This is a genomic window from Methylobacterium ajmalii, assembly GCF_016613415.1.
Classification (GTDB): Bacteria; Pseudomonadota; Alphaproteobacteria; order Rhizobiales; family Beijerinckiaceae; genus Methylobacterium; species Methylobacterium ajmalii.
Window position 1 is genome coordinate 1 of record NZ_JACWCT010000183.1, and the last position, 56,951, is coordinate 56,951.

At 71.5% G+C, this 56,951-nt stretch carries 49 protein-coding genes and 2 tRNA genes (1 of these 51 running past the window's edge); 32 read left to right on the forward strand and 19 right to left on the reverse strand.

Going from position 1 to position 56,951, the window contains the following annotated elements:
- The first annotated feature begins 69 nt into the window (after nt 1-69).
- The 5 genes from HPY23_RS31305 to HPY23_RS31325 all read left to right on the forward strand — a co-directional run bounded on the left by HPY23_RS31305 (nt 70) and on the right by HPY23_RS31325 (nt 6,300).
- The gene (locus HPY23_RS31305) at nt 70-1,383 is read left to right on the forward strand and encodes a replication-associated recombination protein A (RefSeq protein ID WP_091883878.1); all 1,314 of its coding nucleotides are present in this window, start codon (nt 70-72) and stop codon (nt 1,381-1,383) included.
- 111 nt (nt 1,384-1,494) lie between these two features.
- The gene (locus HPY23_RS31310; protein WP_091747593.1) at nt 1,495-2,325 is read left to right on the forward strand and encodes a ParA family protein; all 831 of its coding nucleotides are present in this window, start codon (nt 1,495-1,497) and stop codon (nt 2,323-2,325) included.
- Between the two features lie 122 nt (nt 2,326-2,447).
- Complete coding sequence (locus HPY23_RS31315; protein WP_091883876.1) at nt 2,448-4,013, forward strand: RluA family pseudouridine synthase; 1,566 nt, start codon at nt 2,448-2,450, stop codon at nt 4,011-4,013.
- A 789-nt stretch (nt 4,014-4,802) separates the two neighbouring features.
- On the forward strand, nt 4,803-5,465 hold the full coding sequence (locus HPY23_RS31320) for an HAD-IA family hydrolase (protein ID WP_091883873.1): 663 nt from the start codon (nt 4,803-4,805) through the stop codon (nt 5,463-5,465).
- Nucleotides 5,466-5,508: 43 nt separating this feature from the next.
- The gene (locus tag HPY23_RS31325) at nt 5,509-6,300 is read left to right on the forward strand and encodes an ATP12 family chaperone protein (protein WP_091883871.1); all 792 of its coding nucleotides are present in this window, start codon (nt 5,509-5,511) and stop codon (nt 6,298-6,300) included.
- A 70-nt stretch (nt 6,301-6,370) separates the two neighbouring features.
- On the opposite strand, the gene HPY23_RS31330 is transcribed toward HPY23_RS31325, so the two are convergent.
- Both HPY23_RS31330 and HPY23_RS31335 read right to left on the reverse strand, forming a co-directional pair.
- A complete protein-coding gene (locus HPY23_RS31330) occupies nt 6,371-6,676 on the reverse strand; it encodes a hypothetical protein (RefSeq protein ID WP_060847965.1) in 306 nt (101 codons plus the stop codon).
- A gap of 92 nt (nt 6,677-6,768) precedes the next feature.
- Nucleotides 6,769-7,056: a hypothetical protein gene (locus HPY23_RS31335; RefSeq protein WP_060847964.1), complete on the reverse strand. Its 288-nt coding sequence runs from the start codon at nt 7,054-7,056 to the stop codon at nt 6,769-6,771.
- A 489-nt stretch (nt 7,057-7,545) separates the two neighbouring features.
- On the opposite strand from HPY23_RS31335, the gene HPY23_RS31340 reads away from it, so the two are divergent.
- From HPY23_RS31340 to HPY23_RS31385, 10 genes are all read left to right on the forward strand, one after another.
- Entirely contained in the window at nt 7,546-8,736 is a 1,191-nt protein-coding gene (locus HPY23_RS31340) for an aminotransferase class V-fold PLP-dependent enzyme (RefSeq protein ID WP_060847963.1), read from the forward strand.
- A gap of 169 nt (nt 8,737-8,905) precedes the next feature.
- Nucleotides 8,906-9,844: a D-2-hydroxyacid dehydrogenase gene (locus HPY23_RS31345; RefSeq protein ID WP_091883868.1), complete on the forward strand. Its 939-nt coding sequence runs from the start codon at nt 8,906-8,908 to the stop codon at nt 9,842-9,844.
- An 80-nt stretch (nt 9,845-9,924) separates the two neighbouring features.
- On the forward strand, nt 9,925-10,785 hold the full coding sequence (locus HPY23_RS31350; RefSeq protein WP_091883865.1) for an NADP-dependent methylenetetrahydromethanopterin/methylenetetrahydrofolate dehydrogenase: 861 nt from the start codon (nt 9,925-9,927) through the stop codon (nt 10,783-10,785).
- Nucleotides 10,785-11,423 carry a methenyltetrahydrofolate cyclohydrolase gene (gene fchA, locus HPY23_RS31355; protein ID WP_060847960.1) on the forward strand — a complete coding sequence of 213 codons (639 nt, stop codon included), beginning with the start codon at nt 10,785-10,787 and terminating at the stop codon, nt 11,421-11,423. Before HPY23_RS31350 ends, fchA begins: the two co-directional genes overlap by 1 nt.
- Nucleotides 11,424-11,619: 196 nt before the next feature.
- Complete coding sequence (locus HPY23_RS31360; protein ID WP_060847959.1) at nt 11,620-12,789, forward strand: malate--CoA ligase subunit beta; 1,170 nt, start codon at nt 11,620-11,622, stop codon at nt 12,787-12,789.
- Nucleotides 12,790-12,803: 14 nt separating this feature from the next.
- Entirely contained in the window at nt 12,804-13,703 is a 900-nt protein-coding gene (sucD, locus tag HPY23_RS31365; protein ID WP_060847958.1) for a succinate--CoA ligase subunit alpha, read from the forward strand.
- Between the two features lie 285 nt (nt 13,704-13,988).
- Nucleotides 13,989-16,748 (forward strand): phosphoenolpyruvate carboxylase, encoded by a 2,760-nt coding sequence (locus HPY23_RS31370; RefSeq protein WP_091883863.1) that lies wholly within the window; start codon nt 13,989-13,991, stop codon nt 16,746-16,748.
- Nucleotides 16,749-16,965: 217 nt separating this feature from the next.
- Nucleotides 16,966-17,940, forward strand: coding sequence for an HpcH/HpaI aldolase/citrate lyase family protein (locus tag HPY23_RS31375; RefSeq protein WP_091883860.1), 975 nt, complete (start codon nt 16,966-16,968; stop codon nt 17,938-17,940).
- Between the two features lie 381 nt (nt 17,941-18,321).
- Nucleotides 18,322-19,542 (forward strand): efflux RND transporter periplasmic adaptor subunit, encoded by a 1,221-nt coding sequence (locus tag HPY23_RS31380; protein WP_091883857.1) that lies wholly within the window; start codon nt 18,322-18,324, stop codon nt 19,540-19,542.
- Nucleotide 19,543: 1 nt separating this feature from the next.
- Nucleotides 19,544-22,723: a multidrug efflux RND transporter permease subunit gene (locus HPY23_RS31385; protein WP_200601728.1), complete on the forward strand. Its 3,180-nt coding sequence runs from the start codon at nt 19,544-19,546 to the stop codon at nt 22,721-22,723.
- Nucleotides 22,724-22,884: 161 nt separating this feature from the next.
- On the opposite strand, the gene HPY23_RS31390 is transcribed toward HPY23_RS31385, so the two are convergent.
- The 7 genes from HPY23_RS31390 to HPY23_RS31420 all read right to left on the reverse strand — a co-directional run bounded on the left by HPY23_RS31390 (nt 22,885) and on the right by HPY23_RS31420 (nt 26,546).
- Nucleotides 22,885-23,493 (reverse strand): hypothetical protein, encoded by a 609-nt coding sequence (locus HPY23_RS31390; RefSeq protein WP_139234904.1) that lies wholly within the window; start codon nt 23,491-23,493, stop codon nt 22,885-22,887.
- A gap of 245 nt (nt 23,494-23,738) precedes the next feature.
- Nucleotides 23,739-24,299: an alpha/beta fold hydrolase gene (locus HPY23_RS31395; protein ID WP_091883851.1), complete on the reverse strand. Its 561-nt coding sequence runs from the start codon at nt 24,297-24,299 to the stop codon at nt 23,739-23,741.
- A gap of 54 nt (nt 24,300-24,353) precedes the next feature.
- Nucleotides 24,354-24,587, reverse strand: coding sequence for a hypothetical protein (locus HPY23_RS31400; RefSeq protein WP_091883849.1), 234 nt, complete (start codon nt 24,585-24,587; stop codon nt 24,354-24,356).
- A gap of 52 nt (nt 24,588-24,639) precedes the next feature.
- Nucleotides 24,640-25,041, reverse strand: coding sequence for a transposase (locus HPY23_RS34195; protein WP_082742585.1), 402 nt, complete (start codon nt 25,039-25,041; stop codon nt 24,640-24,642).
- Nucleotides 25,042-25,705: 664 nt separating this feature from the next.
- A tRNA-Ala gene (locus HPY23_RS31410) sits at nt 25,706-25,781 on the reverse strand.
- Between the two features lie 78 nt (nt 25,782-25,859).
- Nucleotides 25,860-25,935, reverse strand: a tRNA-Ala gene (locus tag HPY23_RS31415).
- Between the two features lie 224 nt (nt 25,936-26,159).
- Nucleotides 26,160-26,546, reverse strand: coding sequence for a TIGR02300 family protein (locus tag HPY23_RS31420; RefSeq protein WP_060849478.1), 387 nt, complete (start codon nt 26,544-26,546; stop codon nt 26,160-26,162).
- 171 nt (nt 26,547-26,717) lie between these two features.
- Here HPY23_RS31420 and aroA point away from each other — a divergent pair, with 171 nt between their 5' ends.
- The 3 genes from aroA to HPY23_RS31435 all read left to right on the forward strand — a co-directional run bounded on the left by aroA (nt 26,718) and on the right by HPY23_RS31435 (nt 30,595).
- Nucleotides 26,718-28,067 (forward strand): 3-phosphoshikimate 1-carboxyvinyltransferase, encoded by a 1,350-nt coding sequence (gene aroA / locus HPY23_RS31425; protein ID WP_091883846.1) that lies wholly within the window; start codon nt 26,718-26,720, stop codon nt 28,065-28,067.
- An 8-nt stretch (nt 28,068-28,075) separates the two neighbouring features.
- A complete protein-coding gene (cmk, locus tag HPY23_RS31430; protein WP_091883844.1) occupies nt 28,076-28,702 on the forward strand; it encodes a (d)CMP kinase in 627 nt (208 codons plus the stop codon).
- A gap of 270 nt (nt 28,703-28,972) precedes the next feature.
- The gene (locus HPY23_RS31435) at nt 28,973-30,595 is read left to right on the forward strand and encodes an ABC-F family ATP-binding cassette domain-containing protein (protein WP_060847948.1); all 1,623 of its coding nucleotides are present in this window, start codon (nt 28,973-28,975) and stop codon (nt 30,593-30,595) included.
- An 85-nt stretch (nt 30,596-30,680) separates the two neighbouring features.
- Here HPY23_RS31435 and HPY23_RS31440 read toward each other — a convergent pair whose 3' ends face one another.
- Nucleotides 30,681-33,122 carry a sensor domain-containing protein gene (locus tag HPY23_RS31440; RefSeq protein WP_091883841.1) on the reverse strand — a complete coding sequence of 814 codons (2,442 nt, stop codon included), beginning with the start codon at nt 33,120-33,122 and terminating at the stop codon, nt 30,681-30,683.
- Nucleotides 33,123-33,216: 94 nt separating this feature from the next.
- The gene (gene hrpB, locus HPY23_RS31445) at nt 33,217-35,712 is read right to left on the reverse strand and encodes an ATP-dependent helicase HrpB (protein ID WP_091884228.1); all 2,496 of its coding nucleotides are present in this window, start codon (nt 35,710-35,712) and stop codon (nt 33,217-33,219) included.
- 224 nt (nt 35,713-35,936) lie between these two features.
- Here hrpB and HPY23_RS31450 point away from each other — a divergent pair, with 224 nt between their 5' ends.
- The 4 genes from HPY23_RS31450 (at nt 35,937) to HPY23_RS31465 (ending at nt 38,837) form a co-directional block, all read left to right on the forward strand.
- A complete protein-coding gene (locus tag HPY23_RS31450; protein ID WP_091883838.1) occupies nt 35,937-36,233 on the forward strand; it encodes a hypothetical protein in 297 nt (98 codons plus the stop codon).
- A 220-nt stretch (nt 36,234-36,453) separates the two neighbouring features.
- On the forward strand, nt 36,454-36,948 hold the full coding sequence (locus HPY23_RS31455) for a YbaK/EbsC family protein (protein ID WP_091747664.1): 495 nt from the start codon (nt 36,454-36,456) through the stop codon (nt 36,946-36,948).
- A gap of 156 nt (nt 36,949-37,104) precedes the next feature.
- Entirely contained in the window at nt 37,105-38,100 is a 996-nt protein-coding gene (locus HPY23_RS31460) for a magnesium transporter CorA family protein (protein WP_060847944.1), read from the forward strand.
- 11 nt (nt 38,101-38,111) lie between these two features.
- Nucleotides 38,112-38,837: an SOS response-associated peptidase gene (locus tag HPY23_RS31465; protein WP_060847943.1), complete on the forward strand. Its 726-nt coding sequence runs from the start codon at nt 38,112-38,114 to the stop codon at nt 38,835-38,837.
- 291 nt (nt 38,838-39,128) lie between these two features.
- Here the strand turns inward: HPY23_RS31465 and HPY23_RS31470 are convergent, their stop codons facing one another.
- The 3 genes from HPY23_RS31470 to HPY23_RS31480 all read right to left on the reverse strand — a co-directional run bounded on the left by HPY23_RS31470 (nt 39,129) and on the right by HPY23_RS31480 (nt 42,617).
- Entirely contained in the window at nt 39,129-40,511 is a 1,383-nt protein-coding gene (locus HPY23_RS31470) for an MFS transporter (RefSeq protein ID WP_091883836.1), read from the reverse strand.
- A 199-nt stretch (nt 40,512-40,710) separates the two neighbouring features.
- Nucleotides 40,711-41,568: a shikimate dehydrogenase gene (locus HPY23_RS31475; protein WP_091883832.1), complete on the reverse strand. Its 858-nt coding sequence runs from the start codon at nt 41,566-41,568 to the stop codon at nt 40,711-40,713.
- 110 nt (nt 41,569-41,678) lie between these two features.
- Nucleotides 41,679-42,617 carry a LysR family transcriptional regulator gene (locus HPY23_RS31480; RefSeq protein WP_091883829.1) on the reverse strand — a complete coding sequence of 313 codons (939 nt, stop codon included), beginning with the start codon at nt 42,615-42,617 and terminating at the stop codon, nt 41,679-41,681.
- A 193-nt stretch (nt 42,618-42,810) separates the two neighbouring features.
- Here HPY23_RS31480 and HPY23_RS31485 point away from each other — a divergent pair, with 193 nt between their 5' ends.
- Together HPY23_RS31485 and HPY23_RS31490 are read left to right on the forward strand one after the other, a co-directional pair.
- Entirely contained in the window at nt 42,811-43,386 is a 576-nt protein-coding gene (locus HPY23_RS31485) for a DUF1203 domain-containing protein (protein WP_236012632.1), read from the forward strand.
- 97 nt (nt 43,387-43,483) lie between these two features.
- Complete coding sequence (locus HPY23_RS31490; protein ID WP_091883826.1) at nt 43,484-44,872, forward strand: HD-GYP domain-containing protein; 1,389 nt, start codon at nt 43,484-43,486, stop codon at nt 44,870-44,872.
- 23 nt (nt 44,873-44,895) lie between these two features.
- Here HPY23_RS31490 and HPY23_RS31495 read toward each other — a convergent pair whose 3' ends face one another.
- Nucleotides 44,896-45,267 carry a hypothetical protein gene (locus HPY23_RS31495; protein WP_236012631.1) on the reverse strand — a complete coding sequence of 124 codons (372 nt, stop codon included), beginning with the start codon at nt 45,265-45,267 and terminating at the stop codon, nt 44,896-44,898.
- A 100-nt stretch (nt 45,268-45,367) separates the two neighbouring features.
- Between HPY23_RS31495 and HPY23_RS31500 the strand changes: the two genes are divergently transcribed.
- The 3 genes from HPY23_RS31500 to HPY23_RS31510 all read left to right on the forward strand — a co-directional run bounded on the left by HPY23_RS31500 (nt 45,368) and on the right by HPY23_RS31510 (nt 48,011).
- Entirely contained in the window at nt 45,368-46,300 is a 933-nt protein-coding gene (locus HPY23_RS31500; protein WP_200601727.1) for a LysR family transcriptional regulator, read from the forward strand.
- A 114-nt stretch (nt 46,301-46,414) separates the two neighbouring features.
- Nucleotides 46,415-47,578, forward strand: a complete 1,164-nt coding sequence (locus HPY23_RS31505; RefSeq protein WP_091883821.1) for a dimethylmenaquinone methyltransferase — start codon at nt 46,415-46,417, stop codon at nt 47,576-47,578.
- A gap of 58 nt (nt 47,579-47,636) precedes the next feature.
- Nucleotides 47,637-48,011 carry a VOC family protein gene (locus tag HPY23_RS31510; protein WP_091883819.1) on the forward strand — a complete coding sequence of 125 codons (375 nt, stop codon included), beginning with the start codon at nt 47,637-47,639 and terminating at the stop codon, nt 48,009-48,011.
- 8 nt (nt 48,012-48,019) lie between these two features.
- Here the strand turns inward: HPY23_RS31510 and HPY23_RS31515 are convergent, their stop codons facing one another.
- From HPY23_RS31515 to HPY23_RS31530, 4 genes are all read right to left on the reverse strand, one after another.
- Complete coding sequence (locus tag HPY23_RS31515) at nt 48,020-48,946, reverse strand: MBL fold metallo-hydrolase (RefSeq protein ID WP_091883728.1); 927 nt, start codon at nt 48,944-48,946, stop codon at nt 48,020-48,022.
- Between the two features lie 369 nt (nt 48,947-49,315).
- Nucleotides 49,316-50,359 (reverse strand): DUF2865 domain-containing protein, encoded by a 1,044-nt coding sequence (locus HPY23_RS31520; RefSeq protein ID WP_244537510.1) that lies wholly within the window; start codon nt 50,357-50,359, stop codon nt 49,316-49,318.
- A 144-nt stretch (nt 50,360-50,503) separates the two neighbouring features.
- The gene (locus tag HPY23_RS31525; RefSeq protein WP_091883726.1) at nt 50,504-51,229 is read right to left on the reverse strand and encodes a sigma-70 family RNA polymerase sigma factor; all 726 of its coding nucleotides are present in this window, start codon (nt 51,227-51,229) and stop codon (nt 50,504-50,506) included.
- A 373-nt stretch (nt 51,230-51,602) separates the two neighbouring features.
- Nucleotides 51,603-51,884 carry a hypothetical protein gene (locus HPY23_RS31530; protein WP_060847933.1) on the reverse strand — a complete coding sequence of 94 codons (282 nt, stop codon included), beginning with the start codon at nt 51,882-51,884 and terminating at the stop codon, nt 51,603-51,605.
- Between the two features lie 336 nt (nt 51,885-52,220).
- Between HPY23_RS31530 and pstS the strand changes: the two genes are divergently transcribed.
- The 5 genes from pstS to phoU all read left to right on the forward strand — a co-directional run.
- Nucleotides 52,221-53,258, forward strand: coding sequence for a phosphate ABC transporter substrate-binding protein PstS (gene pstS, locus HPY23_RS31535; protein ID WP_060847932.1), 1,038 nt, complete (start codon nt 52,221-52,223; stop codon nt 53,256-53,258).
- Between the two features lie 223 nt (nt 53,259-53,481).
- Nucleotides 53,482-54,456, forward strand: a complete 975-nt coding sequence (gene pstC, locus HPY23_RS31540; protein ID WP_060847931.1) for a phosphate ABC transporter permease subunit PstC — start codon at nt 53,482-53,484, stop codon at nt 54,454-54,456.
- Between the two features lie 26 nt (nt 54,457-54,482).
- Entirely contained in the window at nt 54,483-55,400 is a 918-nt protein-coding gene (gene pstA / locus HPY23_RS31545) for a phosphate ABC transporter permease PstA (protein WP_091883723.1), read from the forward strand.
- Nucleotides 55,401-55,519: 119 nt separating this feature from the next.
- Nucleotides 55,520-56,332, forward strand: coding sequence for a phosphate ABC transporter ATP-binding protein PstB (pstB, locus tag HPY23_RS31550; RefSeq protein ID WP_091747710.1), 813 nt, complete (start codon nt 55,520-55,522; stop codon nt 56,330-56,332).
- 86 nt (nt 56,333-56,418) lie between these two features.
- Nucleotides 56,419-56,951 carry the 5' portion of a phosphate signaling complex protein PhoU gene (gene phoU, locus HPY23_RS31555; protein ID WP_060847929.1) on the forward strand. It continues 193 nt past the right edge of the window, so the window shows 533 of its 726 coding nt (coding positions 1-533); its start codon is at nt 56,419-56,421; its stop codon lies off the right edge, out of view.

Consider the following 56,951-nt stretch of genomic DNA (forward strand, 5'->3'; position numbering starts at 1 on the left):
GGTGGGCGACGCGCCGGAGGCGCCGCGCGGCCCCTTGCGGCGGCGCGGCCGGCCGGTCTTGATGCGGGCATGTCCGACCTGTTCGCCTCCGCGGGCCTCGACCGCGACGCTCCCCGCCCCCTCGCCGACACCTTGCGGCCCACGGGCCTCGCCGAGGTGGTCGGGCAGGAGCACCTGACCGGGGAGGGGGGGGCGCTGACCCGGCTCCTGCGCGGCCGCAACCTCGGCTCGCTGATCCTGTGGGGGCCGCCCGGCACCGGCAAGACCACGGTGGCGCGGCTCTTGGCCGGCGAGACCGACCTGCATTTCGAGCAGATCTCGGCGATCTTCTCCGGCGTCGCGGAACTGCGCAAGGTGTTCGAGGCGGCCCGCGCCCGGCGGGCGGCGGGGCGCGGCACCCTGCTGTTCGTCGACGAGATCCATCGCTTCAACCGGGCCCAGCTCGACGCCTTCCTGCCGGTGGTCGAGGACGGCACCGTGACGCTGGTGGGCGCCACCACCGAGAACCCGTCCTTCGAGCTGAACGCCGCGCTCCTGTCGCGCGCCCGGGTGCTGGTCTTCCGCGCCCTCGACGAGGCGGCGATCGCCCGGCTCCTCGACCGGGCCGAGGCGGTGACCGGCCGCGCGTTGCCGCTCGAGCCTGAGGCCCGCGCGGTGCTGGTGCGGATGGCCGACGGCGACGGGCGGGCGGCGCTGACGCTCGCCGAGGAGGTCTGGCGCTCGGCGGGTCCCGACGAGATCCTGGATGCCGCCCTGCTGCAGGAGCTGATCCAGCGCCGCGCGCCGATCTACGACAAGGCGCAGGAGGGCCACTACAACCTGATCTCGGCGCTGCACAAGACGATCCGCGGCTCGGACCCGGACGCCGCCCTGTACTACCTCTGCCGGATGCTCGATGCCGGCGAGGACCGGCTGTTCATCGCCCGCCGGCTGGTGCGGATGGCGGTGGAGGATATCGGGCTCGCCGACCCGCAGGCCCTGGTGGTGGCCAACGCCGCCAAGGAGGCGTTCGACTTCCTGGGCTCGCCGGAAGGGGAACTGGCCCTGGCGCAGGCCGCGATCTACCTCGCCACCGCGCCGAAATCGAACGCGGTCTACACCGCCTACAAGGCCGCCACCCGCACCGCCAAGGAGCACGGCTCGCTGCCGCCGCCCCGCACCATCCTCAACGCGCCGACCAAGATGATGCGCAAGCTCGGCTACGGCGAGGGCTACCGTTACGACCACGACGAGCCCGACGCCTTCTCGGGCCAGGATTACTGGCCCGAGCGCCTCGGGCGGCAGCGCTTCTACACCCCGACCGATCGCGGCTTCGAGCGCCGGGTGGCCGAGCGGCTGGACTGGTGGGAGGAGGCGCGCACCGCCCGGGCGCGCGGCGAGTAGAGGTGTGACGGTTTGGTGACGATCCCGCGCGAAACTGCCCGCGTCCGTTGACCGCAGGTCGTTCCTCGCCATGATGATCGACGTCGCGTCACATCCGGGTCGGGAGCGGTGATGACCACACGCATTCTGTCCATCGCCAACTGCAAGGGCGGCACCGGCAAGACGACGACCACTGTCAACCTCGCGGCCGAGTTCGGCAGCCGGGGCTATCGTGTTCTGGTGATCGACCTCGATCCCCAGGGTCACAGCGGCCTCGGCTTCGGGGCGCTGGCCGAGCTCGGCCTGCCGAACGCCCACACGCCGCTGCGTCAGCGCGGCGGCGGCTTTTCCGGGGCGGTCCAGGCGACGGACGAGGACGGGGTGGCCATCATCCCGGCCGACCGCAGCTTCAACGGGCAGTTGGGCCACGACGACGGTCATTGCCTCGACGCGGCGCTGGCGCCGCTCCTGCCGGATTACGACCTCGTCCTGATCGACGTGCCGCCCTCCGCCCGGGCGGTGATGATCTGCGCGCTGCTGCCGAGCAGCGGCGTGGTGGTGCCGACCACCCTCGATCCCCTCGGCCTAGACGGCGTGCGCCAGTTCGCCCGCTCGTTCCACGACACGATGCTGCGCTTCCGCGCCGCGCCCCTCGGCCTCGCCATCGCGCCGATGCGGATCGATTTGCGCACCAACGTCGAGAAGGACACCCTGGCCCAGCTCCGCACCGGCTTCGGTCCGGGGCAGATGGTCCGCGGCGTGCGCACCGACGTGGCGGTGAGCGAGGCCTTCGCACGGCGCCAGCCCCTGCGCCGCTGCCGCCCGAACGCCCGTGCGGCCGCCGACTTCGCCGCCCTGGCCGACGACCTGATCCAGCGCTTCGGCATCGAGCAGGACGCCCACGGCGCCGCCGAGGCCCACGGCCGCAGCGAGGGGTTTTCTCGGGCCTGCTCGTGGGCGTGAGAATTACGGGGCGTGAGAACTCCCGGGCGCGAGGGTTCGAGCCAGGCCACGGCTTTAAATCCGGACGAGACGGTGATTCGCCGGGCGTGACGGATGCGCGCGCCGATGGTACGAGCCCGGTCATGACGAAGCCTCCTCATCGCGGCGGTTCCGGGCGGTCGCGGACCGGCCCGGGCGGATCGCCCTCGGGCCGCCCGCCGCGGGCCCGCACCGGACCGCGCAACACCGCGCGCGACGCCGCCGAGCGTGCCGCCGGCCTGGTCGTGTCCAACCGCGCCCCCTTCGGCCGCGACCGGACCGACGCCGCCCCCTGGGAGCGCGACGAGGCCCCGGCCCGCGCGCCGGCGAGACCCGCCGCGGCCAAGCCTGCTTCCTCCAAGCCCTCTTCGTCCAGGCCTGCTTCCGCAAAGCCTCGCGCCGAGCGACCGCGCTCCGGCCCGCCGGCCGAGCGGGTCGCCGGAAGCGCGTTCGAGGACCGTCCGCCGCGCCAGCCGCGCCGCGAGGAGCGTCCCGAGACCGGCGATGCGCCGCGCAGCCGCCGGGCCGCGGAGACCGATGCGCCGGAGGCCGAGACCCGTTCGGAAGCTACGGCCCGTTCGGGAACCAAGACCGTTGCGGACACCAGGACCCGCGCCCCCGACGCGAAGCCGCCGACCCGGCGCGCCCTGCGCGAGGCGACCGCCGAGGCGCTGGCCACCGGCGTGCAGACCCTCGAGGTGACGGCCGACGAGGCCGGGATGCGGATCGACCGCTTCCTCTCGGCCCGCTTCCCGCAATTGCCCTTCACCCGCATCCAGAGCCTGGTGCGCAAGGGAGAATTGCGGGTGAACGGCAAGCGCGCCAAGGCCGCCGACCGGGTCGAGCCCGGCGCCAGCGTGCGCGTGCCACCCTTGAGCCTGGAGGCCCGCCCGCCGGCCCCGAACTCGCCGCGGGCGGAGGGCGACCTCGCCTTCCTGCGCTCCCTGATCCTCTACGAGGACCAGGACATGATGGTGCTCAACAAGCCCTTCGGCCTCGCGGTGCAGGGCGGCTCGGGCACCACCCGCCACGTCGACGGGCTCCTTGAGGCGATGCGCGACAAGGACGGCCAGAAGCCGCGCCTCGTCCACCGCCTCGACAAGGACACGGCGGGCTGCCTCATCATCGCCAAGACCCGGCTCGCCGCGGCGACGCTTGCCAAGACCTTCCGGTCGCGGGCGGCGCGCAAGATCTACTGGGCGCTCGCCGTCGGGGTGCCGAAGGTGCGCCAGGGCCGGATCTCGACCTACCTCGCCAAGGAGGAGATCGGCGACGCGGACGCCCGGATGCGGGTCGCCAAGCACGGCGACGAGGGGGCCAGCCACGCGCTGACCTACTACGCGCTGGTCGACCAGGCCGGGCAGAAGCTCGCCTGGCTGTCGCTGAAACCGGTGACCGGGCGCACGCACCAGCTGCGGGCGCATGCCGCCCATATCGGCCATCCGCTGGTCGGCGACCCGAAATACTTCGATATCGAGAACTGGGAGCTGCCCGGCGGCATCCAGAACCGGCTGCACCTGCTCGCCCGGCGCATCGTGATCCCGCATCCGCGCACCGCCAAGCCGGTCGACGTGACCGCGCCGCTGCCGCCCCACATGGTGCAGAGCTGGAACCTGCTGGGCTTCGACGCCTCGCGCTACGACCCGATCGTCGAGGCGCCGGAAGCCTGACGCATCCGGGCTCCCCGCCTCGGCGGGGAGCCCGCCCGAGAGGGAGACCTGCGCGAGAGCGGGGCTCCGCACGGGCAGGTACCGGTTCGGGAGGCCTTGGCAGGCGGCCCGTGCGCCTTATTCTCGATGGCGTCGCGAACACGGCACCAGCGGGGCCCGCGGCCCGTCCGGAGTGAGACCAGTCGCATGAGACCCGCCCGCAAGAATCCTCACCCTCAGAATCCTCACCCTCAGAATCCTCCCCGCCGGCATCCTGCCGGCCTGGGACGCGCCGCGCTCGCCGGTCTCGGCCTGGTCGGCCTCCTCGCCTGCACTGGTACGGCGCTGGGCCAGACCGCCCCCGCCGCGCCCGCGGCGACGGCTCCGGCTACCACACCGGCCACCCCCGCCCCCCGCCCGGACGGCAAGCCTCCGGCGACGCGGCAGGAAGGACGCCAGGATGGGCGGCAAGAGGGACGGCAAGAGGGACGACAAGACGGGCGCGCCGCCCCGGCGGACGCGACAGCGGCCCGGCCGGCGACGCAGGAGCGCGCCGCGGCGCCCCGGCGGCGGCGCCCGACCTATGCCGCCTGCAACCGCGCCTCGCAGCGCCGCAGCCTGAAGGGCGGCGCACGGCGCCGCTTCCTCATCCGCTGCCGCCTGGGCTATGAGCGGATCCAGCCGGGCCAGCCGGCCCGCACCCGTCCCTGAGGCGCCCGTCCGCAGGGCCCGGGCAGAGTGCCGTCCCCAACCGGTCCCGGCCGGACGAGGCGGCCCCACCCACGATCGCGCAGCCACAACCCCGCAGCCATGACCCTGATCGTCTTCGACGTCGACGGCACCCTGGTCGACAGCCAGCACATGATCGTGGCGGCGCAAGCCGAGGCCTTCGCGGCGGTCGGGCTGCCGGCGCCGAGCCGGGCGCGGTCGCTCTCCGTGGTCGGGCTGTCGCTGCCGCAGGCCTTCACCGTCCTCGTCGGCACCGATGGGCCGGTCGAGGCTTTGTCCGAGGCCTACAAGCAGAGCTTCGGCCGCCTGCGTGCCATGGCGGAGATCCGCGAGGCGCTGTTTCCCGGCGCCGCCGACCTGCTGGCGCGTCTGAACCGCGAGGCCGCGGTGCAGCTCGGCATCGCCACCGGCAAGTCGCGCCGCGGCGTCGACCACCTCGTGGCGGTGCACGGCTGGGAGGGCTGGTTCTCCACCGTCCAGACCGCCGACGACGCTCCCTCGAAGCCCCATCCGGCCATGCTCCACCAGGCGATGGCGGAGGCCGGGGCCGAGCCGTCCCGCACGGTGATGATCGGCGATACGAGCTACGACATGGCGATGGCCCGGGCCGCCGGCGTCACCGCCCTCGGGGTGAGCTGGGGCTACCACTTGCCCGAGGCGCTGCACGAGGCCGGGGCCGACGCAGTGGTCGACAGCTTCGCGGCCCTCGACGACGCCCTGCGCCGGCACATCGCCGCCGGGTGAGGCCGGCTCGCAACCGTCCCCGACAGGCCCTATCTCTGCACGCATGACGAACGACGACGTGACCCGCGACTGGCTCGGCGACCCGGACGGCACCGCCGATCCGGTGCGCGCCGCCCGCCAAGGGGCGAAACCCGCCCTGCCGAAGCGATTCTACAAGGAGGCGGGAATCGCCGAGGCCGAGGACGGCTTCCGCCTCGTCCTCGACGGCCGTCCGGCCCACAGCCCGACCCGACGCCGGATCGCCGTGCGGCAGCGGGCGCTCGCCGAGGCCCTGGCCGCGGAATGGGGGGCGCAGGAGGAGGTCATCGACCCGACCCGGATGCCGCTGACCCGCCTCGTCAACTCGGCGATCGACGGAGTGGCGGACCGGCGCGAGGCGGTGGTCGACGACCTCGCGGCCTATGCGGGCACCGACCTCCTGGCCTACCGGGCCGGCGATCCGGCCCGCCTCGTCGCCGCGCAGGCCGCCGCCTGGGACCCGGTGCTCGATTGGGCCCACGAGACCCTGGGCGCCCGCTTCGTGCTGAGCGAGGGGGTGATGCACGTCACCCAGCCGGAGGCCTCGCTCCAGGCCGTGCGTCGCAGCGTCGAGGCGGTGGAGAGCCCGACCGCGCTCGCGGGCCTGCACTCGATGACGACCCTGACCGGTTCGGTGCTGATCGCGCTCGCTGTCCTGCACGGCCGGCTGACGCCCCAGGAGGGCTGGGCCGCCGCCCATGTCGACGAAACCTTCCAGGCCGAGGTCTGGGGCCGCGACGCCGAGGCGGAAGCACGCCTCGACAAGCGGCGGAGCGAGTTCGAGGCGGCGGCGAGAGTCGCGGCCTTGAGCGCGTAAGGTCCGGAGCGCCCGGGATCCGGGCGCCCGATTAGGACGGACCGGGGCCGAGGCCCCGGTGCCGGTTCGGTTACTTCCGCAGCGAGCCGGTGGCGATGTCGGCGTTCGGGTCCATCGCCTGCGGCACCGACGGGGTGAAGGCGACGAGGCCGCTCGTGTCGATGCCGCGTACGTTCACCTCGGCGCCGGGTGCCATGCTGGGCAGGGCGGCGAAGAGCGGCATGCCCGCGGGCACGCTCGCGGAGAAGCCCGGCACGTCGAGGGCCGGGATGCCGGCCTGGTCCAGCGTGGTGCCTTCGGCACGGGCGGCCAGGGTGCCGGCCGAGAGGGCGCCGGCCATGACGAGGCCGGCGGCGACGACGGTCTTGAGGATCATCTTCGCGTCTCCTGTGCTTGCCAGATCATGCGACTCGGCAGATCCGCCAAGGTGTATCTTGCGGAGATAATGCGCGAGACCGCCGGCGGTTCTCAGGAAACGCGCGCGATGACGCCTCGCTTCGGCGCAGCCGGCGCGGCGCCCGCCGGGAGCTGGTGGAACAGGTGAAATCCGCAGGTCTCGGCGCCGTGCTCGGCGATCTCGGCGCGGAAGCCGGGAGGGCCCGCAGAAGCGGCGGCGAGGCTGCCGGCATAGGTCCAGGCGCTGCCAGCGAGGAAGGCCGGCACCGGAAAGTCGTTGGGCACCGCGCAGATCAGGTCCGGCTCCGCGCGGCGGCGAAACAGGTTGTAGGTCGGCCGGCGCTGCGACCGGCGCGGCACCGCACAGCGAGGTCCGGCCAGGGAAACGTCGCTGCGTCTCCATCTCGTGGTCATCGGCGCTCCCCGGCTCCCGATCCATCGCGTCTCGGGGATCTTCGTAGCTGTCGCGTCGAGAAACCGCGATGACATACGATAAGTGCCGGCCACCGACCCCGAGATACTGTGGAGACGGCTCGGCACCCGAAATGCTGCGGCGCACCAAGTCGAGTCTGATTACCACTTTAGGCCAAAGGCTCGACGGATCTCCTTGGTCTTTTCAAAATTTTGAATACCCGCTCAAGTTTTTTCAGTTTTCCTTGCGGCGGGGGCATCCCCATAGTCGCCCTCGACACGGCGATCCGGGCCGGTCGGCGGCGCGCCGCCCTCTCTCCGGGATCCGGTCGTCCAATCATCGCGCCCGCCGCCCCCCGGCGGCCGTGGCGCGGGAACCGAGTTCACGAGGCCGGACGCAGGGTCCCGGCTCGAAGCCCGCAGGGCTGGAGGAGACACATGGCTGGATCGAGACGCCCGGGGCGCAACTTCCTCTTCGTTCCGGGGCCGACCAACATTCCCGACCGCGTGCAGCGCGCGATGATCGTGCCGTCCGAGGACCACCGCTCGTCGGCCTTCCCCGAGCTAACCCTGCCGCTGTTCGAGGAGACGAAGAAGATCTTCAAGTCCCGCGAGGGCCAGATCTTCCTCTTCCCGGCCACCGGCACCGGCGCCTGGGAGGCGGCGCTCACCAACACCCTTTCCCCGGGCGACCGGGTGCTGGCGCCGCGCTACGGCCAGTTCAGCACGCTGTGGATCGACCTCGCCCGCCGGGTCGGCCTCGACGTCGAGGTCCAGGAGGAGGAGTGGGGCAAGGGCGCCGACCCGGACCGGATCGAGGAGGCCCTGCGGGCCGACCGCGAGCACCGGATCAAGGCGGTCCTGGTCGTCCACAACGAGACCACCACCGGCGTCACCTCCGACATCGGCGCGGTGCGCAAGGCGATCGACGCGGCGGGCCACCCGGCGATGCTGTTCGTCGACGGCGTCTCGGCGATCGGCAGCATCGACTTCCGGGCCGAGGAATGGCGGGTCGACTGCGCCATCACCGGCTCGCAGAAGGGCCTGATGCTGCCCGCCGGCCTCGGCATCGTCTGCGCCAGCAAGCGGGCGCTCGAGGCCTCGAAGACCGCCGAGTGCCGGCGCGTGTTCTTCGATTTCGGCGACCAGGCGAAGGCCAACGCCACCGGCTACTTCCCCTACACGCCGGCCCTGCCGATGCTCTACGGCCTGCGCGAGGCGCTGCGCTGCGTCGAGGACGAGGGACTGGAGAACGTCTTCGCCCGCCACCGGCGGCTGGCCGACAGCACCCGCGCCGCCGTCGAGGCCTGGGGCCTGACGCTCTGCGCCAAGGAAGAGAAGTGGTACTCCGACACGGTGAGCGCCGTGATGGTGCCCGACGGCGTCAACGGCGCCGAGGTGATCGACATCGCCTACAAGCGCTACAACCTGGCCCTCGGCGCCGGCCTGTCCCAGGTGGCGGGCAAGCTCTTCCGCATCGGCCATATCGGCGACCTCAACGAGCTGATGCTGCTGGGCGCGCTCGCCGGCGTCGAGATGGCGATGCTGGACGCGGGCATCCGGATCGAGCCGGGCAGCGGCGTCGCGGCGGCCCAGAAGTCGCTCCGCGGGAGCCAGGAGGCGCGCTGACGGCGCGACGATCCGGCCGTGCGGCGGACGCGCGCCCCGTGAGGGGTTGCGGGGCGGACGGGGGAAACCCCGGAGCGTCCCGCCCCGACCGGCTGCCAGGCCGCGCCCGTCGTGCCATTGTGCCGCGCCGTGCCCCAAGGGAGGGGTACAAGAGCGACCGGAGACCCGAATGTCCCACCGTATCGTCTTCCTCGACCGCGAGACCCTCGACGCCGAGTTGCGGCACCCGAACTTCCCGCACGACTACGCCGAGTACCCGGTGACCGCGCCCGACGAGATCGTCGAGCGACTGGCGGGCGCCCAGATCGCCATCCTCAACAAGGTGCCGATGCGCGAGGCGACCCTGCGCCAGCTGCCGGACCTGAAGCTGATCGCGGTCGCGGCCACCGGGACCGACGTGATCGACAAGGCCGCCGCCAAGGCGCAGGGCATCACGGTCGTCAACATCCGCAACTACGCCTTCAACACCGTGCCCGAGCACGTCATCGGGCTGATCTTCGCGCTGCGCCGCGCGATCGTGCCCTACGCCAACTCGGTGCGGCGGGGCGACTGGGGCAAGGCGCGCCACTTCTGCTACTTCGACTACCCGATCCGCGACGTCGCGGGCTCGACGCTCGGCATCGTCGGCTACGGGGCGCTCGGCAAGTCGATCGGCAAGCGGGCCGAGGCCCTCGGCATGCGGGTGATCGCCTACGACGTGATGCCCCAGGACGGCCTCGTCGACCTCGACACGATCCTGCGCGAGAGCGACGTGATCACGCTCCACGCCCCGCTGACGCCCGAGACCCGCAACATGATCGGGCGGGACGAGCTGGCGCGGATGAAGCGCGACGCGATCCTGATCAACACCGCCCGCGGCGGCCTCGTCGACGAGGCGGCGCTCGCCGAGGCCCTCACCGCCGGCACGATCGGCGGCGCCGGGTTCGACGTGCTGACGAGCGAGCCGCCGCGGGACGACAACCCGCTGCTCGCCCTCGACGTCCCGAACCTCATCATCACCCCGCACGTCGCCTGGGCGAGCCAGCAGGCGATGCAGATCCTCGCCGACCAGCTCGTCGACAACATCGAGGCCTTCGTGGCCGGCCGGCCGCAGAACGTGGTGGAGTAGGGCGGGCGCGAGCGCTAACCCGCACTTCCTGCGCAACCCCCCCGCGCGGCCCTCGGGCACCCGCGGCGGAAAGGACGACGATGAAGAAGCTCCTGTTCCAGTTCGATACCGACCCGATGCCCAGCGTGTTCGACGTGGTGGTGGGCTATGACGGCGGCGCCGACATCATCACCGGCTACCCGAACGTGACCCCCGACACCGTCGGGGCGCTGGTCGACGGCACGATCTACACCCGCGGCGGCGCGGAGAAGAAGTCGACCGCGATCTTCGTCGGCGGCGGCAGCATGGCGGCCGGCGAGGCGGTGTTCAAGGCGGTGCGCAAGCGCTTCTTCGGCCCGTTCCGCGTCTCCTGCATGCTCGACTCGAACGGCTCGAACACCACGGCGGCCGCCGGCGTGGCGCTGGTCGCCAAGGCGGCGGGCTCGCTCCAGGGCAAGCGCGCCCTGGTGCTCGCCGGCACCGGCCCGGTCGGGATGCGCTCGGCGGCGCTGCTCGCCAAGGAGGGCGCGAGCGTGACGCTGGCCGGGCGCCAGCTCGCCAAGGCGCAGGAAGCCGCCAAAGCCATCGAGACCCGCTTCAAGGTCGAGATCAAGGCGATCGAGACGCCCGACGCGGACTCCCGCGGCGCGGCGCTCGCCGAGACCGACGTGGCCTTCGCGGCCGGCGCGATCGGCCTCGAGCTCGCCTCCGAGGCGCAGTGGAGCGAGGCGAGGGGCCTCGGCTTCATCGCCGACTACAACGCCCAGCCGCCGCTCGGCTTTGCCGGCATCGAGGCGACCGACAAGGGCAAGGAGCGCCACGGCAAGGTGGTGTTCGGGGCGCTCGGCATCGGCGGCCTGAAGCTCAAGCTGCACCGGGCCTGCATCGCCCGGCTGTTCGAGAGCGCCGAGCTCGTCCTCGACGCGGAAGAGATCTACGCGCTCGCGAAAGAGATGGCGTGATGACGGACGCACCCGCTTCCGAGGACACGATCCGCGGCTTCCTCGACGGGCTGGCGAGCGAGCGGCCGACGCCGGGCGGCGGCGGCGCGGCGGCGATCTCCGGCGCCATGGGGGCGGCGCTGGTCTCGATGGTCTGCAACCTCACCATCGGCAAGAAGAAGTACGCCGAGGTCGAGGCGGAGATGATCGCGACCCGCGACCGGGCGGAAGCCCTGCGGGCCCAGCTCACCGGCATGATCGCCGAGGACGTGAGCGCCTTCAACGCGGTGATGGGCGCCTACGGCCTGCCGAAGGCGACCGACGAGGACAAGGCGGCCCGGGCCGCCGCGATCCAGGATGCCCTGCGGCTCGCCACCGACGTGCCGCTGGCCTGCGCCCGGACCTGCCGGGCGGTGATCGACCTCTGCGAGGGCGTCGCCGAGCGCGGCAACCTCAACGTGGTCAGCGATGCGGGCGTCGCGGTGCTGGCCGCCCAGGCCGGCCTGCGCAGCGCCGCCCTCAACGTCTACGTCAACGCCAAGGCGATCGAGGACCGCACCTTCGCGGAGGGGCGCCTCGCCGATCTGGCCCGGGCCCTCGACGGCGCCGACGCCCTCACCGAGCGGGTCTACGGCCTGGTGAAGGCCAAGCTGACCTGAGCCGAACCCGGCCCGGCGCGAAGCCGGGCCGGCCGAGACGATCCAGGCCCGGCCCTGCGCCTGGCAAGATGATCGAAGACCGGCGAACCGCCGGGCAAGACGAACCGAAGCAACGCACCGGGCTGTCGAGCCGGGCGCGAGGAACCCCCTCGCGCCCGGGACGGGGAGCCTTTGCCCAGAACCCTAGGAGGACGCCATGGACGTGCACGAGTACCAGGCCAAGGAGCTGCTCGCGAGCTTCGGGGTGCCGATCCCGAAGGGCGCGGTGGCCTTCAGCCCCGACCAAGCGGTCTACGCCGCGACCGAGATGGGCGGCGGGCACTGGGCGGTGAAGGCGCAGATCCATGCCGGCGCCCGCGGCAAGGCCGGCGGCATCCGGCTGTGCCGCTCGACCCACGAGGTCCGCGAGGCCGCCAACGACCTGCTCGGGCGGCGCCTCGTCACCCACCAGACCGGTCCCGAGGGCAAGCCGGTGCAGCGGGTCTACATCGAGTGCGCCGACGCCTTCGAGCGCGAGCTGTATCTCGGCATCGTGCTCGACCGGAAGGTCGAGCGGGTGCGGGTCGTGGCCTCGAAGTCCGGCGGCATGGACATCGAGGAGATCGCCGCGACCGATCCCGACGCGCTGCTCCAGGTGGTGGTCGAGCCCGCGGTCGGCCTCCAGGCCTTCGAGGCGCGCGAGCTCGCCTTCCAGCTCGGCCTGAACATCAAGCAGGTCGGCGCCGCCGTGAAGACGATCATGAGCGCCTACCGGGCGTTCCGCGATTGCGACGCCACGATGCTGGAGGTCAACCCGCTCGTCGTCACCCGGGACGACCGGGTCCTGGCGCTCGACGCCAAGATGTCGTTCGACGACAACGCGATGTTCCGCCGCCGCGCCATCGCGGACATGCACGACCCGTCGCAGAGCGACCCGCGCGAGGCCCAGGCCGCCGAGCACAACCTGAGCTATATCGGCCTCGACGGCGAGATCGGCTGCATCGTCAACGGCGCCGGCCTCGCCATGGCGACCATGGACATGATCAAGCACGCCGGCGGCGAGCCGGCGAACTTCCTCGACGTCGGCGGCGGCGCCTCGCCCCAGCGCGTCGCGACCGCCTTCCGCCTCGTCCTGTCCGACCAGAACGTCCGGGCGATCCTGGTCAACATCTTCGCGGGCATCAACCGCTGCGACTGGATCGCCGAGGGCGTGGTCCAGGCGGCCCGCGAGGTGAAGATCGGGGTGCCGCTGGTGGTGCGGCTCGCCGGCACCAACGTCGAGGCCGGCAAGGCGATCCTGGAGAAGAGCGGGCTCGACCTCATCACCGCCGACACCCTGACCGAGGCCGCCGAGAAGGCCGTCGCCGCCGTCCGCGCGGCGCACTGAGGAGGATTTTCCCGATGAGCATCCTGATCGACGAGAAGACCCCGATCCTGGTCCAGGGCATCACCGGCGACAAGGGCAGCTTCCACGCCCGCGAGATGGTCGAGTACGGCTCCCGGGTCGTGGCCGGCGTCACCCCGGGCAAGGGCGGGCGCAGCGAGCACGGCGTGCCGGTCTTCGACACGGTGCGCCAGGCGGTGCGCGAGACCGGCGCGGAGGCCAGCATCACCTTCGTGGCCCCGCCCTTCGCGGCGGACGCCATCATGGAGGCGGCCGACGCCGGCATCCGGCTGATCTGCTCGATCACCGACGGCATCCCGGCCCAGGACATGATGCGGGTGAAGCGCTACCTGCGCCGCTACCCCAAGGAGCGCCGCCCGATGGTGGTCGGCCCGAACTGCGCCGGCATCATCTCGCCCGGCAAGTCGATGCTCGGCATCATGCCCGGCCACATCTACCTCAAGGGCAATATCGGGGTGATCTCGCGCTCCGGCACGCTCGGCTACGAGGCCGCCGCGCAGATGAAGGCGGTGGGACTGGGCATCTCGACCTCGGTCGGCATCGGCGGCGACCCGATCAACGGCTCGTCGTTCCTCGACCACCTGGCGCTGTTCGAGGAGGATCCCGACACCGAGGCCGTGCTGATGATCGGCGAGATCGGCGGCCCGCAGGAGGCCGAGGCCGCGGCCTGGATCCAGAAGAACATGTCGAAGCCCGTCGTCGGCTTCGTCGCCGGTCTCACGGCGCCCAAGGGCCGCAAGATGGGGCATGCCGGCGCGATCATCTCGGCGGCCGGCGACAGCGCCGGGGAAAAGGCCGAGATCATGCGCTCCTACGGCCTCACCGTCGCCCCGAGCCCCGGCGCCTTCGGGACGACCATGGCCGAGGTGATGGCGACCCGGCGCAAGGCCGCGTGAGCAGACACAAAACACGGCTCGTGCGCATCCCCCCTCTCCCCGCGGGCGGGGAGAGGGCTTCACCCCCCTCGTCGGGGGTGAAGCGAGCGGAGGCGAAGCCGGAGCGAGGGTGAGGGGGTCTCGACCAGTGAGACTCCTCCGGAAATACCCCCTCACCCTCGCCCTTCGGGCTTGCTGCTGACCCGGCAAGGGATCAGCAGCCCTCTCCCCGCCCGGCGGGGAGAGGAGGAAGCCGGCGCCATACTTTGAATACCCCTCCCTCGACCCCCACGGGGAGCCCCCCAGATGATCCACACTCCCGTTCCCGACACGCCCTTCGTTCCCCCGCTGATCACCGGCACCGACGACCGGGTGGCGCTCGACGTGCTGTTTCGCTCGCTGGTGGACGTCTGCCGGCGCCACCAGCCGGAGCTGGAGGCGGTTCTGCGCGGCCAGGCGGACATCGCCGGGCTGACGCCGGAGCTGACGGCGCGGGCGCTGCAGGTGCAGGGCATCTGGTTCCAGCTCATCGCCATCGCCGAGCAGAACACCGCGATGCGCCGGCGCCGCCACGTCGAGCGCAATGCCGGGCGCGACCGGCTCAAGAACTCCTTCAGCGCGGTGCTGGCCCGGGCCGCCGCCCAGGGCGTGCCGCCCGAGACCGTGCACGGCGTGCTGTCGTCGCTGCGGGTGCGCCCGACCCTGACGGCGCACCCGACCGAGGCCAAGCGCGTCACGGTGCTGGAAAAATTCCGGCGCATCTACCTGATCCTGAAGGAGCTGGAGATGCCGCGCTGGACCGAGCGCGAGCGCCACGCCCTGATGGACGACCTGCGCGACCAGGTCGAGCTGGTCTGGATGACCGGCGAGCTGCACCTCGAGAAGCCGACCGTCGACCGCGAGGTGGCCTGGGGCCTGCACTTCTTCGACGAGACCCTGTTCGAGATGCTGCCCGAGACCCTGGGCTCGCTGGAGGAGGCCTTCGCGGCCTCCTATCCGGGGGCCCGGTTCGAGGTGCCGGCATTCTTCCAGTTCGGCTCGTGGATCGGCGGCGACCGGGACGGCAACCCCTTCGTCACCGCCGAGGTGACCCGGCGCACGCTGCGGCGCAACGCGCTCGCGAGCCTCAGGCGCTACCGCGACGGCATCACCGCGCTCGCCCGCACCCTCTCGATCAGCGCCCGCTCGCTGCCGGTGCCCGAGGCCTTCGCGGCGGCGCTCGCCGACCAGCTCGCCCGCCAGCCGGACGGCGAGGCGATCGCGAAACGCAACCCGGGCGAGCCCTACCGGCAGTTCCTCACCTGCCTCAGCCGGCGCCTGGAGGCGACGGTGGCGGGACTCGAGGGCACCGGAGCGGAGGGGCCGCGCGCCGGCGCCTACGCCGATGCCGACGAGCTGATCGGCGACCTGCGCGACCTCGAGGACGGGCTGTCGGAGGCACGCTGCGGCTCGCTCGCCGCCAACATGGTGCGGCCGGTGCGCCGGATGGTCGAGATCTTCCGGTTCTCGACCGTGCGGCTCGACATCCGCGAGAACACCACCCGCACCACCCGGGCGCTCCAGGCCCTGTGGCGGCGCCAGCACGGCGAGGGCGCGGGCGAGCCGCCGGACGTCGATTCGCCGGCCTGGATGGCCTGGCTCGAAGCGGAGCTCGCCCGCCCCCTCGACGGCCTGCCCGACCTCGACGGCCTGTCCGAGGAGGCGCGCGAGACGCTCGCCACCTTCCGGCTCGTGGCCGAGATGCGCGGCAGCCTCGACCGCGAGGCCTTCGGCGCCTTCGTGCTGTCGATGACCCATTCGGTGCCCGACATCCTGGGCGTCTACCTGCTGGCGAAGACCGCGGGCGTCTTCCTCGACGCGGCCGGCATCGAGGTCTGCCCGTTGCCGATCGTGCCCCTGTTCGAGACGATCGACGACCTGCGGGCGGCCCCCGCGATCATGCGGGCGCTCCTCAAGGTGCCGGTGGTGCGCCGCTCGGCCCGCCAGCAGGGCGGGGTGCAGGAGGTGATGATCGGCTACTCGGATTCGAACAAGGACGGCGGCTTCGTCGCCTCGAACTGGGAGCTCGCGAAGGCCCAGGGCAAGCTGACCCAGGTCGGCGAGCAGGCCGGTCTCGCCATCGCGTTCTTCCACGGCCGCGGCGGCTCGGTCAGCCGCGGCGGCGCTCCCACCGCACGGGCCATCGCGGCCCAGCCGCGGGGCTCGATCCGGGGCCGGTTCCGCACCACCGAGCAGGGCGAGGTGGTCTCGTTCAAGTACGCCAACCGCGGCACCGCCGCCTACCAGATGGAGCTGCTCGCCTCGGCGGTGCTCGACCACGTCCTCGACGCCGCCCCGCGGCCGGGCCAGGCCGCGGCGACCGCCGAGTTCGACGACGCGCTGGAGGCCTTCTCGGGCGCTTCGCGGGCCGCCTATGCCCGGCTGATCACGCATCCCGACCTCGTGACGTATTTCGGCGCCGCGAGCCCGCTCGACGAGATCGCGCTCCTCAACATCGGCTCGCGGCCGGCCCGGCGCTTCGGCGCCCGCAGCCTCGCCGACCTGCGGGCGATCCCGTGGGTGTTCGCCTGGAGCCAGAACCGGCACGGCATCACCGGCTGGTACGGGGTCGGCAGCGGCTTGAAGAGCCTGCTCGACGTGCGCGGGGAGGGCGGCCGGGCGCTGCTGCGGCGGATGTTCGAGGAGTCGCCGCTCTTCCGGCTGATCCTCGACGAGGTGGAAAAGACCCTGCTCACCGTCGATCTCGGCATCGCCCGCGAGTTCGCCACGCTCTGCCCGGACGAGGGCGCCCGCGAGGCGATCTTCGCGATGATCGAGGCGGAGTACCGGCTGACCTGCGCGATGGTGCTGGAGGTGAGCGGCGCGGCCGGCCTCGCCGAGCGCTTCCCGCTCTATCGCGGCCGGCTCGCCGCGCGGCTGCCGGTACTCAACCAGGTCGGCCGCGAGCAGGTCGACCTCCTGCGCCGCTTCCGGGCCGAGGCCGACGAGAACCGGCGCGAGACGCTGAAATCGGCGCTGCTGCTGTCGATCAACTGCGTCGCCGCGGGATTCGGGGCGACGGGGTGAGATCGTCCCGCTCGATCTCCGATCCATCGGAGACGTCATCCATCGGAGACGTCATGGCGCGGGCTTCTCCCTCCCCCCTCTGCGGGGGAGCGGGAAACCCGCGCCTGTCGGTCCCCCCGGCACCAACCCGCACCCCACCGGGCCGACGCCCCCCACCTTCCGCCACGTTGCGTCCGTCCCCGACGGAACGCCAAGATCTCTCCCAGGAGGAACCCCAATGAGCTTCACCCTCGTCCAGCAAGCCACACCCCGCCTGCACCGCTCCGAGCTGGCGGTGCCGGGCTCGAACCCGACCTTCATGGAGAAATCGGCCAAGTCCTCGGCCGACGTGATCTTCCTCGACCTCGAGGATGCGGTCGCGCCCGACGACAAGGAGCAGGCGCGCAAGAACATCGTCCAGGCCCTCAACGAGATCGATTGGGGATCGAAGACGATAATGATCCGCATCAACGGCCTCGACACCCACTACATGTACCGCGACGTGGTCGACATCGTGGAGGCCTGCCCGCGCCTCGACATGATTCTGATCCCCAAGGTCGGCGTGCCGCAGGACGTCTACGCCATCGACGTGCTGGTGACGCAGATCGAGCAAGCCAAGCGCCGCGAGAAGAAGCTCGGCTTCGAGGTGCTGATCGAGACGGCGCTCGGCATGGCCAACGTCGAGGCCATCGCCCAGTCCTCGAAGCGCCTCGAGGCGATGTCGTTCGGCGTCGCCGACTACGCCGCCTCGCTGCGCGCCCGCTCGACGGTGATCGGCGGCGTCAACCCGGACTACTCGGTGCTGACCGACAAGGACGAGGCGGGCGCCCGCCAGACCCACTGGCAGGATCCGTGGCTGTTTGCCCAGAACCGGATGCTGGTGGCCTGCCGCGCCTACGGTCTGCGCCCGATCGACGGCCCGTTCGGCGACTTCTCGGACCCGGACGGCTACACCTCGGCGGCCCGGCGCTGCGCGGCGCTCGGCTTCGAGGGCAAGTGGGCGATCCACCCCTCGCAGATCGATCTGGCCAACGAGGTCTTCACCCCGAGCGAGGCCGAGGTGACCAAGGCGCGCCGCATCCTCTCGGCGATGGAGGAGGCGGCCAAGGCCGGCCGCGGCGCCGTCTCGCTGGACGGGCGCCTCATCGACATCGCGTCGATCCGCATGGCCGAGGCGCTGATCGGCAAGGCCGACGCCATGGCGAGGGCCTGAAAGCCACGGGCGCGCCCCGACGACAGGGACGCGGGGGCCAGCCGCAAGGCCGGCCCACCGCCGGAGAGCAAGCCCGCAAGGTCTCCGGTCCATCCACGGTGCCGGCCAGCCCTGCACCGTGGATGGATCAGCTTTGTCCGCCGCGCGCAGACGACGCACGGTCCTCGCACACGCTAGAAACAGTCGAGTGGCATACGCTCGGAGGATGCCGGCCCGTGCAGCCGCCTCGGCGGCCCAGTGACGGGCGCCGCGACCGGCTCCGGATCAGGTTTTGCGCGCCGCATGACGCTGCACGCGGCCTTCCGGTCTTCGACAGTGCCGCATCGTCCGGCGGGTCTCTCCCGCAAAATCGGACGATGCCCGAGTGGAAGCGTGCGACCGATGAGATCAGAACAGGGCGCCGACGCACCGAAACGCCGGCGCGGCGGGTGGCTTCTGGCCCTCGCGATCCTGGCGGGCGCCGGCGGGGCCTATGCATGGCAGCGCGAGCACGCGCAGCCGCCGAAGACCGCGGCGTCCCGCGGCCCCGCCCCGGTGCCGGTCACCCTGGCCAAGGTCGAGCAGGGACCGCTCGCCGTGGTGCTACCCGGCCTCGGCACCGTGCAGGCCTACAACACCGTGCAGGTGCGCAGCCGGGTCGACGGCGAGATCCTGAAGATCGGCTTTCGCGAAGGCCAGGTGGTGAAGAAGGGCGACCTCCTCGCCCAGGTCGATCCGCGCCAGTACCAGGCCGCCCTCGATCAGGCGAAGGCGAAGAAGACCCAGGACGAGGCGAACCTCAAGAACGCCAAGGCCGACCTCGAGCGCTACACCAAGCTCGGCGACTACGCCTCGCGCCAGCAGACCGAGACGCAGGGCGCACAGGTGAGCCAGCTCACCGCCCAGGTCGCCTCCGACCAGGCGGCGATCGACAACGCGACGACTCAGGTCTCCTACGCCACGATCCAGGCGCCGATCGACGGCGTCACGGGATTCCGCCAGATCGACGTCGGCAACATCGTCAATGCCGCGCAACAGACCGCGATCGTCACCATCACCCAGGTCGAGCCGATCTTCGTGGTCTACACCGCCCCCGAGGAGCAGCTGCGCGAGGTGTCGAAGGCGCTCGCTGCCGGCCCGGTGCCGGTGGAGGCCTGGAGCACCGACGGGATGGCTCGACTGTCCGACGGACGCCTCGACCTCGTCAACAACCAGGTCGACACCGCGACCGGCACGATCCGGCTCAAGGCCTCGTTCGCCAACCGGGATCACGCCCTGTGGCCCGGCCTGTCGGTCTCGACGCGGATGCGCACCGCGACGATCCCCGACGCCGTCACGATCCCGGACGACGCCGTGCAGCACGGGCCGAACGGGCTCTACGCCTTCGCGGTCGACGACCAGATGAAGGCCCACATTCAGCCGATCGTCGTCGGCCGCGCCAATGACGGCCGCATCCAGGTGCTCAAGGGTCTGTCGCCCGGCCAGACCGTGGTCTGGCGCGGCCAGTCGCGGGTGCAGGAGGGGGCGCTCGTCGGCGAGGCGAAGCCCGCGGCCGACGCGAAGCCCGGGGCGCCCGCCCGCCAGGCGGACAACGCCGCCCTGACCCAGAGCGAGGCACGCTGACATGCAGATCGGCAGCGGGCAGGGGGAGGCCGCGCGCGGCGGCATCTCCGGCTACTTCATCCGATTCCCGATCGCGACCTCGCTGATCATGGCCGGGATCCTGTTCGTCGGGATCGTGGCCTATCCGCTGCTGGGCGTCGCGCCCCTGCCGCAGGTCGACTTCCCGACGATCCAGGTCACCGCCCAGCTGCCCGGCGGCAGCCCGGAGACGATGGCCTCGACGGTGGCCCAGCCGCTGGAGCGCCAGTTCGCGCAGGTCCCGGGCGTCAGCCAGATGACCTCGACGAGTGCGCTCGGCATCTCGTCGATCACCGTGCAGTTCGACCTCGGCCGCAACATCGACGGCGCGGCGAACGACATCCAGGCGGCGATCAACGCCGCCGGCGGGCAATTGCCCAAGAGCCTGCCGAGCCCGCCGACCTACCGCAAGGTGAACCCGGCCGATTCGCCGATCCTGCTGCTCTCGGTCACCTCCGACTCCCTGCCGCTGATCGAGGTCGACGACGCCGCGGACGTGCAGCTGGCGCAGCGCATCAGCCAGGTCACCGGCGTCGGCCAGGTGCTGATCGGCGGCCAGCAGAAGCCGGCGGTGCGGGTGCAGATCGACCCGGCCAAGCTCGTCGCCAAGGACCTGTCGCTGGAGGACGTGCGCACCCAGCTCTCGATCACCACGGTCAACAGCCCGAAGGGCAGCTTCGACGGGCCGACCCGCAGCTACACGGTCTACGCCAACGACCAGCTTACCCGCGCCAGGGACTGGAACGACGTCATCATCGCCTACCGCAACGGCGCGCCGCTGCGGGTGCGCGACATCGGCCAGGCGGTGGCGGGGCCGGAGGACACCAAGCAGGCGGCCTGGGCCAACGGCCAGCGCGGCGTGTTCCTGGTCATCTTCAAGCAGCCCGGCGCCAACGTCATCGACACGGTGGACCGGATCAAGGCCGAGCTGCCGCGCATCACCGCCTCCCTGCCGGCGGGCGTGAAGGTCCAGACGCTCAGCGACCGGACCCAGACCATCCGCGCCTCGGTCGAGGACGTGCAGTTCACCCTGGCGCTCACCATCGCGCTCGTCGTCGCGGTGATCTTCGTGTTCCTGCGCTCGGTCTGGGCCACCATCATCCCGAGCGTGACCGTGCCGCTGGCGCTGCTCGGCGCCTGCGCGCTGATGTGGATGGCCGGCTACACCCTCGACAATCTGTCGCTGATGGCGCTCACCATCGCGGTCGGCTTCGTCGTCGACGACGCGATCGTGGTCCTGGAAAACATCGCCCGACACATTGAGGAGGGGATGAAGCCGATGCAGGCCGCGCTCAAGGGCGCCGGCGAGATCGGCTTCACCATCGTGTCGATCTCGGTCTCGCTGATCGCGGTGCTGATCCCGCTGCTGCTCATGGGCGGCATCATCGGCCGGCTGTTTCGCGAATTCGCCGTGGTGCTGTCGATGACGATCGGCGTCTCGGCCTTCGTGTCGCTGTCGCTGACCCCGATGATGGCCTCGCGCTTCCTCAAGGAGCACAAGGCGGAGGCGCACGGGCGCCTCTACCGCTGGAGCGAGCGCCTCTTCGACGGATTGCTCCGGGCCTACGAATCGGCCCTCGACGTGGCGCTGCGCCACCACGTCGTCACGTTCCTCACCTTCCTCGGCACGGTGGCGCTCACCGGCTACCTGTTCGTGATCATCCCGAAGGGCTTCTTCCCGCAGCAGGATACCGGCCTGATCGTCGGCATCACCGAGGGTGGGCAGGACATCTCGTTTGCCGCCATGGAGGACCGACAGCAGGCGGTCGGCGCGGTGATCCAAGCCGATCCGGACGTGGCGAGCGTCGCGATGTCGATCGGCGGCAGCGGCCAGGCGCTCAATTCCGGCCGGATGTTCATCACCTTGAAGCCCCGGGATGAGCGGGAGGCCGACGCCTTCCGGATCATTGGCCGGCTGCGGCCCAAGCTCGCCGAGCTCGAAGGCGTGAAGGTCTTCCTCCAGGCCTCGCAGGACGTGCGCACCGGCGGGCGCGCCTCGCGCACCCAGTTCGAGTACACGCTGCAAGACCCGAACCTCGACGAGCTCAACGCCTGGTCGCCGCGCCTGCTCGACAAGCTGAAAACCCTGCCCGAGCTGCGCGACGTCGCCACCGACCAGCAGACCAGCGGCACCACGCTGACGCTGGCGATCAACCGCGACGCCGCCTCGCGCTTCGGCATCACGCCCCAACTGATCGACGACACGCTCTACGACGCGATCGGCCAGCGCCAGGTGGCGCAGTACTTCACCCAGCTCAACAGCTACCACGTCGTCATGGAGATCCTGCCGGCGCTCCAGGGCAACCCGGACAGCTTGCGCAACATCTACGTGAAGTCGCCGGCGACCGGCGGCCAGGTGCCGCTCGCGGCCTTCGCGACCTGGAGCACCGAGCCGGTGCGCCCGCTCTCGATCAGCCACCAGGGCCAGTTCCCCTCGGTGACGATCAGCTTCAACTTGGGCCCGAACGTCGCGCTCGGCCAGGCGACCGCGGCGATCGACAAGGCGGCCAAGGACCTCGGCGTGCCGGCGACGCTGGCGACCGGATTCCAGGGCACCGCGCAGGCGTTCCAGCAATCGCTCTCGACGGTGCCGCTCCTGATCGTGGCCGCCCTGGTGGTGGTCTACCTGATCCTCGGCATCCTCTACGAGAGCTACATCCACCCGCTGACGATCCTCTCGACCCTGCCCTCGGCCGGCGTCGGCGCGCTCGCGATGCTGCTGTGGTTCGGCTACGACTTCAGCCTGATCGCGCTGATCGGCGTCATCCTGCTGATCGGCATCGTGAAGAAGAACGGCATCATGCTGGTCGACTTCGCGATCGTGGCCGAGCGCCAGGAGGGCATCGGCCCCGAGGAGGCGATCCGCAAGGCGGCCAGCTTGCGCTTCCGCCCGATCCTGATGACCACGATGGCGGCGCTGCTGGGCGGCATCCCGCTGATGTTCGGCACCGGCACCGGCTCGGAGATCCGCCAGCCGCTCGGCTACGCCATGGTTGGCGGGCTGGCGGTCAGCCAGGTGCTGACGCTGTTCACCACGCCGGTGATCTACATCTACCTCGACCGGCTCTCGACGTGGCTGTCCGGCGGCTCGCACGGAGCGGAGCCGAGGGACGAGGCGCCGGAGGACGAGGAGCCGCGGCGGTTGCGGGAGGCGGCGGAGTAGGGGGCTTCTCCTGTGCCTTCGGCCATACCGGGGGCCGACCTCCAAGCCTTTTCCGACGCAGCGGCTGACGGTTCGTCGGAAAGACGTGGTAGATCCATTGATCAATAAAAATTTTATATTCAATTGTATTTTCTAATGATAAGTTGCATAGACGTCGTAACTTATATATTTCCACTTTCTGTTTTTCTTTCTATATATATAAAAACTACTATTTCCCCATCCCCGAATCTGCGATATTTATTATTTTCGGTTTTTATCCAATTATCTCGTGAGTTTTCTCGAACGACGAAGGCCGTGCGGTAATCGACGTCGAAGATTGGATAACTGAACTCTCTCTGTGCCGTCATGATGGATGCGAGGATTTTTTGCCCCCTGAAGGTCCCGCCTCCCGAATGGCTCGGAGCGATCAGCGCGGCGTCCGTGCGTGCCGCCCGCTCCGTCTCGCTGCATATCACTGTGTCAGCGCCGGCCCCTTGCCGAATGATATCTTTAGGCACTGTCATATGATTCGGAGGAGAGAGGTCGCCGCGAAGCGGGTATTTTATATAAGTCCGCACATTTTCTGCAAAAACAGGATAATCAAGCCATTTATCCGATATCGTGCAGCTTTTATAAAAATCCTTTTCCGTCGAGATAATGTGCTCGAACAGTGATATTGCCTCCCTATCGGATCTATCAAGATTTTCTTTCGACGATGCGGGCCCGCAAACGAGCGCACCGAATGCAAGAGCCGTTGCAATGTACTTGGCTCTGCGCGCAGGCCCGAACATCTTCCACCTCCGAAACGACTCGACGCCACCATCGTGGCCGAATAGCTGAGGGCGTTCCCCCCGTCGAGGGATAGCCCCCGACCGAAGCGTGTCGTGCCGGCCGCGGGATGCTCAGCCTGTTCCCCCTGCCGCCGCCCCCTCGCGCGGCCTCTCCGGTCCGCACGCACCTCTTCCGGACGGGTCGGGGAGATGCAAGCGACCTTTGCCGAACCGGGCAGGCGGACGCGCCTGACGTTGCTGTCGGTTCACGCCGCCGCGACGAACTCCTGCAGGACCGCGAAGGCGCGCTCCGGCTCGCCGCCGAACAGGCCGTGGCCGCCATCCGAGAAACTTTCGAAGCGCACGCGGCCGGACGGCAGGGCAGCGACGAGCGCCTCACTGACGGCCTGCGGCACCAGCAGATCGTGCGCCCCGGCCATGACCGGCACGGGGCAGCGCACGCGCCCGAGCATGGGGCGGACATCCATGCGCCCCTGTTCGTTGCCGGGCCCGTTGAAGTGGAACGCGGTGTCGTCGCGCCTCGGCACACGCCGCATTCTGTCGGGATCGGCGGGGCTCCGGCGATAAAACGGGACGCAGACGCGTACATACTCCGCGCGCCTCTCGGCGGTCAGGGCCGTCCAGTCGGTCTCGGCGGCGCGAGCAACGTCGGGTCCGCCGATCTGTCCGAACCGCGCGACGATCGCCGGAAAATCGACCTTGGCGGCCGTGCTGACCGGCAACAGCTTGCCCGCGTGATCGGGGTGACGCGTCGCGTAGGCGAGCGATGGTACCGCCCACGACATCCCGAGCACGATCGGCCGCACGAGCCCGAGGGCGTCGCACAGGCCCCGTACGTCATCGCCCGATTGTGCGAGCGTTCAGTCGGCGCGGTCGCCGTCCTCGCTCCGGCCGTTGCCGCGCTGGTCGACGTCGATCACCTGCGCCATGTCGCAGAGGCGGGAGAACCGGCGCTTGAAGCCGCTGTGGTCGGAGCCCGGGCCGCCAAGGAGCAGGAGCAGCGCCGGCTTCTCGCGCACGCCGTCGCCATCGGGGACGAGCCCCGCCCCTTGGACGGCGACGAACAGGCGGACGCCGTTGACGGCGACGAACACCGCACCCTCCCGGGCGGAAGGCGGGGGAGGGCATCGCTCCCCCGGCCCGCGGTCAGGCCACCGCCTGCTGCCGCTGCACGCTGAGCAGCATGTTGGCGATCTGGCGCACCTGCAATTCGCTGTCCTGGAGCTCCTTCTTGCGGGCACCGCCATAGGCGAACTCGTCGTGGTCGATCCCCGGCACCGGCAGGCCGGCTTCCGCGAAGGACTGCTCGAGGCGCGCGAGCAGCTGCTCCCAGACGCCGAGGCGCGACCAGCGGATGAAGGTCTGCGCCGCCATCCACCACGGGCCGTACTGGGCCGGGACGGCGCGCCAGTTGGTGTCGTGCCAGTGGCGCCAGAGGATCGCGTCGATGGTCCGCTTGAGGTCGTGGGGCTGAGTCTTGCCACGAGGCCGGCACCCTTCGAGCAACGGCGAGAGCATAGCCCACTGTGCCTCCGTCAACATCAACATCCCCCACGCTCACGTTTCCACCTGGGATCATATTACCAAGGGTAACATGCTTCTTCAATCACCTCATCGCGCGACGGTTGAAGTTTGTGATCCAGGCTGACCGGGTGGAACGGCGCGGATCGTTTGTGTTCGAACATGAATCGAGCGAGTACATTCGGATCGCTACTTGAAAGATTAGGTATTTCGGTTCGCAAAAACTTGTTAGATTTTAAATCGTAAATGTAAGTAGAAACGGCCCTGCTCAGCGGCCTGGCGACGCGCCACACGTCCCAGCGTCAATGCCGACGGCAAAGAATATGATCGCGACACCCGCAGGAGGCTGCCGGACGGTTATTCCAATTCAAAAACAGAGGAAAACAGAGCGCGAAATACCGTTATCGAGGGTTGCATCACTCCCGCTGCGTCGCAACGTGCAGTGCCCGCTTCGACCATTAGGGCAACCAGGACCGGCGTCGCGGAAGCGAGCGAGGCCGTTGCCGAAATCCCACGGCGAACGGCGACGTGCCGCGCAAAAGAAAGGACGCCCCGCCGTCGGCGCCCGTCGCGTCGTCACGGGCCGGAGGCCCGCGCTCGCGCACCAAGAACCGGACGCAAGCCCTGATCGCTCGGCGGCGACGTCGAGAGCGAAGAGACGTAGCGATGTTTGAAGGAAGAGGGGGGAGGATGGTGGAGCTTAGCGGGATCGAACCGCTGACCTCCTGCATGCCATGCAGGCGCTCTCCCAGCTGAGCTAAAGCCCCATCATTCATCCGCAGCGCTGGGCACGCCGTGGGGTCGTCTCGCGATCGTCATCACGTCAGGGCAGGCCTGAGGTGATTTGGTGGAGCTTAGCGGGATCGAACCGCTGACCTCCTGCATGCCATGCAGGCGCTCTCCCAGCTGAGCTAAAGCCCCACGCTTCACAGGACGTTTGGGTCCGTCCAGGAACCGGCCCGCCGCCCTCAGGGAGGGCGCCGCCGCCGGTGAGCGGCTGTATATGAGGGTGCGGCGTTCGACACAAGCCCTCGGGGCGGGTCTTCGCGAAGTTTTCGTGACTGTCGCGAATTCCCCAACATCATCAGGGAGTTGCGGGCAACGACCGCGGATCCCGCGCCCGTCGCCCGACCCTCCCGCGACGATCAGGATTCCTCGTCGCTCTCGATGTCGCTGTCGATGAGGTCGGAGACGTCGTCGCCGCTCTCCTCGTCCTCCTCCAGGAAGGTGTCGTCGTCGCCGCCGGCATCGGAGACGTCGGCATCGTCGTCGACCGAGACGTCGTCGCCGCCCTCGGCAGCCTCGACCTCGTCGAGGGAGACCATCTCGGGGGCGCCGGCCTCCTCCTCGGTCTCCTCCTCGCGCGGGGCGCGGTTGGCGATGGCCGGGGCGGGGACGCGGCTGGAGGTGAGGGCGGCGACCTGATAGACGGTGCCGCATTTCGGGCACACGGCAGGATCCCTGCTCAGGTCGTAGAATTTGGCGCCGCAGCTCATGCACTGGCGCTTCAAGCCGAGTTCCGGTCTGGCCACGGTGGTCACGTTCCTGTCGATGTCGGTAAGAGTGGGTTCGGTTAGTCTCGCCCGCCAGCGCTGTCAAATAGCCGTGTGTCCGGCGGATGACGGGGCGGCGCCCGCGTGGTAACGACCCCGCCGTTTTCCCCGCGCGTCCCTCGCGATTCTCGAGAACCAGGCCCTCTGCCCGTGTCGCACGATTCCCCTCCGTCCCCGATCACCGCCCAGGCCGGGACGGCCCTCAAGGGCCGGCTGCGGCCGCCCGGCGACAAGTCGATCTCGCACCGCGCGATCATCCTCGGCCTGCTCAGCCTCGGCGAGACCCGGATCGAGGGCCTGCTGGAGGGCGACGACGTGCTGCGCACCGCCGCCGCCGCCAAGGCGCTCGGCGCAGGGATCGACCGCGACGGGGACGGGCGCTGGCGGGTGCGCGGCGTCGGCGTCGGCGGCCTGTCCGATCCGGCCGGCGTGCTCGATTTCGGCAATGCCGGCACCGGCTCGCGCCTGATGATGGGCGTGGTCGGCGGCCACCCGGTCACCGCGACCTTCGACGGCGACGCCTCGCTGCGCAAGCGGCCGATGCGCCGGATCCTCGACCCCCTGGTCGAGATGGGCGTGAGCGTGGTCGAGCAGGCCGAGGGCGGCCGGGTGCCACTCACCCTGCGCGGCCCCCGCGAGGCGGTGCCGATCACCTACGAGAGCCCGGTCGCCTCGGCACAGGTGAAGTCGGCGGTGCTGCTCGCCGGGCTCAACGCGCCCGGCGTCACCACGGTGGTGGAGGCCGCCGCGACCCGCGACCACACCGAGCGGATGCTGCGCCTGTTCGGCGCCACCGTGGAGGTCGAGGCGATCGGCCCCGGCGGGCACGGCCGGCGCATCGCGCTCACCGGCCAGCCGACCCTCACCGCCACCGACGTGGTGGTGCCGGCCGATCCGTCCTCGGCCGCCTTCGCCATGGTGGCCGGCCTGATCGTCCCGGGCTCCGAGGTGGTGATCGAGGGGGTGATGATGAACCCCCTGCGCACCGGCCTCATGACCACGCTGATCGAGATGGGCGGCGACATCGAGCGCCTCAACGAGCGCGAGGAGGGCGGCGAGACCGTGGCCGACCTGCGGGTGCGCCACAGCCGCCTGAAGGGCGTCGCGGTGCCGCCCGAGCGGGCACCGGCGATGATCGACGAGTACCCGGTGCTCGCCGTGGCGGCGGCCTGTGCGGAGGGCACCACCCGGATGCAGGGCCTGCACGAGCTGCGGGTCAAGGAATCCGACCGCCTCGCCGCGGTGGCGGCGGGCCTGAAGGCCAACGGCGTCTCCCACGTGGTCGAGAGCGACGACCTGATCGTCCACGGCGACGGCGGCGCGCCGCAGGGCGGCGGCACGGTCGAGACCCATCTCGACCACCGCATCGCCATGGCGTTTCTGGTGCTGGGCATGGTCGCCCGCGCGCCGGTGACGGTCGACGACGGCGCGATGATCGCCACCAGCTACCCGGCCTTCCTCGCCGACATGCGGGCGCTCGGCGCCGGGCTCGCCGCGTGAGGCGCGCGATGGTGATCGCGATCGACGGCCCGGCGGCCTCCGGCAAGGGCACGCTGGCCAAGCGCCTGGCGGAGCATTACCGCCTGCCGCACCTCGATACCGGGCTGCTCTACCGGGCGGTGGCGCTGACGCTCCTCGACGCCGACCGCGACCTCGCCGACGCCGATGCGGCGGCCGCGGCCGCCCGGGGCCTCGACGCGGCCTTCCTGTCCGATCCGCGCCTGCGCGGCAGCGCCATGGGCGAGGCCGCCTCGATCGTCTCGGCCCAAGGGGCGGTGCGCGCCGCGCTCCTCGACTGGCAGCGGCGCTTCGCGGGCGCGGCCGAGGGCGCGGTGCTGGACGGGCGCGACATCGGCACCGTGGTCTGCCCGGATGCCGCCGTGAAGCTGTTCGTCACCGCCTCGGCGGAAGAGCGCGCCCGGCGCCGCCACCGCGAGCTCGACGGACGCGGCGAGGCGGTGGCCTACGAGGCGGTCCTCTCCGACATCCTGCGCCGCGACGCCCGCGACGCCGACCGGGCGGCCGCCCCCTTGCGGGTGGCCGAGGACGCGGTGGTGATCGACACCACGGCGCTCGACGCCGACGCGGCCTTCCGGGCCGCCACCGGCGTGGTCGACGGGCGGGGCCGGGCCTAGGGGCTGAGCGCTCGGACGCGCCCATCCCACCTGCGACCTCATCCCGAGGTGTCGGTCCATCATCGATGGACCGGCCTCGAAGGCGACCTCCGGAAAGCACCGCGATCCCTGGAGCCCTCATCCCGGGGTCGGGGATGGGATGAAGCGTGACGACGGCATCAGCCGGTCGAGAATCCCGCCCGACACCACGCCGCCACGAATCCGTGGCATGCCTCTCCAACGACACCGCGCGCGATCCGCTGCGCCCGCCACTTCGGACCTCCGCCTCCCATGATCCGCCTCGACAAGATCGCCAAGCAGAACGGCAACCAGCTCCTCTTCATCGAGGCGTCCGCCGCGCTCCAGCGCGGCGAGAAGGTCGGGCTCGTCGGCCCCAACGGCGCCGGCAAGACGACGCTGTTTCGCATGATCACCGGCGAGGAGCAGCCCGACGAGGGCCAGGTCTCGTCCGATCGGGGCATCACCATCGGGTATTTCAGCCAGGATGTCGGCGAGATGGCCGGTCGCTCCGTCCTGTCCGAGGTGATGGACGGCGCAGGTCCCGTGAGCGCGATCGCCGCCGAGCTGCGCGAGATCGAGACCGCGCTCGCCGATCCCGACCGGGCCGACGAGATGGAGGCGCTGGTCGAGCGCTACGGCGAGGTGCAGGGCCGGTTCGAGGAGCTCGGCGGCTACGCGCTCGAGGGCCGGGCCCACGAGGTGCTGGCGGGCCTCAGCTTCTCGCCCGAGATGGTTGAGGGCGATGTCGGCGCCCTGTCGGGCGGCTGGAAGATGCGCGTCGCGCTCGCCCGCATCCTGCTCATGAACCCCGACGTGATGCTGCTCGACGAGCCGAGCAACCACCTCGACATCGAGAGCCTGATCTGGCTCGAGGACTTCCTGCGCGGCTTCGACGGCGCCCTGCTGATGACCTCGCACGACCGGGCCTTCATGAACCGGATCGTCGGCAAGATCATCGAGATCGATGCCGGTTCGCTCACCACCTATTCGGGCGACTACGCCTTCTACGAGCAGCAGCGGGCCCAGAACGAGGCGCAGCAGCAGGCGCAGTTCGAGCGCCAGCAGGCGATGCTGGCCAAGGAAATCAAGTTCATCGAGCGCTTCAAGGCGCGCGCCTCGCACGCCGCCCAGGTCCAGAGCCGGGTGAAGAAGCTCGACAAGATCGAGCGCGTCGAGCCGCCCCGGCGGCGCCAGAGCGTCGCCTTCGACTTTCCCGCCGCGCCCCGCTCCGGCGACGACGTGATCAGCCTGAAGGCGGTCTCCAAGAGCTACGGCAGCCGCACGATCTACGACGGGCTCGATTTCGGCATCCGCCGCAAGGAGCGCTGGTGCGTGATGGGCGTCAACGGCGCCGGCAAGTCGACGCTGCTCAAGCTCGCCACCGGGACCACGGAGCCGGATTCGGGCAGCGTGACCATCGGCGCCAGCGTCAAGCTCGGCTACTTCGCCCAGCATGCCATGGACACGCTGGTCGGCGAGCAGACGGTGTTCGAGTTCCTGGAAGAGGCGTTCCCGCAGGCGGGCCAGGGCTCGCTGCGCACGCTCGCCGGCTGCTTCGGCTTCTCGGGCGACGACGTCGAGAAGCGCTGCCGGGTGCTGTCGGGCGGCGAGAAGGCCCGTCTCGCCATGGCGAAGATGCTCTACGACCCGCCGAACTTCCTCGTCCTCGACGAGCCGACCAACCACCTCGACGTCGGCACCAAGGACATGCTGATCGCCGCGCTCGCCCAGTACGAGGGCACGATGCTGTTCGTCTCGCACGACCGGCACTTCCTCGCCGCCCTGTCGAACCGGGTGCTGGAGCTGACGCCCGAGGGCATCCACCTTTATGGCGGCGGATACTCGGAATACGTGGAAAAGACCGGGCAGGAGGCGCCGGGCCTGCGGCACTGAGGCGAAGGCGCGTTCGCTTCCCATCCGCTCCGTCGTTCCCGGGCCGCGTCGCGGAGCCCCGGGACGGCGGGAGAAAGGGCGCGGGTCAGGCGCGTCGAGGCCATCCGCAGGCGACGTCGCTTCCCAGCATCGGCGCCACCGCCTCCGCCGGCACCGGCCGGCTGATGAGGTAGCCCTGCACCTCGGTGCAGCCCGCCCCGCGCAGGTGGGCCAGCTGCTCCTCGGTCTCCACGCCCTCGGCGGTGGTGGTCATGCCCATGCTGTCGGCGAGCGTCGTCACCGCCCGCACGATGGCCAGCGCGTCGGGGCGCAGCGAGAGGTCGGCCACGAAGGCGCGGTCGATCTTGATCTTGTCGAACGGGAAGGCCCGCAGGTAGCCGAGCGACGAGTAGCCGGTGCCGAAATCGTCCATGGCGATGCGCACCCCGAGGCCCTTCAGCCGGTGCAGGATCGCCAGCGTCGAGGCGTTGTCCTGCAGGAGCACGCCCTCGGTGATCTCGAGCTCGAGCCGGTGCGGGTCGAGGCCGGCGTCGCGCAGGGCCGCGATCACGGTGGCGTCGATGTCGCCGCTGCGGAACTGGACCGGCGAGAGGTTGACCGAGACCCGGATTCCTGTCGGCCAGCGCGCCGCCTCGCGGCAGGCCTGGCGCAGGACCCACTCGCCGAGCGGCACGATCATGCCGGTCTCCTCGGCGATCGGCACGAAGGCGGCGGGGCTCACCACGCCGCGCACCGGATGGTGCCAGCGCACCAGCGCCTCGAATCCGGCGATCCGGTTGTCCGACAGGCCGAGGAAGGGCTGGAACGCCAGCGCAAATTGCCGTTCGGCGAGGGCCGTGCGCAGATCGAGCTCGACGCTGCGCCGGGCCTGGACCTCGACGTCCATGGCGGGCTCGAAGAAGCGGTGCGTGCCCCGCCCCTCGCCCTTGGCGCGGTAGAGCGCCATGTCGGCGGCTCGCAGCAACCCTTCCGGATCCTGTCCGTCCGCCGGCGCCAGGGCGATGCCGATGCTGAGCCCGACGCTGACCCGCGCGCCGTCGATGTCGTAGTCGCGCTCGACCGCCGCGATCAGCCGTCCGGCGAGGCGACCGGCCCGGAAGCGCGAGGCCGGCCGCAGGACGAGGGCGAACTCGTCGCCGCCGAGCCGCGCCAGGATCGCGGGCCCGTCGCCCGCCTCGTCCCGGACCTCGGCGGCGAGCCGCGCGGTGACGAGGCGCAGGAGCTTGTCGCCGACGGCGTGGCCGAGGGTGTCGTTCACCGTCTTGAAGCGGTCGAGGTCGAGGCACAGGACCGCCAGGCCCCTGCCCTCGGCGACCCCGCCGCCGGCCGCCAGCGCCTCCGCCAGGCCCTCGTGCAGCAGGGCGCGGTTGGGCAGGCCGGTCAGCGCGTCGTGGCGCGCCATGTGGACGATCTGCGCCTCGGCGCGCTTGGCCGCCGTCACGTCCTCGTGCACCGTCACGAAGCCGCCCTCCGGGGTCGGCGCGTAGGTCACGGCGATGACCCGGCCGTCGAGCAGGGTCTGGTCGAGGCGGTAGCGGGTGCGGGTCGCCAGCCGCTCTCGCACCTGCTCCCAGGCCTCCTCGGGCCGCAGGCCCGGGAAGTTGCCGGCCTCGGTGCGGCGGTGGATCAGCGCCTCGGCGGAAATGCCCGGATGCACCGTCTCGGGCGACAGGCCGTAGAGGTCGAGGAACTGCCGGTTGACGACGGTGATGCGGTGGTCGGCGTCGAACAGCACGAGCCCGTGCGACATGTGGGTCAGGGCATGGTCGAGCCAGCGGTTCTGCTCGGCGAGCCGCCGATCGGCCCGCGCCCGGTCGGTCGCGTCCTCGTGGATCACCATCGTGCCGCCGTCCGGCAGCGGGGTGATGGTGGTCTTCAGGAGTACGCCGTTCGGCAAGTGCCGCTCGCGCTGCAGCCGGACCCGCTGGGCGATGCGCTCGGAGACGAAGGCCCAGGCCTCGTCGGGACCGAGGCCCGGATAGTTGCCGGCGGCGGCGCTCGTGCGGATCATGCGCTCGAGCGGCGTGCCGAGGCGCAGCAGCTCCTCGGGCAGCCCGAACAGGTCGCGCAGCCGGCCGTTGACGAGGATCAGCCGCAGGTCCGGATCGAAGACGCTGATCCCGACCGGCAGGCCCTCCAGCACGGTCTCGCAGCGACGCACCCGGTCCTCCAGGCACGGCACCGTCCCGGCCTCCGCGGACGGGACCTCGGCGCAGATCCCGCGCCAGCCCGCGACGCTCCCGTCCGGATCGGTGACCGGCGCGCCGCCGAACCGGAACCAGCGGATCCGCCCGTCGGAGTGCCGATGCGGCAGGACCACGTCCCGGAACGGCCGCCGGCCGGACAGCACCGCCGAATGTCCCGATCCGTCCAACCCGTCGCCGTCGAGGCCCGGCCAGGGCCGCCCGAGCGGGTCGGGGAGGCCCGTCAGGGCCGCGTAGCGCCCGCGCACGGCCGTCAGCCGAAGCGCCGCATCGGTCTGCCACGACCAGTCCGCGGCGATGATGTCGAGGTCTTCAGGCAGCATGCAGCGGTCTTCTTCGCATGGCCGTGGATCTCACGAATTTGCTGCGATTTCCTTTCCCACTTCGTCCAGACGACAACCGGAGCGCGCATTCTTTTCACGTTCCCCGCGGCTTGGCCCGGCGGGTCGGGGGGGCGGTGGTCGGGTCCTCGGGCCAGGGGTGGCGGGGATACTGGCCGCGCATGTCGGCCCGCACCGCCGCCCAGGAGCCGCGCCAGAAGCCCGGCAGGTCGCGGGTGATCTGGATCGGGCGCTGGGCCGGCGAGAGCAGGTGGAGGACGAGCGGCACCCGACCGCCGCCGATCGTCGGGTGCCGGGCGAGGCCGAACAGCTCCTGCACCCGCACGGCCAGCGCCGGGCCGCCCTCGGCGGCGTAGTCGACCGGGATGCGCGAGCCGGTCGGCACTTCGAGATGGGTCGGCGCCTCGGCGTCGAGGCGCGCGCGCAGCGACCATGGCACGAGGTCGTGCAGGGCCTCCGACAGGCGGTCGGCGCCGATCTCGTCGAGGCGGGTGAGGCCGGAGAGGTGCGGCCCGAGCCAGTCCGGCAGGGTCTCGGCGAGATGGGCGTCCGAGAGGTCGGGCCAGGGCTCGCCCTCGGCGCTTCGGAGAAACATCACCCGCTCGCGCCATTGCTGGGCCGCCTTCGACCAGGGCAGGGCGGCGACGCCGAGGCCGGCGAGGCCGCAAGCGAGGATCGCGGTGCTGTCGGCGTCCGTCGGGACGGGCAGGATGCGCTCGGCGAGCGAGACCGCGCCGAGGCGCCGCTGCGCCCGGGCCCTGAGGGCGCGGGACTCGGGGTCGAACTCGACCCGGGTGCGGGCCTCGATCCGGTCGGAGAACAGCGCCTCGATGTCGGGGAGCGCGATCGGCGCGGCGGCCAGGATGCGGGCGGAGGACGCCTTCCCGACGATCTCGGCCACCGCCAGGAACGGCTCGCGGGCGAGCGCAGTGGCGGGGTCGAGGGCGGCGCCGCGGCCGTTCGCCAGGACGTACTCGCCGGCCTTGCCCCGGGCCCGGGCGATCCGGTCGGGATAGGCCAGCGCCAGGAGGGTGCCGGCCTCGGGCCGGCCGGCGGCACCGGGCGGGGCGGCATGCGCCGACGCGATCCTCGCCCAGCCGGCGGCGAGGCGGCGCATGTCCTCGGCCCGGGCCGAGCGGTCGCGGCGGAAGCGCTCGGCCCGCTCGGCGAGATCGACGGAATTGCCGCCGAGGTCGCGCTCGACCAGCACCGCCGCGAGGTCGGCGGCGTCCCGCGCAGCCTCCCGCCCGCGCGCGGCAGCGCTCACCACCATCCGGGCGAGGCGCGGCGGCAGGGGGAGGGCGCGAAGCGCCCGGCCGGCCGGGGTCAGGCGGCCGTCGCCATCGAGGGCATCGAGGCCGGACAGCAGCGCCCGGGCCTCGGCCAGCGCCGGGGCCGGCGGCGGATCGAGGAAGGGGAGCGTCGTCGGGTCGGACACGCCCCAGGCGGCACAGTCGAGGACTAGCCCGGCGAGGTCGGCGGCCAGGATCTCAGGCCGGGTGAACGGGTCGAGCGCCCCGGTGGCGGCCTCCGGCCACAGGCGGTAGCACACGCCGGCTTGCGTGCGCCCGGCGCGGCCCCGGCGCTGGTCGACCGAGGCACGCGAGGCGCGCTGGGTGACGAGCCGGGTGAGCCCGAGATCCGGCTCGTAGACCGGCACCCGGGCGAGGCCCGAATCGACCACCACCCGCACCCCCTCGATGGTGAGCGAGGTCTCGGCGATCGAGGTGCCGAGCACGACCTTGCGGCGCCCGGCCGGGCTCGGGTGCACCGCCCGGTCCTGCTCGGCCCGGTCGAGGGCGCCGTAGAGCGGGGCGAGGTCGACTTCGGGGAAATCCGAGAGGCGCTCCGCCAGGCGCTCGGCGGTGCGGCGGATCTCGGCCTGGCCCGGCAGGAAGGCGAGGACCGAGCCGGGCTCTGCCCGCAGCGCCCGCATCACCGCGTCGGTCACCGCATCCTCGATGCGCTCGCGCGGATCGCGGTCGAGGTGGCGGGTCTCGACCGGGAAGGCCCGCCCCTCTGACACGATCACCGGGGCCCCGCCCATCAGGGCGGCGACCCGGGCGCCGTCGATCGTCGCCGACATCGCCAGCAAGCGCAGGTCCTCGCGCAACGCGCCTTGCGCGTCGAGCGCCAGGGCCAGGCCGAGATCGGCGTCGAGCGAGCGCTCGTGGAACTCGTCGAACAGCACCGCGGCGATGCCGTCGAGCTCGGGATCGTCCATGATCATCCGGGCGAAGACGCCCTCGGTCACCACCTCGATCCGGGTGCGGGCCGAGACCTTGGAGCCGAGGCGGACCCGGAGGCCCACCGTCTCGCCGACCGGCTCGCCCAGGGTCGCGGCCATCCGCTCGGCCGCCGCCCGGGCGGCGAGGCGGCGGGGTTCCAGGAGGATGATGCGCCGGTCGCCGCGCCAGGGCGCCTCCAGCAGGGCGAGGGGCACCCGGGTGGTCTTGCCGGCGCCGGGGGGGGCCACCAGCACGGCGTTGGGGCGGTCGCCCGACGGTTCGGCGAGGGCCGCCGCGAGGTCGCCGAGGACGGCATCGATCGGCAGGGAGGGGACGGAGCGCATGCAGGCCGGGATGGCGGAGCCGGTCCGGCCGCGCAAGCCCGCAAGCCCGCGAGCCTGAAAGCCGGACGGGGTCGGGCCCGCCGCCGCGCTGACCCAGTGTCGCGCCGGGCGAAACGTTGCGAAAGTTTTTCTTAACGATTTCCGCTGCCGTGGAGGAACCGGTCGCGCGGCAGATGATTGACGCACGGGTTGGCCGAGGGGCCACCGGCTGGAGTTGCACCGCGATGAAGTCCCTGTCCCTGGCCCTGGCGGCGAGCGTTGTTCTGGGCGGTCTCGCCCTCACCCCGGCCTCGGCCGCCGTGACCGCCCCGGCCCCGGCCGTGGCCGGCGCGGAATCGACCGTCGAGCACGTCGCCATGCGGCGTCACTACCACTACCATCACATGAAGCGTCACGACCGCCACATGCGCCGTCACATGCGCCGCAACCACATGCGCGCCGGCGACCCGAACGCCCGCAACCCGTCGCGCCCGGGCTACCAGCAGCAGCTCGGCAACACAACGGGCGGCCCGCGCTACTGAGCCTCGAACCCGTGAGTTGAACGAGCGCGTGTACCCTCCGCCGAACGGTCGGGGGCACGCGCTTCGTGACGTCGGACCGCCCCTGCGGATCATCGGGAGAGGGATCCGTCCCCGGGGCTTGCGCACGCGGCCCGGCCGGGCGAGGGGAGCCTGACCGGCATCCTTCGCATCCGAGAGCCCGCCCCGTGACCGCCTGTCCGTTTCCCCGCGAGGCCGCCCGATGAGCCTCGCTTCCGTCAAGGCCGACCTCGCCGCCCGCGCGCCCGATCTCACCGTGCTGGAGACCGAGGCGAGTTCCGCCACCGTGGCGCTGGCGGCCGCCGCCCACGGCGTCGAGCCGGCCCGCATCGCCAAGACCCTGTCGCTGCGCCTCGGCGAGCGGGTGGTGCTGCTGGTGGCACGCGGCGACGCCCGCCTGGACAACCGCAAGGCCAAGGCCGCCTTCGGGGTCAAGCCCAGGATGCTGGGAGCCGAGGAGGTCGAGGCGATCACCGGCCATCCCGTCGGCGGCGTCTGCCCGTTCGGCCTCGCCACGCCGCTGCCGGTCTATTGCGACGTCAGCCTGAAGGCCTTCGAGGAGGTCGTGCCGGCGGCCGGCTCCCCCCACAGTGCCGTGCGGATCACGCCCGAGCGGATGGCGGCGCTGACCGGCGCGGAGTGGATCGACGTCTGCCAGCCGCCGGCCGGCGAGGGCGACGCCGATCCGGCGCCCTGACCCCGCGCGAGCACCAATTTCAGGCGAAAACACCCGGCAGCTGTGGATCGGGCGGCATCGACAAGCGGGGCGTCCGTGACCTAGCTGTCACGGAGCCTTCAAGCGGCCGGGCCACAAGGCCCCTCCGTCGCGTCATCAGCCGTCCGAGACCCGCCCTTGATCTTCGTCCATCAGCCGAATGCCTGCGCCAGCACCGGGCAGCCGCTTCTCGAACGGCGCCTGCTCGAGATGTCGGAGCCGATCCCGCCGGACGCGCTCTGGATCGACCTGATCGAGCCGACCCGCCAGGAGGACCACAAGGTCGAGGCGTTCCTCGGCATCTCGATCCCGACCCGGGAGGAGATGCAGGACATCGAGCCCTCGGAACTCCTCTACGTCGAGAACGGCGCCCGCTACATGACCGGGCGGCTCCTGTGCCGGGTCGATACCGACGACGCGCGGCTCACCGGCGTCACCTTCATCCTGCGCGACAACAAGCTCGCCACGGTGCGCTACGACGATCCGCAGGCGTTCCGGATGTTCGTCCACCGCGCCGCGCGGCCGGCGGGCGTGATGCTGACCGGCGAGGCGATCCTGGCCGGCCTGATCGAGACCGTGATCGACCGGGCCGCCGACGTGCTCCAGCTCCAGGGCGAGCGGATCGACCGGCTGTCGCGCCAGATCTTCGCCGAGCACACCGACCCGAGCGCCCGCAACGCCGAATTGCAGGACACCCTGCGGGCGCTCGGCCGCCACAACGAGCTGCTGTCGCAGCAGCGCGAGAGCCTGGTCTCGGTCGAGCGCATCCTGCTCTCGCTCTCGGCGAGCTACCGGGCCAGCAAGGCGCCGCGCGAGATCCGCGAGGAGGTCCGCTCCACCCTGCGCGATCTCCAGTCGCTCGAGGAGCATGCGAGCTTCCTGTCCGGCAAGATCCAGTTCCTGCTCGACGCGACGCTCGGCCTCGTCAACCTCGAGCAGAACAACATCATCAAGCTGTTCTCGGTCATGGCGGTGGTGTTCATGCCGCCGACCCTGATCGCCTCGATGTACGGCATGAACTTCAAGGTGATGCCGGAGCTCGACTGGGGCTTCGGCTACCCGATGGCGGTGGTGATGATGGTGGTGGCGGCGATCCTGCCCTACGCCTTCTTCCGCTGGAAGCGCTGGCTGTAGGGGGCGAGGAGATGTGCGGCCGGTTCTTCGTCACCTCCTCGCCCGAGACCTTCCGGGAGGCCTACGGCTACGACGACCGGCCGAACTTCCCGGCCCGCCACAACGTGGCGCCGACCCAGCCGGTCGCCGTGGTGACGTCCGAGCACGGCCGGCGGCGCTTCGTGCTGATGCGCTGGGGCTTCCTGCCGGCCTGGGTCAAGGACCCGGACGACTTCCCGCTGGTCATCAACGCCCGGATCGAGACCGCGGCCGAGAAACCGAGCTTTCGCAACGCCCTGCGCTATCGGCGCTGCGTCTTCCTCGCCGACGGCTTCTACGAGTGGCGCCGCGGCGGCCCGCGCGGGCAGGCGCCCTACGCGATCCGCCGCGCCGACGGCCGGCCGATGGCGCTCGCCGGCCTGTGGGAGACCTGGAGCAGCCGCGACGGCTCGGAGATCGACACCGCGGCGATCGTCACCTGCGGCGCCAACGGGCTGCTCGCCGCCATCCACGAGCGCATGCCGGCGATCCTCTCGCCCGAGGCCGTGGATCAGTGGCTCGACATGCGGGACGTCGATGCCGGACGGGCGAGCGCGCTGTGCCGGCCGGCGCCGGAGGCGTGGCTGTCGCTCGCCCCGGCGAGCCGGCAGGTCAACGACGTGCGCCACGACGCGGCGGACCTGCTGCGCCCGGACGAGGACGCGCCGGCGCCCCCGCCGCCGGAGCGACCGAGCGAGGCGCAGGGATCCCTGTTCTGAGGGGCCGATGGTCCCGAGGGGCGAGCCCGCTCCCGTGACCCCGTTCCGCCACCCGGCGGGTCGTTCGGGGCCGGGAGCACGGAGCCCCGACGCAGAGGGCGCGAGCGAGCAGGGCGGAACGCGGTCCGCTCGCCCCGGGGGCCCGGATCGGGATGTCCCGGCGCGGGTGGTATCCGCGCGCGAGGGCGTCGGGTTCGCCGTCGAAACGAAGCGGGCCGGAACGCCATCCCGCGCCCGGCCCGCTCCTGAATGCGGATCCGGCCCGGGATCGCCCTGGGCCGTCTCGTGTCGTCAGGCCATCGCCTGGTTGCGCATCCGGTCGTACTCGGCCTGCGGCATCGGCACCGCGCGGGGCTGGCCGAGGTCCTTCATCGGGATGCGGTAGGTCTCCCGGGCGCTGAACGCCGCGACCGCCGAGATCGCCGTGATCGCCAGGGCGATCGAGCCGATGGTGAGCGGGATGTTGGCCGAGCCGGGGGGCGCCACGGTGGCGAACAGGGCCGGCAGCATCGCGGTGATGGCGGTGCCGACGTTCTGCGAGATCGCCATCGCGGAGACGCGGGTGCGGGTCGGGAACAGCTCGGGGTAGAAGCTCGGGAAGACCGCGTTGTAGCCCTGGTAGACGATGCCCCACATGAGCAGCGACATCACGATCGCCAGCGGCACGTTGGCGATGCTGATCGCGTAGAGGTAGCCGAAGGACAGGAGGCCGGAGCCGAGCGCGCCGAGGATGATCGGCGGGCGGCGGCCGATCTTGTCCGACAGGTTGCCGACCATCGGGATCACCACCACCGCCAGGATGTTCCCGAGCACCGGGATCCAGAGGTAGACGTCCTTGTGGAAGCCGATGCCGTAGGCGGCCTGGACCGCGTAGGCGGCGCCGAAGATGGTGGTGACGACCGGGATCACGTTCATCAGCGCCATGCACACCACCCGCAGCATGTCGGGCCAGGAGGTGGTGAAGGCCTCGACGATCGGCGCGCGGGCGACCTCGCCCTGCTTCTCCTCGGCGGCGAAGGCCGGGGTCTCGTCGACCTCGCGGCGGATGATGTAGCCGACGATGATGACGATGAAGCTCAGGAGGAACGGGATGCGCCAGCCCCAGGAGTTGAACGCCTCGGTCGGCATGTAGGCGGCGAGCGGCAGGAACACCGCGGCGGCGAGGATCTGGCCGGCCTGCACGCCCTGCAGGGTGAAGCTGGCGAAGAAGCCGCGGCGGCCGAACGGCGCGTGCTCCATGGTCATCGAGCTCGCGCCCGAGATCTCGCCGGCGACGGCGAAGCCCTGGATCAGCCGCAGGATGACGAGCAGGATCGGGGCGAGGATGCCGACCTGGCTGTAGGTGGGCAGGAGCCCGACCGCGATGGTCGAGAAGCCCATCAGGAACATGCACAGGACGAGCACCTGCTTGCGGCCGTGGGTGTCGCCCCAATGACCGAGCACGAAGGCGCCGATCGGCCGGCTGACGTAGCCGACGCCGTAGGTGGCGAGCGAGGCCACGATCGCCACGGTCGGGTTGTTGGACGGGAAGAACAGCTGCGGGAAGATCAGCGAGGCTGCCGTCGCGTAGATGAAGAAGTCGTAGTATTCCAGCGCCGAGCCGATCCAGGCGCTCGCGGCGGCCTTCTTCGACTGTTGCCGGTCGTGGGGATGTCCTGCCGTAGCGGCACTCATCGGGATTTCCTCCTATGGTTGGTGTGGCCGTTGCCGCTTCCACGATCCGGGCGGCATTGGGTCAGATTTGCTTATCTAAGAATGTACCGGGGGTAATCGCGTAAAGTAAATCTCAATCAAGCCGCATCGTGCGCAATTCCACATCCGCCCCCGCAGCGCAAGGGCAGGGCGCGCGGGCGGTCCCGCTTGCCCACCGGCATCAGCCGGCGGGCGGGGTCACCGCGCGGTCGAAGGCCCGTGCCATCGCCTCGGCGGGCGCCTCGCGGCCGGTGAACAGCGCGAAGGCGTCGAGGGCCTGGTGGATGGCGAGCTCGCGTCCGGTCATCGTGCGGGCGCCGATCCGCGCGGCGTCGACGAGGAACGGCGTCCAGAGCGGGGAATAGACCGCGTCGGCCACCCACATCCCGGGCCGCAGCAGCTCCGCCGGGACCGGGGTGCCACGATCCGGCAGCATCCCGACGGGAGTGCCGTTGACGACGCCCCGCGCCCCGTCGAGCGCCGCCGCGACGCTCCCGCAGACCCGCACGGCGGCGTGGCCGGCCAGCGCGGCCGCCACCGCCTCGGCCTTGGCCGGGTCGGCGTCGACGAGGCGGACCTCGATCCCCTCGAACTGCGCCAGGGCCACCGCGACCGCCTTGCCGACGCCGCCGGCGCCGACCAGCGCCACCGGACCCTCGGGCCGCGGCCCGAAGGCCTCGATGAGGGCGCGGGCGAAGCCCGTCGTGTCGGTGTTGTGGCCGGTGAGGCGGCCGTCGCGCACCACGATCGTGTTGACGGCGCCCACGGCGCGCGCGCCCGGCGACAGGTCGTCGAGGAGCGGCAGGACCCGTTCCTTGTACGGGAAGGTGACGTTGACGCCCGAGAATCCGATCGGCGCGAGGGCGGACAGCAGGGTGCGCAACTGCGCGCCGTCTGCCCCGGGCACGTCGATGAGCTGGTAATGGGCCCGCAGACCGACCGCCTCGGCGGCGGCCTCGTGCATCGCCGGCGAGGCGGAGTGGGCGATCGGCGATCCGATCAGGCCGAGCAGGATGGGTCTGGCGTGTCCGTGAGCCATGCTGTGCGGCCCCTCGATGTTGCGCCCGCCCGTGGCGAGCTCTCCCTGGGCTGCACGATATCTCCACCATGCCCGCATCCTGAGTACCAAGTTGCGTGCCGATCGTAACATCATGTTACGATCGGGCGCGGCTTTGCGGCAGGCGACCGGCCGTCGACCTGTCCCGGCCGCGCCATCTCCTCGCGCAGGAAGCGCACGAAGCTTCCCGCGAACATGCTGAGCGCGGTCCCGGCCTTCATGGCGATCCAGGTCTCGAAGACCGGCGCCTCGTCGATCGGCAGGACGCGGATGCCCGGGAAGGCGTCGTCCGCGATGGTGAACTGGTCGATCACCGCGATGCCGAGGCCCGCCCGCACCAGCGAGCACACCGTCGAGCCGAACCGGGCCCGGATGGTGATCCCGTAGGACAGGCCGCGCTCGCGGAAGATGTCGGACATGATCCGCCCGTAGGGGTCGTTCGGGTCGATGCCGATCAGGGGATGGCGCACGATCTCCTCGGCCGAGATCGAGGTCCGGGCGGCGAGCGGATGGTCGAGCGGCACGATGCAGAACAGGCCGCCGCGGGCGAGCGGCTCGAAGGTGAGCGCGGGGTGGTCGAGGCGATAGCTCATCGCCACCACCTCGCCCTTGCCGAGCAGCAGGTAGTCGATCGCCTCCTCGAGCTTGAGGATGTTGATGTCGATGACGAGGTGGGGATAGGCCGCCCGCACCCGCTCGATCGCGCGGGGCACCATCACGTGCGAGATCGACGGCACCGAGCCGATCAGCAGCTCCTGGCCCGCGCCTCCTTGGGTACGCTCGAGGACGAAGCGCAGGTCCTCGACCTTGTCGAAGACCGCGTTGATCTGCGCGAAGACGTGGCGTGCCTGCTCGGACGGGACCAGGCGCCCGGCCCGCCGGTCGAACAGCCGGATGCCGAGCGAGGTCTCGGTGTACTTCATCAGCCGGCTGATGCCCGGCGCCGAGACGTTGAGGAGCCGGGCCGCGCCGGCGATCGTGCCCGTCACCATCACGGCGCGGGCGACCTCGATCTGGCGCAGGGTCAACATCGGGCATCCTCGTCGCGGCCGGGCTCTGGTCCGCCGCACGGTACATGATCGAGGAGGGGGCGGGGCAGGCGGGCTTCTGGCTCATCACCGGCCGCGGACGGGCACGCCGCCGGACGAGGCGCGATTCGACCGCAAGAAGCGGGATGCGGCGGGGGGCCGCCGCGCCGTAGGGCGCATCCGAGGAGGTACCGCCATGACCCTGATTCCCATGACCCCGGTTCCCATGACCCCGATTGCCACGACCCTCGTGCCCGTGACTCCCATCGCCGTGAATCCCGGCTCCATGCTCCCGTTCCGCTGCGAGGCGATTCCCACGGAGACGGCCGACCGCTTCCGCCGCACCGGACGCGACGACCGGGGCAATGCCGTCCGGCAGATCGTCGCGACGCCTGACGGCGGGTTTCCCTGCCGCCACTGCCTGCGCCCGGCCCGGGCCGGCGAGACCGTCCTGCTCGGCTCCTACGACCTGCCGCGGCCGCTCGGGATCTACTGGACGCCGAGCCCGATCTTCCTGCACGCCGCCGATTGCCCGCGGGCCGAGGCGGTGAACGAGGTCGCCCCGATCGTGCGGGCGAACCCCCTCGTCTCCATCCGGGCCTACGACGCGGCCGACCTCTGCCTGTACGATCTCGGGCACGTCTGCTCCGGCGCCGAGGTCGACGCGCCCCTCGACCGGGCGCTGGCCGATCCCCGCACGGCCTTCGTCAACATCCACACCGCGCGGCCGGGCTGCCTGCTGACGCGGGTGGTCCGATGGATCGGCTGTTGAACCCCGGGAGATCCTCGTCTTTCCTCTGTGAGTTGATCAGCAATCCTTCATGTCCGGATGCGATCCCGGCGGCAACGAGAGGGGAGGGAGTAGCCCGATGTCGCCGAGCCTGCATGCCGTCGGGGAGACGCCCGATGCCGGCATCCCGCTGTCCGAGTTGCTTGGGGCGCTCAGCCACGCCCTCGACCTCACCGAGGGCCAGCCGCCGGGCCACTGCGTCCGCGCCACCTGGATCGGCATGCATGTCGGCCGGGAGATGGGGCTCGATCCCGACCGGCTGTGGGAGCTCTACTACACGGTGATGCTGAAGGACCTCGGCTGCTCCAGCAACGCCGCGCGGATCTGCGAGCTCTACCTCTCCGACGACATCGGCTTCAAGCGCGACTTCAAGTCGGTGAGCGACAGCCTGCCCCAGGTGCTGGGTTTCGTCTTCTCGCATACGGGGCTCAAGGCCGGCCTCGCCGAGCGATTCCGGGCCGTCCTCAACATCCTGCAGAACGGCGGCGAGATCGTCGACGACCTGATCCAGACCCGCTGCCAGCGCGGGGCCGAGATCGCCGCGCGGCTGCGCTTCCCGCCCGCCGTCTGCGAGGCGATCCACGCCCTCGACGAGCATTGGAACGGCAAGGGCCGGCCCGACCGCCGCGCCGGGGCGGAGATCCCGCTCTACGCCCGCATCGCGCTCCTGGCGCAGGTGGTCGACGTGTTCCACACCAGCGCCGGCCCGGCGGCGGCGCTCGCCGAGGCGCGGGCCCGGGCCGGCTCCTGGTTCGATCCCGACGCGGTGGCGGCCCTGGAGCGGGCGGCGCGGGGAGCGGGCTTCTGGGACGTGCTCGCCTCCGACGCGGTGGCGGATGCGGTCGCCGCCCTCGAGCCGGCCCGGGCCGGCGTCGTCGTCGACGAGGACTACCTCGACGACATCGCCCGCGCCTTCGCGCAGGTGATCGACGCCAAGAGCCCCTTCACCTCCGGCCATTCCGAGCGGGTCGCGGTCTATGCCGACCTGATCGCGGCCGAGCTCGGATACGCGCCCGAGCGGCGACGCTGGCTGCGCCGGGCGGCGCTCCTGCACGACGTCGGCAAGCTCGGGGTGTCCAACGCCATCCTCGACAAGGCGGCCAAGCTCGACGACGCCGAGTGGCGCGACATGCGCAACCACGCCCTCCTGTCGGAGACGATCCTGGCCCGGGTCGCGGCCTTCCACGCCATCGCCCGGATCGGCGGCGCCCATCACGAGCGCCTCGACGGCAAGGGCTACCCCCGCGGCCTGACGGGCGACGCCATCGCGCCGGAAACCCGCATCGTCTCGGTGGCGGACGTGTTCGACGCGCTCACCGCGGACCGCCCCTACCGCGCCGCGATGCCGATCCCGAAGGCGCTGGGCATCATGCGCCAGGACGTCGGTACCGCCTTCGACCCGGCCTGCTTTTCGGCGCTCGAGCGGGTGATCGCCGGGCTCGACGGCGACCTGTCGCGGGCGGCCTGACCGCCGCCCGCGCTCGAGGAGCGTCACTCGACCGAGGCGGTCGCCTCGACGGTGTCCCAGCCCCGCAACGGCGTCACCGCGACCGCATCGCCGGTGCGGGTGATCGCCACCGCACGGGCCGGGGCGCCGGCTTCCTGCGGTGTCGAGACCGTGACGCTCTGGCCGGGGGCCAGCACCGCCTCGAACCGGGTGGCGGGGGTGGGCGCGCGGTAGGCCAGGGTCACCACCACCCGGTAGCCCGCGGGCTCGGGCAGGTAATAGGCCACCCCGGCGAGCGGGCCGAGATCGAGGCTCGCCGCGCCGGTCGGCCGCAGGTCCTGCGCGGAGGCGGCGGAGGCGGCCGCCAGCGTGGTGGCGGCCAGGAGTGTCGTGCGCATCGTCGTGAACAGGGTCATGATCGCGTGGTCCGTGTCGTGACGGGGCTCGGTGCGGCCCCGCATCCATGGCCGTGATATGCGCTGCAGTGCAGCATGGATCAAACAGATCGCATCGATAATGACTATTGATCATATCGATCTATTCCGGATCGACCTCAACCTGCTGGTGGCCCTCGACGCGCTGCTCGCCGAGCGCAGCGTGACCCGGGCGGCGGCCCGGATCGGCATCGGCCAGTCGGCGATGAGCAGCGCGCTGGCGCGGCTGCGGGTCCTGTTCGGCGACGAGCTCCTCACCCGCGCGCCCGACGGGATGCGGCCGACCCCGCGGGCGCTCGCCCTTTCCGAGCCGCTGCGGGCGCTGCTGCGCCAGGTCCAGGGCCTGGTGCGCCGGGACGAGGCGTTCGATCCGCGCACGGTGGTGCGCACCTTCACGATCAGCCTGCCCGACAGCACCGAGGTGCTGCTCGCCACGCGGCTCCTCGCCCATCTGCGGCGGGAGGCGCCGGGGATCAGCCTGCTCCTGCGCGCCGTCGACCGGGCCCACATCCTGGAGGAGATCGACGCCGACCGGGTCGACCTCGCCGTCGACCTGTCGTTCCGCGGCCAGATGCACCACAAGCAGCGCCTGCTCTACCGCGACAGCTACGTCTGCCTGTTCAACGCCGCGCAGGTGGGGCTGACGCCGCCGATCTCGCTCGACGACTACCTGCGCTTTCCCCACGTGCTGACCAGCCTGCGCGGGACCGCCCACGGCGTGGTGGACGACGCGCTGGCCAGGCTCGGCCTCGCCCGCACCCTCGCGGCCACCTCGCCGCGCTTCGTCGCGGTGCCGTTCCTGGTGCGCGCCGCGCCGGTGCTCACCACCATGCATGCCCGCCTGGCGCACCTCTTCGCCGAGACCCTCGGGCTGACCGTGAGCCCGGCCCCGGTCGCCCTCGACGAAGTGGCGGTGGCGATGCTCTGGCACGCCTCCTACGACGACGATCCGGCCCATCGCTGGCTGCGCGACCTGCTGCGGCGCCTGGCCGACGAGCCTGCGGTCCTGTCCTGACCAGCCCGCACGCCCCCTGCCGGGACGGCGCCGATGCCGCTATGCTGGCGGGATTCGCCAGGGCCGGTCCGCGACGGACCGACCCGACCTGAACCGACCGTTGGACCTCTTCCCGTGCGCCTGACCCAGATCACCCACCACGACCTCGACGGCTACGGCGCCGCGACCCTCGTCGCGGCCCATGCCGAGCCGGCGCGCATCGTGCACGTCCCGCGCTACGGCGATGTCGGGCCCGTGGTCGACGACGAGCTGAAGCGTCTGGCGAAGACCAAGGCGGCCGAGATGGTGCTGATCACCGATCTCGGCATCGAGGAGCCGACGATCGCGTTCCTGCGCCGCTTCGCCGCCATGAACCGCAAGCGCGAGGGCGACGCGCCGCACCGGCTGGTGGTGCTCGACCACCACACCTCCTCGATCGACCAGATGCGCCGCCAGGGGCTGGAGCCGAAGGCCGACGCCGACAACCCGCGCCTGTCGCGGTTCGACCTCGGCGATCCGGCGGTGACCGTGCTGATCGACGAGAATTCGAGCGCCACCCGGATGGTCGCGACCCATCACGCCCTGTTCGCCACGAAGGCGCCCGACCCGGCCCGGGCCGAGGACCTGGCCCTGCTCGTCGCCTCGGTCGACGCCCTCGACCTGTGGCGCAAGGAGGACCCGCACTTCCCCGGCGGCTTCGCCCTCGACGAGATCTTTTGGGACAACGTCGGCACCCTGGTGCCGGTCGGCCACCCGGCGCACGATCCCTTCGTGGCCCGCCTGCTCCTCGACGCCACGGCGACGCTGCGGGCCGGCGCCACCCCGGCCGAGCTGGAGCGGGCCGTGCCGGCGATCCGCGGCGCGATCGTCGACGACCTGATGCGCGAGGAGCCGAGCGACGATCCCCGCCTCACCACCCGGCAGCGGATGGCCCGGGCGCTCGCCCGCTCCGACGCGCTGTTCCACGCGCTGCCGGACGGCACGCTCCTGTCCTTCGCCCTCGATGCCGGCACCTTCCAGCGGGTCTCCGACCTGGTGATGGCGAGCGGGCGCGCCAAGCGCCTCGTCAACGTGCAGCGCACCGGCACCCTGTCGTTCCGCTCGATCAACGGCACCGCCCTCGACGGCGCCCGCCTCTTCCGCGGCGGCGGCCACCAGGACGCCGCCGGCGGCAAGCTGCCGAGCGGCACCGCCTTCTCGCTCTCCGATGCCGTCGCCCAGGTCGAGCCGGTGCTCAACCCGCCGAAATCGGCGGCTGCCGACAGCCCGTTCGCGGCCCTGAAGAACTGGAAGGGCTGAGGGGAGGCCCGGGGCCGTCCGGGTTCGGGCCCGGTCGGCTCCCGTCCGGAGGGGACGCATGTTCACGCACGTCATGATCGGCAGCAACGACCTCGCGCGGGCGCGGCTGTTCTACGACGCCACGTTCGCCGCCCTGGGCGGCGGGCCCGGCGCGACGGATGCCCGCGGCCGGCTGATCTATGCCCATGCGGGCGGCCGGCTGATGGTCACGACCCCGATCGACGGCAATCCGGCGACCGCGGCCAATGGCGGGACCATCGGCCTCGCCGCCGCGAGCCGCGACCAGGTTCTCGCGTGGCACCGGGCCGGCATCGCGCAGGGCGGGACCGCGATCGAGAGCCCGCCGAGCGAACGACCGAACGGGGCCTTCGTCGCCTATCTGCGCGACCCGGACGGCAACAAGCTCACCGCCCGCACCGCCGCGACGCGGTAGCGACGCAGTCAGGCCGGCCGATACTCCGAATCGAGCGCCGGCGGGCCGTCGGTCGCGATCCGGCCGCGCTCCACCAGGTCTTCGAGATGGGCGAAGACCGAGAGGGCGGCGGCGGGCCGCAGCATCGGATCGAGGCCGGAATACAGGGCGGCGACGAGGCCCGGGATGGTGCGCTCGCCGGCCGACACGCGCTCCAGGATGCCGGCCTCGCGGGCACGGCGATGGCCGAGGAGCCCGCGCACGAAGCGCTGGGGATCGCGCACCGGGCCGCCGTGGCCGGGCCAGTACACCGTCTCGGACCGGCCGCGCAGCTTCTCCAGGGAGGCCATGTAGGGGCCCATGGCGCCGTCGGGCGGCGCCACGATGCTGGTAGACCACGCCATGACGTGGTCGCCGGAAAACAGCGCGTCCTCCTCCGCGAAGGCGAAGGCGAGATGGTTCATGGTGTGGCCGGGGGTCGCGAGCGCCGTCAGGGTCCAGCCCGGCCCGGTCGCGCTCTCGCCCTCGGCGAGCTCCCGGTCGGGCCGGTGGTCGGCATCGCCCGCGGCGTCGAGGCGGCCCTGCTCGAGACCGCGCACGGCGCGGGCCGGTCGGTGCGGCCCGCAGCCGACGATCGGCGCGCCGGTCGCCGCCTGGAGCGGGCGGGCGCCGGGTGAGTGGTCGCGGTGGGTGTGGGTGACGAAGATCGCCGCGATGGTCTCGCCGTCGAGTGCCGCCAGCAGGGCCGCCCGGTGCTCCGGGTGGTCCGGGCCGGGATCGATCACCGCGACGCGGCCGTGCCCGACCACGTACGTGCAGGTGCCGCTCTGGGTGAAGGGCCCGGCATTGGGGCAGACGAGACGCCGGACGAGGGGCGAGACCGCCTCGACCCGACCGCTCGCCGGGGCCTCGCGCTGGAAGGCGGGCGCCGCCTCGGTTGGCTCAGATTCGCTCACCGGACCGGCTCCTGACGCGGCGTGGACGGGGACGCGTCCGGGTTAGCCGGCGTGGCCCCGCCCTGTCGAGGCCCGGCCCGGTCTTCGCCGCGCGCCCGTCAGCTCACCATCCAGGCCCAGCAGAGCAATCCTGCGAAGAACAGGCCCGAGCTCAAAAACACGGCCGCGACTTCGCGGTACTGCAGCAAACGATTCTCGAGCGCGGGCGACATGGCGGGCGACAGCATGTTGGGGGGGAAGCCGGAGCAGCCGGAACCAGAACATTGTCCTCCCGCGGGCCTGTGAATCGCAAGCGCCGCGAGAGGGTGGAACCGCGTAAGACCGGCCCTGTCTCCGGACCGCAACAGGCGGCCGGGCCGGCCTGCGCGCCTACCGGAACGGGGAGGGCGCCACGACCCGGACCGGCAGGAAGCCGGCATCGCTCACCACCTCGGCAAAGCCGACCGCGCGCGAGGCGTAGCGCAGGCGTCCGGCGTCGCCCTGGCCTTGGCCCTTGGCGGCAGCCGCCAGGGTGCGGCGGAACTCGGCCCGGGCGCGCTCCTGGCGCGTCACGTCGAGGGTGCGGTCGAGGTCGCGTCGCGCCGTGGCCGAGAGGGCGCCGGCGCGGCGGAACTCGACGAAGCGCGCCTCCCCGGCGCGGTCGCGGCCGGCGAAGATCGTCGCGCCGACGGCCCGGGGGCCGGGCCCGGCCGCCACCGCGTCGCCGGGCCGGAGGGTGGCGTCGCGCAGGAGCAGCCGGGCGTAGCCGCCCTCGCCGGGCCGGCAGGCGCAGCTCTGCACCTGGCGCGTCCGGTAGATGTAGGCCGCCGCGAGGCTGCGGTAGGGGCGGCCGTCGAGGCTGACCGCCCGGTCGAGCTCCTGGCCGGCGCGCAACGTGTAGAGGGCGGTCTGGGCGCCCGGGCAGGCGGCCTGGCAGGCCTCCTGATGCGCCGGCAGGGCGTCGCGCCCCTCGAGGTTGGCGAGCGGGAACATGTAGCCGTCGCAGGTGCGCACGCAGACGGTGCGGTCGTGGCTGCCGGCGACCCCGCCCGGCGTCTCGGTCCGTTCGACCGCGAGGCGCAGGCGGGGACGCTGCGGGGCCTGCGGCGAGGCCGATCTCGGCAGGGACGCCTGCGGGCGGTGCACCGGGGTGACCCAGCGCGGCGCATCGACGGCGACGGTCGCCGGGCGGCTGGTCCAGCGGATCCGCCGCTCGCGCAACGCCGCCTGGGGCCGGGGCGCACGTGCCGGCAGGCCGAGGCTGCGCGGCACCTCGCCGAGGAGAAAGTCGAGCACGCCGGCATCGTCCGCGGCCTGCACCAGGGTGGTGCCGGCCCCCACGCCGCCGAGGCCGAGCAGCAGGCCGAGGGCGAGGCTCCGCACGAGGGCGCGCGAGCGGCCGCCGCCGGGCTTCATCAGGTTGGGGACGGTCACGGGGGAGCCTCACCGAAGGTTAAGGCCAATTAACCCCTCGCCCCGGACCCCCGCAACTGCGGAGAACCGCTGAGATAACAGCTTCATGACTCGCGGGCGCGGGTGTCTCGACTCCGCCCGGCGCCCGCCCGGGGCTGCGCCCGTTCAGGCGCCCTCGCCCATGGCCGACTGCATCATGCGGTCGCCGGTGAGGTCGTCGTCGCCGTAGCCGAGGAGTTCGGCGAGGCGGTTGCGGGCGCGGTTCACGCGGCTCTTGATCGTGCCGATCGCGACGCCGCAGATGCCCGCCACCTCCTCGTAGGACAGCCCCTCGGCACCCACCAGGATCAGCGCCTCGCGCTGGTCCGGCGGCAGCTTGGCGAGGCCGGCGCGCAGGTCCTGCACGTCGAGGCGGTGGCCCTGGTCGGGGGCGGTGAACAGGCGCGCGGCGTAGGAGCCGTCCTCGTCCTGGACCTCGCGCATCCGCTTGCGCTGCTCGGAGTAGAAGGCGTTGCGCAGGATGGTGAACAGCCAGGCGTTCAGGTTGGTGCCGGGCTGGAAGCGGTGCTGGTTCTGCCAAGCGCGCAGGATCGTGTCCTGGACGAGGTCGTCGGCCCGGGCGGCGTTGTTGGTGAGCGAGAGCGCGAAAGCGCGCAACGACGACAAAGCGGCCAGCATCCCCTCGCGGAAGGCCGGCTCGACCGCCCGGCCCTGCTCGGCGAGCGCCGCCTCGAGCCGCTCGATCAGGGCGAGGAAGACCTCCGGGGTCGCCGCGGTCTCGAGCGGCGCGTAGGCGGCGCGCAGCTGGTGGCCGAGATGGCGCTGCACGGTCGGCGGCAGGCCGGGCTTCGACTCGGGCGTGGCCAGGATGGGATTGTCGGTGGACGCCATGCGACTCTCACGTTCTGAAGCGGGGAGGTGGGGCGGCGCGGGTCCGGGCCGCGCGCCATACCCCGCCGGAGCTTCCTTCAAGCGGGAAGGTGGGGCGCGGCGGCGCGCTGTCGACCGGTGCGCAACGCCGCGGGGCGGGTCAGCGGAGCGGCGGGCGGTGCCGTGTCCGGTCGCGCGCTCCGGCGCGCGGCGCATGCCTGGTCCGCCCTTCGCTCCACCGCATCGCCAACGCTCCGGCTCGCCGCGCGAGGGCGCGGCCGCGCCCGGGCCGGCGGCCCGGGTCGCCGGGGGCAACGGTCTCGTACGGCCCAGGTTCCCACCTCCGTGGTCGCACGCGGGCGGGAGCGTCCCGGCCGCCTGCGTCCCGCGGGCCCTACCAGGTCCGTGCGCCGGGCTGGCTGCGGTATTCGGCGGCGCGGATGCGCGTCATGATGCGGTCGAGATCGGCCAGCAGGGTCGTCTCCTCGGCCTGCGCGGCCGCGACGGCGTCCGGATCGGCGAGGTAGAGGCGCTCCTGCTCGGCGCGGGCGAGCCGCTGCTCCAGCGCGGCGCGCTCGGCATGGAGGTCGAGCAGCGCCCGCCGCCCCGGCTCGTCGGGGTGCCCGGGCGCCTCGCCGTCCCGGGCCGCATCGGTCTTCGTGTCGAGGTCCTGCACGGGATCGCGTCCTGCTGTGGATGAGGGGCGAGGGGTGATGGGCAGCGATGATGGGCAGCCCTGCCGGATCATCGCCCTTTCCAACGCGCGAGGCGGCCGAAACGTCGCATCCGGGCGGGCGCTGTCATCCAACTGTCACCGGATCGTCATAGGGCCGGCGTGAGGCCTAGAGTATCCGTCGCGCCGCGACGACATACGGCCTGGCAAGCATCAGGACGGGGTCCGGCGCAGCCCGGGGAGGCCGGTCGCGTCCTCACCGGCCGTCGACGGCAGGATGTCGGGACGACGAATCGTCCCCGCATCGTGCCGGCCCGATCCGAACACGGAGAGAACCCAGTGAAGCCTTTCTCCTACGCGCTCGTCATCGGGCTCGCGACTGCCCAGATCGCGACCTCGGCGCTCGCCCTCGACATCACCGGCGCCGGCGCCACCTTCCCGTTCCCGGTCTATTCCAAGTGGGCCGAGGCCTACCGCAAGGAGACCGGCAACGGCCTCAACTACCAGTCGATCGGCTCGGGCGGCGGCATCAAGCAGATCCAGGCCAAGACCGTCGATTTCGGCGCCACCGATGCGCCGCTGAAGGGCGAGACCCTGACCAAGGACGGCCTGGTCCAGTTCCCGACCGTCATGGGCGGCGTCGTCCCGGTGGTGAACATCGCCGGCATCAAGCCGGGCGAGGTCAAGCTGACCGGCGAGGTCCTGGCCGAGATCTACCAGGGCAAGATCAAGAAGTGGTCCGACCCGAAGATCGCCAAGCTCAATGACGGCGTGAAGCTGCCCGACGCCCCGATCACCCCGGTCTACCGGTCGGACGCGTCCGGCACCACCAACATCTTCACCACCTACCTGTCGGACGTGTCGGCGGCCTGGAAGTCCGAACTCGGCGCCTCGACCACGGTCAGCTGGCCGGCCGGCCAGGGCGGCAAGGGCAACGAGGGCGTCACGGCCGTCGTCAAGCAGGTTCCGAACGCCATCGGCTACGTCGAGTACGCCTACGCCAAGCAGAACAACCTGCCGGTCGCGCTGATCCAGAACAAGGACGGCCAGTACCCGATGCCGGGCGACGAGGCGTTCCAGGCCGCCGCCGCCAACGCGGACTGGAAGGCCGCCCCGGGCTTCGGCATCTCGCTGACCAACCAGCCCGGCGCCAAGGCCTGGCCGATCACCGCCGCGACCTTCATCCTGGTCCACAAGAACCCGGCCGACGCGGCCCGCACCGCCGAGGTGCTGAAGTTCTTCCGCTGGGCCTACAAGAGCGGCGACAAGATGGCCTCCGACCTCGACTACGTGCCGCTGCCCGACAAGGTCGTCGGCCTGGTCGAGGACGAGTGGAAGTCGGTCGCCAAGGACGGCAAGCCGGTCCTCGGCCAGTAAGCCGCGCCGCGGCCGACAGATCCCGGGAGGGCGGTCCCCGCCCTCCCGTCCGCCGGCGCGGGGCGCCGGCCGGACGCTCCGATTCCCGCGCGATGCCGGGCAGGCATGCGCGGGGATCAAGCAGAGCCGAGATTCCGCCGCCCGCCGGGCCCTGGCGGATCGCGTCCGACTCGCCTCGATCCGCCGAGCGCGCTAGAGGCCGCTCACTCCAAGGGAAACCCGGATGGTCGCGTTGTCTGAGAACGTCGCAGTGGCAGCGAGGCGCGAAGTCGCCCGCCGCGCCCCCAGCCCGGTGGGCGATCGCATCTTCCGCGCCGCCGCCTTCGCGTCGGCGCTGCTCGTGCTGCTGGTGCTCGCCGGCATCCTGGCCTCGATCGCCTATGGCGGCTGGCCGGCCTTCCAGGCCTTCGGCCCCGGCTTCCTGGTCTCGAGCGCCTGGAACGTCGGGCGCGAGGAGTACGGCGCGCTCGTCGCCATCATCGGCACCCTGGTCTCGGCGCTGCTCGCCCTCGTCATCGGCGTGCCGATCTCGCTCGGCATCGCGATCTACCTGACCCAGCTCTGCCCCGGCTGGGCCCGCCGCCCGGTCGCGATGACGATCGAGCTCCTCGCCGCCGTGCCGAGCATCATCTACGGCATGTGGGGCCTGTTCATCTTCGCGCCGCTCTTCGCGCGCTTCGTGCAGATCCCGGTCTCGAACGTCGTCGAGGGGATGCCGATCGTCGGCACCCTGTTCTACGCCCAGGTGCCGTCCGGCGTCGGCGTGCTCACCGCCGGCATCATCCTGGCGATCATGATCGTGCCCTTCGTGGCCTCGATCACCCGCGACATGCTCGACCAGATCCCGACGGTGCTGCGCGAGAGCGCCTACGGCATCGGCTGCACCACCTGGGAGGTCGTGCGCCACGTCCTGATCCCGCAGGCCTCGGTCTCGATCATCGGCGCGGTGATGCTGGGCCTCGGCCGCGCGCTCGGCGAGACGATGGCGGTCACCTTCGTGATCGGCAACGCCAACCGGCTCTCGGCCTCGATCTTCGATCCGGGCTCGACCATCGCCTCGCGCATCGCCAACGAGTTCAACGAGGCGGACGGCCTCCAGCTCAACTCGCTGATGGCGCTCGGCTGCATCCTGTTCGTCGTCACCTTCATCGTGCTCATCATCGCCCGGCTGCTGGTGCGCCGCGCGAAGGTGGCCTGATCCCGCTCCCGCACGGACGTTTCCCGATGAGCGCCTCCCCCGCCGCGGTCTCAGGGTCCGCCCCCGCCGCTCCCGCCCGCACCGCCCCGCCCGAATGGGGCCGGGTCCGCGCCGGCCGGCGCACCGCCGACAAGGTCCTGATCGTCGGCTGCACCCTCGCCACCGCCCTCGGCGCGATCGTGCTCGGCTCGATCCTGCTGATGCTGATCATCCAGGGCGTGCAGGGCTTCTCCCCGGCCCTGTTCACGCACGTCACGCCGGGCCCCGGCTCCGAGGGCGGCGGCATCGCCAACGCGATCCTCGGCAGCCTGGTGATGACGGCGCTCGGCATCGTCGTGGCGACGCCGGTCGGCGTGCTGGCCGGCACCTACCTCGCCGAGTACGGCCGGACCTCGCACCTCGCCAACCTGATCCGCTTCCTCAACGACATCCTGCTCTCGGCGCCCTCGATCCTGATCGGCCTGTTCGTCTACACCCTGATGGTGCGGCCGATGGGCGGCTACTCGGGCTGGGCCGGCGCGGTCGCCCTCGCGATCATCGCCACCCCGGTGATCGTGCGCACCACCGAGGACATGCTGCGCCTGGTGCCCGGCACCCTGCGCGAGGCCGGCGCCGCCCTCGGCGCGCCGCTCTCGATCGTGATCCGCAGCGTCACCTGGCGGGCGGCGCAATCGGGCATCGTCACCGGCGTGCTGCTGGCGCTCGCCCGCATCGCCGGCGAGACCGCGCCGCTGCTCTTCACCGCGCTCAACAACAATTCCTGGTTCAGCCCGAACCTGATGGGCGGCGTCGCCAACCTCCCGGTCATGATCTACCAGTTCGCGCTCTCGCCCTACGAGAACTGGCGCCAGCTGGCCTGGGCCGGCGCGCTCCTCATCACCGTCACCATCCTGGGCCTGTCGATCGTGGCCCGCCTCGTCCTGAGCGGCCCGAAGGGGCGCTGATCCGCATCTTCGGCAGCACGCGGGTCGCTCCGCGACCGGGTGCTGCTCTCCTCATCTGACTTTGCCGCATTTCCTTCGACGACTCTCGTCGAAAAATGCTCCTGCCCGGAGACACACCGATGAGCGCCACCGCCACCGCCGTGCCGGTCGTGGGCCAGAGCACGGCCGACGAATCCGCCGCGATCCGCCTCGCCGTGAAGGACCTCAACTTCTACTACGGCGACTTCAAGGGGTTGAAGAACATCAACCTCAACTTCCTCGACCGCCAGGTCACGGCGCTGATCGGGCCGTCGGGCTGCGGCAAGTCGACGTTGCTGCGCACGTTCAACCGCATCTACAGCCTCTACCCCGAGCAGCGCGCCGAGGGGCAGATCCTGCTCGACGGCCGCAACATCCTCGACCCCTCGATCGACCTCAACGAGCTGCGCGCCCGGGTCGGCATGGTCTTCCAGAAGCCGACCCCGTTCCCGATGTCGATCTACGACAACATCGCGTTCGGCATCCGGCTCTACGAGCGCCTCGGCAAGGCCGATCTCGACGTCCGCGTCGAGGAGGCCCTGCGCAAGGGCGCCCTGTGGGACGAGGTGAAGGACAAGCTCAAGCAGTCCGGCATGGGCCTGTCCGGCGGCCAGCAGCAGCGCCTGTGCATCGCCCGCACGGTGGCGCAGCGCCCGGAGGTGATCCTGTTCGACGAGCCGACCTCGGCCCTCGACCCGATCTCGACCGGCCGCATCGAGGAGCTGATCGAGCAGCTGCGGGGCGAGTTCACCATCGCCATCGTCACCCACAACATGCAGCAGGCGGCGCGCATCTCGCAGTTCACCGCCTTCATGTATCTCGGCGAGCTGATCGAGTTCGGGCCGACCAACCGGCTGTTCATGAACCCGTCGAAGCGCCAGACCCAGGACTACATCACCGGCCGGTTCGGCTGAGGCGTCCCGCCCTCGTCCCACCGGTCCGGCCCCCTGCCGGGCCGGCTCGTTCCCACGCTCCACTTCATCGCGGGGAGTCTCACTCCATGTCGAACCACATCGTCACCTCCTACGATCAGGAGCTGCAGAACCTGCGGCGCAGCATCGCCGAGATGGGCGGCATCGCCGAGAAGCTGGTGGCCGATTCCGGCCTCGCGCTCCTGCGCCGCGACACCGCGCTCGCCCAGTCGGTGATCGCCGCCGACCAGCGCCTCGACGGGCTGCAGCGCGAGATCGAGGAGAAGGCGATCCTGCTGATCGCCAAGCGCCAGCCGATGGCGATCGACCTGCGCGAGACGATCTCGGCGATCCGCGTCTCGGGCGACCTCGAGCGCATCGGCGACCTGGCCAAGAACGTCGCCAAGCGCGTCGTCGCCATCGCCGACCAGGTCCAGCTGCAGAAGATCGTCGTCGGCGTGGAGCACATGAACGAGCTGGTCCAGGGCCAGCTCAAGGACGTGCTCGACGCCTACGCCACCCAGGACACCGTGGCGGCCCTCGACGTCTGGGCCCGCGACGGCGGCATCGACGCGCTCTACACCTCGCTGTTTCGCGAACTCCTGACCTATATGATGGAGGA

Coding starts and splice junctions, on each gene's coding strand:
- HPY23_RS31305 (WP_091883878.1), top strand. CDS start 70: ATGTCCGACCTGTTCGCCTCCGCGGGCCTCGACCGCGACGCTCCCCGC.
- HPY23_RS31310 (WP_091747593.1), top strand. CDS start 1,495: ATGACCACACGCATTCTGTCCATCGCCAACTGCAAGGGCGGCACCGGC.
- HPY23_RS31315 (WP_091883876.1), top strand. CDS start 2,448: ATGACGAAGCCTCCTCATCGCGGCGGTTCCGGGCGGTCGCGGACCGGC.
- HPY23_RS31320 (WP_091883873.1), top strand. CDS start 4,803: ATGACCCTGATCGTCTTCGACGTCGACGGCACCCTGGTCGACAGCCAG.
- HPY23_RS31325 (WP_091883871.1), top strand. CDS start 5,509: ATGACGAACGACGACGTGACCCGCGACTGGCTCGGCGACCCGGACGGC.
- HPY23_RS31330 (WP_060847965.1), bottom strand. CDS start 6,676: ATGATCCTCAAGACCGTCGTCGCCGCCGGCCTCGTCATGGCCGGCGCC.
- HPY23_RS31340 (WP_060847963.1), top strand. CDS start 7,546: ATGGCTGGATCGAGACGCCCGGGGCGCAACTTCCTCTTCGTTCCGGGG.
- HPY23_RS31345 (WP_091883868.1), top strand. CDS start 8,906: ATGTCCCACCGTATCGTCTTCCTCGACCGCGAGACCCTCGACGCCGAG.
- HPY23_RS31350 (WP_091883865.1), top strand. CDS start 9,925: ATGAAGAAGCTCCTGTTCCAGTTCGATACCGACCCGATGCCCAGCGTG.
- fchA (WP_060847960.1), top strand. CDS start 10,785: ATGACGGACGCACCCGCTTCCGAGGACACGATCCGCGGCTTCCTCGAC.
- HPY23_RS31360 (WP_060847959.1), top strand. CDS start 11,620: ATGGACGTGCACGAGTACCAGGCCAAGGAGCTGCTCGCGAGCTTCGGG.
- sucD (WP_060847958.1), top strand. CDS start 12,804: ATGAGCATCCTGATCGACGAGAAGACCCCGATCCTGGTCCAGGGCATC.
- HPY23_RS31370 (WP_091883863.1), top strand. CDS start 13,989: ATGATCCACACTCCCGTTCCCGACACGCCCTTCGTTCCCCCGCTGATC.
- HPY23_RS31375 (WP_091883860.1), top strand. CDS start 16,966: ATGAGCTTCACCCTCGTCCAGCAAGCCACACCCCGCCTGCACCGCTCC.
- HPY23_RS31380 (WP_091883857.1), top strand. CDS start 18,322: ATGAGATCAGAACAGGGCGCCGACGCACCGAAACGCCGGCGCGGCGGG.
- HPY23_RS31385 (WP_200601728.1), top strand. CDS start 19,544: ATGCAGATCGGCAGCGGGCAGGGGGAGGCCGCGCGCGGCGGCATCTCC.
- HPY23_RS31390 (WP_139234904.1), bottom strand. CDS start 23,493: ATGTTCGGGCCTGCGCGCAGAGCCAAGTACATTGCAACGGCTCTTGCA.
- HPY23_RS34195 (WP_082742585.1), bottom strand. CDS start 25,041: ATGTTGATGTTGACGGAGGCACAGTGGGCTATGCTCTCGCCGTTGCTC.
- cmk (WP_091883844.1), top strand. CDS start 28,076: ATGGTGATCGCGATCGACGGCCCGGCGGCCTCCGGCAAGGGCACGCTG.
- HPY23_RS31435 (WP_060847948.1), top strand. CDS start 28,973: ATGATCCGCCTCGACAAGATCGCCAAGCAGAACGGCAACCAGCTCCTC.
- HPY23_RS31440 (WP_091883841.1), bottom strand. CDS start 33,122: ATGCTGCCTGAAGACCTCGACATCATCGCCGCGGACTGGTCGTGGCAG.
- hrpB (WP_091884228.1), bottom strand. CDS start 35,712: ATGCGCTCCGTCCCCTCCCTGCCGATCGATGCCGTCCTCGGCGACCTC.
- HPY23_RS31450 (WP_091883838.1), top strand. CDS start 35,937: ATGAAGTCCCTGTCCCTGGCCCTGGCGGCGAGCGTTGTTCTGGGCGGT.
- HPY23_RS31455 (WP_091747664.1), top strand. CDS start 36,454: ATGAGCCTCGCTTCCGTCAAGGCCGACCTCGCCGCCCGCGCGCCCGAT.
- HPY23_RS31465 (WP_060847943.1), top strand. CDS start 38,112: ATGTGCGGCCGGTTCTTCGTCACCTCCTCGCCCGAGACCTTCCGGGAG.
- HPY23_RS31470 (WP_091883836.1), bottom strand. CDS start 40,511: ATGAGTGCCGCTACGGCAGGACATCCCCACGACCGGCAACAGTCGAAG.
- HPY23_RS31475 (WP_091883832.1), bottom strand. CDS start 41,568: ATGGCTCACGGACACGCCAGACCCATCCTGCTCGGCCTGATCGGATCG.
- HPY23_RS31480 (WP_091883829.1), bottom strand. CDS start 42,617: ATGTTGACCCTGCGCCAGATCGAGGTCGCCCGCGCCGTGATGGTGACG.
- HPY23_RS31485 (WP_236012632.1), top strand. CDS start 42,811: ATGACCCTGATTCCCATGACCCCGGTTCCCATGACCCCGATTGCCACG.
- HPY23_RS31490 (WP_091883826.1), top strand. CDS start 43,484: ATGTCGCCGAGCCTGCATGCCGTCGGGGAGACGCCCGATGCCGGCATC.
- HPY23_RS31495 (WP_236012631.1), bottom strand. CDS start 45,267: ATGACCCTGTTCACGACGATGCGCACGACACTCCTGGCCGCCACCACG.
- HPY23_RS31500 (WP_200601727.1), top strand. CDS start 45,368: ATGACTATTGATCATATCGATCTATTCCGGATCGACCTCAACCTGCTG.
- HPY23_RS31510 (WP_091883819.1), top strand. CDS start 47,637: ATGTTCACGCACGTCATGATCGGCAGCAACGACCTCGCGCGGGCGCGG.
- HPY23_RS31525 (WP_091883726.1), bottom strand. CDS start 51,229: ATGGCGTCCACCGACAATCCCATCCTGGCCACGCCCGAGTCGAAGCCC.
- pstC (WP_060847931.1), top strand. CDS start 53,482: ATGGTCGCGTTGTCTGAGAACGTCGCAGTGGCAGCGAGGCGCGAAGTC.
- pstA (WP_091883723.1), top strand. CDS start 54,483: ATGAGCGCCTCCCCCGCCGCGGTCTCAGGGTCCGCCCCCGCCGCTCCC.
- pstB (WP_091747710.1), top strand. CDS start 55,520: ATGAGCGCCACCGCCACCGCCGTGCCGGTCGTGGGCCAGAGCACGGCC.